General features: G+C 60.0%; 51 protein-coding genes and 1 other RNA gene (2 of these 52 only partly in view). 35 read left to right on the top strand and 17 right to left on the bottom strand.

Annotation, left to right across the window (positions count from 1 at the left end; genetic code table 11):
- Positions 1–1,277, bottom strand: the 5' portion of a protein-coding gene (locus BK662_RS11685) for a leucyl aminopeptidase (protein WP_123358188.1). It extends 214 nt beyond the left edge of the window; the window shows 1,277 of its 1,491 coding nt (coding positions 1–1,277); the start codon lies at positions 1,275–1,277; the stop codon falls past the left edge of the window.
- Between the two features lie 296 nt (positions 1,278–1,573).
- On the opposite strand from BK662_RS11685, the gene lptF reads away from it, so the two are divergent.
- The 8 genes from lptF to pdxJ all read left to right on the top strand — a co-directional run bounded on the left by lptF (position 1,574) and on the right by pdxJ (position 10,050).
- Positions 1,574–2,692: an LPS export ABC transporter permease LptF gene (gene lptF, locus BK662_RS11690; RefSeq protein ID WP_123358189.1), complete on the top strand. Its 1,119-nt coding sequence runs from the start codon at positions 1,574–1,576 to the stop codon at positions 2,690–2,692.
- On the top strand, positions 2,685–3,746 hold the full coding sequence (gene lptG, locus BK662_RS11695; protein ID WP_123358190.1) for an LPS export ABC transporter permease LptG: 1,062 nt from the start codon (positions 2,685–2,687) through the stop codon (positions 3,744–3,746). Before lptF ends, lptG begins: the two co-directional genes overlap by 8 nt.
- Before the next feature lie 171 nt (positions 3,747–3,917).
- A complete protein-coding gene (gene lepA, locus BK662_RS11700; RefSeq protein WP_038981674.1) occupies positions 3,918–5,717 on the top strand; it encodes a translation elongation factor 4 in 1,800 nt (599 codons plus the stop codon).
- A gap of 5 nt (positions 5,718–5,722) precedes the next feature.
- Positions 5,723–6,577: a signal peptidase I gene (lepB, locus tag BK662_RS11705; RefSeq protein WP_109628119.1), complete on the top strand. Its 855-nt coding sequence runs from the start codon at positions 5,723–5,725 to the stop codon at positions 6,575–6,577.
- 184 nt (positions 6,578–6,761) lie between these two features.
- Complete coding sequence (gene rnc, locus BK662_RS11710; RefSeq protein ID WP_052966248.1) at positions 6,762–7,451, top strand: ribonuclease III; 690 nt, start codon at positions 6,762–6,764, stop codon at positions 7,449–7,451.
- A complete protein-coding gene (gene era / locus BK662_RS11715) occupies positions 7,444–8,346 on the top strand; it encodes a GTPase Era (protein WP_123358191.1) in 903 nt (300 codons plus the stop codon). Before rnc ends, era begins: the two co-directional genes overlap by 8 nt.
- 172 nt (positions 8,347–8,518) lie before the next feature.
- Complete coding sequence (gene recO / locus BK662_RS11720) at positions 8,519–9,208, top strand: DNA repair protein RecO (RefSeq protein WP_123358192.1); 690 nt, start codon at positions 8,519–8,521, stop codon at positions 9,206–9,208.
- 98 nt (positions 9,209–9,306) lie between these two features.
- Positions 9,307–10,050 (top strand): pyridoxine 5'-phosphate synthase, encoded by a 744-nt coding sequence (gene pdxJ, locus BK662_RS11725; protein WP_123358193.1) that lies wholly within the window; start codon positions 9,307–9,309, stop codon positions 10,048–10,050.
- A 127-nt stretch (positions 10,051–10,177) separates the two neighbouring features.
- Here pdxJ and mltF read toward each other — a convergent pair whose 3' ends face one another.
- Positions 10,178–11,638, bottom strand: a complete 1,461-nt coding sequence (gene mltF, locus BK662_RS11730; RefSeq protein WP_123358194.1) for a membrane-bound lytic murein transglycosylase MltF — start codon at positions 11,636–11,638, stop codon at positions 10,178–10,180.
- 274 nt (positions 11,639–11,912) lie between these two features.
- On the opposite strand from mltF, the gene purL reads away from it, so the two are divergent.
- Complete coding sequence (gene purL / locus BK662_RS11735; RefSeq protein ID WP_123358195.1) at positions 11,913–15,809, top strand: phosphoribosylformylglycinamidine synthase; 3,897 nt, start codon at positions 11,913–11,915, stop codon at positions 15,807–15,809.
- 5 nt (positions 15,810–15,814) lie between these two features.
- Positions 15,815–16,126, top strand: a complete 312-nt coding sequence (locus BK662_RS11740) for a YqfO family protein (protein WP_123358196.1) — start codon at positions 15,815–15,817, stop codon at positions 16,124–16,126.
- A 93-nt stretch (positions 16,127–16,219) separates the two neighbouring features.
- Here the strand turns inward: BK662_RS11740 and BK662_RS11745 are convergent, their stop codons facing one another.
- The 4 genes from BK662_RS11745 to BK662_RS11760 form a co-directional block, all read right to left on the bottom strand.
- Positions 16,220–16,798: a BON domain-containing protein gene (locus BK662_RS11745; protein ID WP_123358197.1), complete on the bottom strand. Its 579-nt coding sequence runs from the start codon at positions 16,796–16,798 to the stop codon at positions 16,220–16,222.
- On the bottom strand, positions 16,795–17,388 hold the full coding sequence (locus BK662_RS11750) for a phosphoheptose isomerase (RefSeq protein ID WP_008025961.1): 594 nt from the start codon (positions 17,386–17,388) through the stop codon (positions 16,795–16,797). The genes BK662_RS11745 and BK662_RS11750 overlap by 4 nt, the downstream gene beginning before the upstream one ends.
- 104 nt (positions 17,389–17,492) lie before the next feature.
- Positions 17,493–17,855, bottom strand: a complete 363-nt coding sequence (locus tag BK662_RS11755) for a YraN family protein (protein ID WP_007904371.1) — start codon at positions 17,853–17,855, stop codon at positions 17,493–17,495.
- Positions 17,855–19,666, bottom strand: a complete 1,812-nt coding sequence (locus BK662_RS11760; RefSeq protein ID WP_123358198.1) for a penicillin-binding protein activator — start codon at positions 19,664–19,666, stop codon at positions 17,855–17,857. Before BK662_RS11760 ends, BK662_RS11755 begins: the two co-directional genes overlap by 1 nt.
- 177 nt (positions 19,667–19,843) lie before the next feature.
- Between BK662_RS11760 and rsmI the strand changes: the two genes are divergently transcribed.
- The 18 genes from rsmI to lpxC all read left to right on the top strand — a co-directional run bounded on the left by rsmI (position 19,844) and on the right by lpxC (position 39,340).
- Complete coding sequence (rsmI, locus tag BK662_RS11765; protein WP_185047113.1) at positions 19,844–20,749, top strand: 16S rRNA (cytidine(1402)-2'-O)-methyltransferase; 906 nt, start codon at positions 19,844–19,846, stop codon at positions 20,747–20,749.
- A gap of 73 nt (positions 20,750–20,822) precedes the next feature.
- An RNA gene (rnpB, locus tag BK662_RS11770) (RNase P RNA component class A) lies at positions 20,823–21,176 on the top strand.
- Positions 21,177–21,531: 355 nt separating this feature from the next.
- The gene (gene mraZ / locus BK662_RS11775) at positions 21,532–21,987 is read left to right on the top strand and encodes a division/cell wall cluster transcriptional repressor MraZ (RefSeq protein ID WP_003205355.1); all 456 of its coding nucleotides are present in this window, start codon (positions 21,532–21,534) and stop codon (positions 21,985–21,987) included.
- Entirely contained in the window at positions 21,984–22,931 is a 948-nt protein-coding gene (gene rsmH, locus BK662_RS11780) for a 16S rRNA (cytosine(1402)-N(4))-methyltransferase RsmH (RefSeq protein WP_052966291.1), read from the top strand. Before mraZ ends, rsmH begins: the two co-directional genes overlap by 4 nt.
- Entirely contained in the window at positions 22,928–23,221 is a 294-nt protein-coding gene (gene ftsL, locus BK662_RS11785) for a cell division protein FtsL (protein ID WP_030129814.1), read from the top strand. Before rsmH ends, ftsL begins: the two co-directional genes overlap by 4 nt.
- The gene (locus BK662_RS11790) at positions 23,221–24,960 is read left to right on the top strand and encodes a peptidoglycan D,D-transpeptidase FtsI family protein (protein WP_185047115.1); all 1,740 of its coding nucleotides are present in this window, start codon (positions 23,221–23,223) and stop codon (positions 24,958–24,960) included. Before ftsL ends, BK662_RS11790 begins: the two co-directional genes overlap by 1 nt.
- Positions 24,960–26,423: a UDP-N-acetylmuramoyl-L-alanyl-D-glutamate--2,6-diaminopimelate ligase gene (locus BK662_RS11795; protein WP_123358200.1), complete on the top strand. Its 1,464-nt coding sequence runs from the start codon at positions 24,960–24,962 to the stop codon at positions 26,421–26,423. The genes BK662_RS11790 and BK662_RS11795 overlap by 1 nt, the downstream gene beginning before the upstream one ends.
- Positions 26,416–27,783 carry a UDP-N-acetylmuramoyl-tripeptide--D-alanyl-D-alanine ligase gene (locus BK662_RS11800; protein ID WP_123358201.1) on the top strand — a complete coding sequence of 456 codons (1,368 nt, stop codon included), beginning with the start codon at positions 26,416–26,418 and terminating at the stop codon, positions 27,781–27,783. Before BK662_RS11795 ends, BK662_RS11800 begins: the two co-directional genes overlap by 8 nt.
- Entirely contained in the window at positions 27,783–28,865 is a 1,083-nt protein-coding gene (gene mraY / locus BK662_RS11805; protein WP_007904350.1) for a phospho-N-acetylmuramoyl-pentapeptide-transferase, read from the top strand. The genes BK662_RS11800 and mraY overlap by 1 nt, the downstream gene beginning before the upstream one ends.
- A 5-nt stretch (positions 28,866–28,870) precedes the next feature.
- Positions 28,871–30,217 carry a UDP-N-acetylmuramoyl-L-alanine--D-glutamate ligase gene (murD, locus tag BK662_RS11810; RefSeq protein ID WP_123358202.1) on the top strand — a complete coding sequence of 449 codons (1,347 nt, stop codon included), beginning with the start codon at positions 28,871–28,873 and terminating at the stop codon, positions 30,215–30,217.
- Positions 30,214–31,431: a putative lipid II flippase FtsW gene (ftsW, locus tag BK662_RS11815; protein WP_123358203.1), complete on the top strand. Its 1,218-nt coding sequence runs from the start codon at positions 30,214–30,216 to the stop codon at positions 31,429–31,431. Before murD ends, ftsW begins: the two co-directional genes overlap by 4 nt.
- Positions 31,421–32,491 carry an undecaprenyldiphospho-muramoylpentapeptide beta-N-acetylglucosaminyltransferase gene (murG, locus tag BK662_RS11820; RefSeq protein ID WP_052966285.1) on the top strand — a complete coding sequence of 357 codons (1,071 nt, stop codon included), beginning with the start codon at positions 31,421–31,423 and terminating at the stop codon, positions 32,489–32,491. Before ftsW ends, murG begins: the two co-directional genes overlap by 11 nt.
- A complete protein-coding gene (gene murC, locus BK662_RS11825; RefSeq protein ID WP_123358204.1) occupies positions 32,484–33,944 on the top strand; it encodes a UDP-N-acetylmuramate--L-alanine ligase in 1,461 nt (486 codons plus the stop codon). Before murG ends, murC begins: the two co-directional genes overlap by 8 nt.
- Complete coding sequence (locus tag BK662_RS11830) at positions 33,941–34,909, top strand: D-alanine--D-alanine ligase (protein ID WP_123358205.1); 969 nt, start codon at positions 33,941–33,943, stop codon at positions 34,907–34,909. The genes murC and BK662_RS11830 overlap by 4 nt, the downstream gene beginning before the upstream one ends.
- A 4-nt stretch (positions 34,910–34,913) precedes the next feature.
- A complete protein-coding gene (locus tag BK662_RS11835; protein ID WP_123358206.1) occupies positions 34,914–35,780 on the top strand; it encodes a cell division protein FtsQ/DivIB in 867 nt (288 codons plus the stop codon).
- 15 nt (positions 35,781–35,795) lie between these two features.
- Positions 35,796–37,055, top strand: coding sequence for a cell division protein FtsA (gene ftsA / locus BK662_RS11840; protein ID WP_007904319.1), 1,260 nt, complete (start codon positions 35,796–35,798; stop codon positions 37,053–37,055).
- 67 nt (positions 37,056–37,122) lie between these two features.
- Complete coding sequence (ftsZ, locus tag BK662_RS11845) at positions 37,123–38,316, top strand: cell division protein FtsZ (protein ID WP_007904318.1); 1,194 nt, start codon at positions 37,123–37,125, stop codon at positions 38,314–38,316.
- A gap of 112 nt (positions 38,317–38,428) precedes the next feature.
- A complete protein-coding gene (gene lpxC / locus BK662_RS11850; protein ID WP_007939852.1) occupies positions 38,429–39,340 on the top strand; it encodes a UDP-3-O-acyl-N-acetylglucosamine deacetylase in 912 nt (303 codons plus the stop codon).
- Positions 39,341–39,516: 176 nt separating this feature from the next.
- Here lpxC and BK662_RS11855 read toward each other — a convergent pair whose 3' ends face one another.
- Complete coding sequence (locus BK662_RS11855) at positions 39,517–41,010, bottom strand: sensor domain-containing diguanylate cyclase (protein ID WP_123358207.1); 1,494 nt, start codon at positions 41,008–41,010, stop codon at positions 39,517–39,519.
- A gap of 94 nt (positions 41,011–41,104) precedes the next feature.
- Here BK662_RS11855 and BK662_RS34640 point away from each other — a divergent pair, with 94 nt between their 5' ends.
- On the top strand, positions 41,105–41,317 hold the full coding sequence (locus BK662_RS34640; RefSeq protein WP_148057928.1) for a hypothetical protein: 213 nt from the start codon (positions 41,105–41,107) through the stop codon (positions 41,315–41,317).
- A gap of 3 nt (positions 41,318–41,320) precedes the next feature.
- Here BK662_RS34640 and BK662_RS11860 read toward each other — a convergent pair whose 3' ends face one another.
- The 7 genes from BK662_RS11860 to BK662_RS11890 form a co-directional block, all read right to left on the bottom strand.
- Positions 41,321–41,539, bottom strand: a complete 219-nt coding sequence (locus BK662_RS11860) for a hypothetical protein (RefSeq protein WP_123358208.1) — start codon at positions 41,537–41,539, stop codon at positions 41,321–41,323.
- Positions 41,540–41,824: 285 nt separating this feature from the next.
- Positions 41,825–43,189, bottom strand: coding sequence for a heavy metal sensor histidine kinase (locus tag BK662_RS11865; protein WP_123358209.1), 1,365 nt, complete (start codon positions 43,187–43,189; stop codon positions 41,825–41,827).
- On the bottom strand, positions 43,179–43,856 hold the full coding sequence (locus BK662_RS11870; RefSeq protein WP_123358210.1) for a heavy metal response regulator transcription factor: 678 nt from the start codon (positions 43,854–43,856) through the stop codon (positions 43,179–43,181). The genes BK662_RS11865 and BK662_RS11870 overlap by 11 nt, the downstream gene beginning before the upstream one ends.
- A gap of 9 nt (positions 43,857–43,865) precedes the next feature.
- Positions 43,866–46,967 carry a multidrug efflux RND transporter permease subunit gene (locus tag BK662_RS11875; protein ID WP_123358211.1) on the bottom strand — a complete coding sequence of 1,034 codons (3,102 nt, stop codon included), beginning with the start codon at positions 46,965–46,967 and terminating at the stop codon, positions 43,866–43,868.
- The gene (locus BK662_RS11880) at positions 46,964–48,124 is read right to left on the bottom strand and encodes an efflux RND transporter periplasmic adaptor subunit (protein ID WP_123358212.1); all 1,161 of its coding nucleotides are present in this window, start codon (positions 48,122–48,124) and stop codon (positions 46,964–46,966) included. Before BK662_RS11880 ends, BK662_RS11875 begins: the two co-directional genes overlap by 4 nt.
- A 398-nt stretch (positions 48,125–48,522) precedes the next feature.
- Positions 48,523–49,026 carry a L,D-transpeptidase family protein gene (locus BK662_RS11885; RefSeq protein WP_123358213.1) on the bottom strand — a complete coding sequence of 168 codons (504 nt, stop codon included), beginning with the start codon at positions 49,024–49,026 and terminating at the stop codon, positions 48,523–48,525.
- Between the two features lie 65 nt (positions 49,027–49,091).
- Positions 49,092–49,643 (bottom strand): NUDIX hydrolase, encoded by a 552-nt coding sequence (locus BK662_RS11890; protein WP_123358214.1) that lies wholly within the window; start codon positions 49,641–49,643, stop codon positions 49,092–49,094.
- Between the two features lie 146 nt (positions 49,644–49,789).
- Here BK662_RS11890 and BK662_RS11900 point away from each other — a divergent pair, with 146 nt between their 5' ends.
- The 5 genes from BK662_RS11900 to purT all read left to right on the top strand — a co-directional run bounded on the left by BK662_RS11900 (position 49,790) and on the right by purT (position 53,136).
- Entirely contained in the window at positions 49,790–50,389 is a 600-nt protein-coding gene (locus tag BK662_RS11900) for a CoA pyrophosphatase (protein ID WP_123358216.1), read from the top strand.
- Positions 50,390–50,452: 63 nt separating this feature from the next.
- Entirely contained in the window at positions 50,453–50,977 is a 525-nt protein-coding gene (locus BK662_RS11905) for a gamma carbonic anhydrase family protein (RefSeq protein WP_003221962.1), read from the top strand.
- Entirely contained in the window at positions 50,974–51,189 is a 216-nt protein-coding gene (locus BK662_RS11910) for a DUF1289 domain-containing protein (RefSeq protein ID WP_123358217.1), read from the top strand. The genes BK662_RS11905 and BK662_RS11910 overlap by 4 nt, the downstream gene beginning before the upstream one ends.
- Before the next feature lie 208 nt (positions 51,190–51,397).
- On the top strand, positions 51,398–51,865 hold the full coding sequence (locus tag BK662_RS11915) for a 7-cyano-7-deazaguanine/7-aminomethyl-7-deazaguanine transporter (RefSeq protein WP_123358218.1): 468 nt from the start codon (positions 51,398–51,400) through the stop codon (positions 51,863–51,865).
- Between the two features lie 89 nt (positions 51,866–51,954).
- The gene (gene purT, locus BK662_RS11920; protein ID WP_123358219.1) at positions 51,955–53,136 is read left to right on the top strand and encodes a formate-dependent phosphoribosylglycinamide formyltransferase; all 1,182 of its coding nucleotides are present in this window, start codon (positions 51,955–51,957) and stop codon (positions 53,134–53,136) included.
- A 112-nt stretch (positions 53,137–53,248) separates the two neighbouring features.
- Here purT and BK662_RS11925 read toward each other — a convergent pair whose 3' ends face one another.
- From BK662_RS11925 to BK662_RS11940, 3 genes are all read right to left on the bottom strand, one after another.
- Positions 53,249–54,565: an MFS transporter gene (locus BK662_RS11925; RefSeq protein WP_123358220.1), complete on the bottom strand. Its 1,317-nt coding sequence runs from the start codon at positions 54,563–54,565 to the stop codon at positions 53,249–53,251.
- Between the two features lie 343 nt (positions 54,566–54,908).
- A complete protein-coding gene (locus tag BK662_RS11935) occupies positions 54,909–56,147 on the bottom strand; it encodes an HlyC/CorC family transporter (protein WP_123358222.1) in 1,239 nt (412 codons plus the stop codon).
- 12 nt (positions 56,148–56,159) lie between these two features.
- The gene (locus BK662_RS11940; RefSeq protein ID WP_030129838.1) at positions 56,160–56,972 is read right to left on the bottom strand and encodes a cytochrome C assembly family protein; all 813 of its coding nucleotides are present in this window, start codon (positions 56,970–56,972) and stop codon (positions 56,160–56,162) included.
- A gap of 210 nt (positions 56,973–57,182) precedes the next feature.
- On the opposite strand from BK662_RS11940, the gene ffh reads away from it, so the two are divergent.
- Positions 57,183–57,671, top strand: partial view of a signal recognition particle protein gene (gene ffh / locus BK662_RS11945; protein WP_008014733.1) — the start only. The gene runs 888 nt beyond the window's last position; only the first 489 of its 1,377 coding nucleotides appear in the window; it begins with the start codon at positions 57,183–57,185; its stop codon lies beyond the right edge, outside the window.

A 57,671-nucleotide genomic window follows, 5' to 3' on the forward strand; every position in this document is an offset into this window, starting at 1 on the left:
AGCTGCTCTTGATATTCATCGAACAGCGGCAGTTGCCAGGCGCGGTCGTCGGCGGATTGGCCGGCGCTCAGCAGTTGGCCGATCAGCTCGTCGTTGTTGCCCAGCAGGCCCGAGGTGTGAGAACCCAGTGCGACGACACAAGCGCCGGTCAGGGTGGCGATGTCGATCACCGCTTGCGGCTTGAAGCGTTCGGAGTAGGTCAGGGCATCGCACAGCACCAGACGGCCTTCGGCGTCGGTGTTGAGGATTTCCACGGTCTGGCCGCTCATGGTGGTGACGATGTCACCCGGACGCGAAGCGTTGCCGCTCGGCATGTTTTCGGCGCAAGCCAGGATGCACACCAGGTTGATCGGCAGTTTCAGCTCAAGCACGGCACGCAGGGTACCGAACACGCTGGCGGCGCCGCCCATATCGTACTTCATTTCATCCATGCCCGCGCCCGGTTTGAGGCTGATGCCGCCGGTGTCGAAGGTGATGCCTTTGCCGACCAGTGCGTACGGCTTCTCGGATTTCTTGCCGCCGTTGTATTGCATGACGATCAAGCGCGGCGGCTGGGCGCTGCCCTGGCCAACGGCGTAGAACGAGCCCATGCCCAGGTCCTTGATCTTCTTCTCATCGAGGACTTCGACTTTCAGGCTCTTGAATTCTTTGCCCAGGTTCTTGGCTTGCTCGCCCAGGAACGTCGGGTGGCAGATGTTTGGCGGCAGGTTGCCCAGGTTACGGGTGAAGGCCATGCCATTGGCGATCGCAGTGGCGTGGGCCACGGCGCGTTCGATTTCGGCCTGTGCTGCCTTGATGGTCACCAGGGTGACTTTCTTCAGGGAGAGCGGGTCGGCTTTCTGGCTCTTGAACTGGTCGAAGGTGTACTCGCCGTCCACCAGGGTTTCGGCCAGCAGGCGAGTCTTGCCATAGCTGTCGCGGCCTTTGACCACGACTTCGTCCAGGGCCAGCACTGCATCGCTGCCGCCCAGGCCCTTAAGGGTGTTGAGGATGCCGGCGATGATTTTGCGGAACGGGCGATCGCCCAGCTCTTCATCCTTGCCCACGCCCACCAGCAACACGCGCTCGGCCTTGAGGTTAGGCAAGTTGTGCAGCAACAGGCTCTGGCCGACTTTTCCGGCCAGATCGCCGCGCTTGAGAACGGCACTGATGGTGCCACCGCTCAGCTCGTCGAGTTGTTTGGCAACGGCGCCGAGTTTGCGGCCTTCGCCGACGGCGACCACCAGCGTGGCGGTCTTCAACGTTTCCGGGCTAACGCTTTTTACAACCAGTTCCATGTCCGGGTCCCTGAATTAATGGTCAAAGTGCGCGACGCGCAGAGGCTTGCTTATAAATAGAAAGACGCAGGTCGCAGTGCCAGCGACAAAGGCCGCAGTTTGAACCTCGCTACCGGCGCCTGACAACCCTCGGTCGTGCGAACTTCGGTGGTTCAGGTGTCTGCTTGAGCGTGCGCAGTGACAGGCGCACCCAATCACAGGATAATGCGCCATCTTTTTCGGCGGCTCTGCCCTGCGGGCCGACCGATACGTTTGTTTGTTTGGCCGCTTAGCCTGACAACCCTGGAGTGTCTGGTTTGATTGTCTTCCGTTATCTATCCCGCGAAGTCCTGTTGACCTTGAGCGCCGTCAGCGCCGTGCTGCTGGTTATCATCATGAGCGGACGCTTTATCAAGTACCTCGCCCAGGCGGCCTCCGGCCTTCTGGATCCGGGGTCGCTGTTCCTGATCATGGGTTTCCGTCTGCCGGGTTTTCTGCAGTTGATCCTGCCTTTGGGGCTGTTTCTCGGCATCCTGCTGGCCTACGGTCGTCTGTACCTCGAGAGCGAAATGACTGTGCTGTCCGCCACCGGCATGAGCCAGCAGCGACTGTTTCGCATCACCCTGTTTCCGGCCACGCTGGTTGCGCTGGTGGTGGCATGGTTGAGCCTGAGCCTGGCGCCACAGGGTGCCAACCAGTTCCAGTTGCTGCTGAACAAGCAGGACGCAATGACTGAGTTCGATACCCTCGAACCAGGCCGCTTCCAGGCCTTGCGCGACGGCACTCGAGTGACCTACACCGAACAACTGTCGGATGACCGCATCAACCTCGGCGGCGTATTCATTTCGCAGAAGAACATCAATTCCGATAAGAAGGATCGTGGAATTTCCGTGTTGGTGGCCGAGAAAGGGCGCCAGGAAATTCGCCCCGACGGTAACCGCTACCTGATTCTCGACAACGGCTACCGCTACGACGGTAATCCGGGGCAGGCCGATTACCGTGCCATCAAATACGATGAGTACGGCGTATTGCTGCCCAAGCCGGACGTCAGTGACGAAGTCACCGATCGTGACGCGATGACCACCCGCTCTTTGCTGAGCAGTGATGACATCCGTTCGCGTACCGAACTGCAATGGCGTCTGTCTCTGCCGTTGCTGGTCTTCATCGTGACCCTGATGGCGGTGCCCCTGTCGCGGGTCAATCCGCGCCAGGGCCGTTTCCTCAAGCTGCTGCCGGCGATTCTTCTTTATATGGCTTACCTGACCATCCTGATTGCCGCTCGCGGCGCCCTCGAAAAGGGCAAGATCCCGGCGGCATTGGGCTTGTGGTGGGTGCATGCGATCTTCCTGGCCATTGGCCTGGGCTTGCTGTATTGGGAGCCGCTGCGCTTGAAAATGGCGAGTCGCCGCAGTGCGCTGGAGGTGGCCCGTGGATAAGCTCGATCGCTACATCGGTAGCAGCGTGTTCGTCGCGATCCTGGCAGTGCTGGGGATCATCCTTGGCCTGGCGACGCTGTTTGCCTTCATCGATGAAATGAGTGAGGTCAGCGATACCTACACGCTGATGGATGTCCTGAGCTACGTGCTGCTGACTGCTCCACGCCGTCTGTACGACATGTTGCCGATGGCGGCGCTGATCGGTTGCCTGATCGGCCTCGGCAGTCTGGCCAGCCATAGCGAACTGACCATCATGCGCGCTGCGGGCGTGTCGCTGGGGCGGATCGTCTGGGCTGTCATGAAGCCGATGCTGCTTTTGATGGTGGTGGGGGTGGTGATTGGCGAATACGTCGCGCCGGCCACGGAAGTCACCGCTCAGGCTAACCGCTCGCTGGCCCAGGGCAGTGGCGACGCGCAAAGCGCCAAGCATGGTCTGTGGCACCGTCAGGGTGACGAGTTCATTCACGTCAACTCCGTACAACCCAATGGTCTGCTGTACGGCGTGACCCGTTATCGCTTCGACGATCAACGCCACATGCTGTCTTCGAGCTTCGCCAAGCGCGCGGAATTCGACACGGATCACTGGCAACTGAGCGATGTCACGACCACGTTGTTCCATGAAAAAAACACCGAAGTGGTGACGACTCCGGTGGAGCGTTGGGAAGTGGCCCTGAGCCCGCAACTGTTGAGCACTGTGGTGATGGCGCCTGAATCTCTCTCTATCACCGGTCTGTGGAGTTACATCCACTACCTGGCTGACCAGGGCCTGAGCAACGGTCGTTACTGGCTGGCATTTTGGGTCAAGGTGTTGCAGCCGCTGGTGACCGCCGCATTGGTGCTGATGGCGATTTCCTTCATCTTCGGCCCGCTGCGTTCGGTGACCCTCGGTCAGCGGGTCTTTACCGGTGTGCTGGTGGGCTTCACCTTCCGCATCGTCCAGGATTTGTTGGGGCCTTCGAGCCTTGTCTTCGGTTTCTCGCCGCTGTTTGCGGTGCTGATACCGGCCGGTGTGTGTGCCCTGGCCGGGGTCTGGTTATTGCGCCGCGCCGGTTGATCGCGGGTTATTCCCTGTAGGGCTTGTCACTCAAAACGCCCCTGTCGCAAGACCGGGGCGTTTTTGTAAGCGCCGTCTGACCTGCGAACGTGACGCTTGCGCCGTGGATCAGGTACAATTCCCGGCTATTTTTCGGCGGGCTATGCCTGCAGCCTTTTTGAGTGTTGATCCGTGAGTGATTTGAGTCATATCCGCAATTTCTCCATCATCGCCCACATTGACCATGGCAAGTCGACGCTGGCCGATCGCTTCATCCAGATGTGCGGCGGCCTTGCCGAGCGCGAAATGGAAGCCCAGGTGCTGGACTCCATGGACCTGGAGCGTGAACGCGGGATCACCATCAAGGCCCACAGCGTCACCCTTTATTACACCGCCCGCGATGGCATCAAGTACCAGCTGAACTTCATTGACACCCCGGGCCACGTTGACTTCACCTACGAAGTCAGCCGGTCGCTGGCGGCTTGTGAAGGTGCGTTGCTGGTGGTCGATGCCGGTCAGGGCGTTGAAGCGCAATCGGTTGCCAACTGCTACACGGCGATCGAGCAGGGCCTGGAAGTCATGCCGGTCCTGAACAAGATCGACCTGCCACAGGCCGATCCGGACCGCGTCAAAGAAGAAATCGAAAAAATCATCGGCATCGATGCCACCGATGCGGTCGAGTGCAGTGCCAAGACTGGCCTGGGCGTCGACGAAGTGCTCGAACGCCTGGTTCACACCATTCCTGCGCCGACCGGCAACTACGAAGATCCGCTGCAAGCGTTGATCATCGACTCCTGGTTCGACAACTATCTGGGCGTTGTTTCCCTGGTACGCGTGCGTCACGGTCGTGTGAAGAAGGGCGACAAGATTCTCGTTAAATCCACCGGCAAGATCCACCTGGTGGACAGCGTCGGTGTCTTCAACCCGAAACACACCGCCACCGTTGACCTGAAGGCCGGCGAAGTGGGCTTCATCATTGCCGGTATCAAGGACATTCACGGTGCACCGGTCGGTGACACCCTGACCTTGAGCTCCACGCCAGACGTTGACGTGCTGCCAGGCTTCAAACGCATTCAGCCGCAGGTGTACGCCGGTCTGTTCCCGGTCAGCTCCGACGACTTCGAAGATTTCCGTGAAGCCCTGCAAAAGCTCACGCTCAACGACTCGTCCCTGCAGTACACCCCGGAAAGCTCCGACGCGCTGGGCTTCGGCTTCCGTTGCGGGTTCCTCGGCATGCTGCACATGGAAATCATCCAGGAGCGCCTGGAGCGCGAGTACGACCTGGACCTGATTACCACCGCGCCGACGGTAATTTTCGAGCTGTTGCTGAAAACCGGTGAAACGATTTACGTCGATAACCCGTCCAAGCTCCCGGACCTGTCATCGATCGAAGACATGCGTGAACCGATCGTGCGGGCCAATATCCTTGTGCCGCAAGAGCACCTGGGTAACGTCATTACCCTGTGTATCGAAAAGCGTGGCGTGCAGCACGACATGCTGTTCCTCGGTACCCAGGTGCAAGTGACCTACGATTTGCCGATGAACGAAGTGGTCCTCGACTTCTTCGACCGTCTGAAATCCACCAGTCGTGGCTATGCTTCGCTGGATTACCATTTCGACCGTTATCAATCAGCTAATCTGGTGAAACTGGATGTGCTGATTAACGGTGACAAGGTCGACGCCCTGGCGCTGATCGTGCACCGCGACAATGCGCACTACAAAGGTCGCCAGTTGACCGAGAAGATGAAAGAACTGATTCCGCGCCAGATGTTCGATGTCGCGATCCAGGCCGCCATCGGCGGGCAGATCATTGCGCGAACCTCCGTCAAGGCACTCAGAAAGAACGTATTGGCCAAATGCTACGGCGGTGACGTTAGCCGTAAGCGCAAGCTGTTGGAAAAGCAAAAGGCCGGTAAAAAACGCATGAAGCAAGTCGGTAACGTGGAGATTCCACAAGAAGCCTTCCTTGCAGTGCTCAGGTTGGATAGTTAGGTCCTATGTCACTAAATTTCCCGCTGTTGCTGGTCATCGCCGTGTTCGTCTGCGGCCTGTTGGCGTTGCTCGATCTGCTGTTCCTGGCGCCACGGCGCCGGGCTGCCATTAACTCTTACCAGGGTAGCGTCAGCCAGGCTGACATGGTGGTGGTCGAGAAACTGAACAAAGAGCCGCTGCTGGTCGAATACGGCAAGTCGTTCTTCCCGGTGTTGTTCATCGTGCTGGTGCTGCGTTCGTTCCTGGTGGAACCGTTCCAGATTCCTTCCGGCTCGATGAAGCCGACCCTGGACGTCGGCGACTTCATTCTGGTGAACAAATTTTCTTACGGGATCCGCCTGCCGGTGATCGACAAGAAAGTCATCGAAGTCGGTGATCCGCAGCGCGGCGATGTCATGGTGTTCCGCTACCCGAGCGACCCGAACGTCAATTACATCAAGCGTGTGGTGGGCCTGCCGGGTGACCAGATTCGCTACACCGCTGACAAGCGTCTGTTCGTCAACGGTGAGTCGATCGCCGAACAACTGGTCGGCTCCGAGCCGGGCACATTGGGCAGCGCCGAGCTCTACAAGGAAAAACTCGGCGTCGCCGAGCACCTTATCCGCAAGGAAATGAGCCGCTACCGCGCAACGCCGGATCATTCGTGGACCGTTCCTGCCGGGCACTACTTCATGATGGGCGACAACCGCGACAACTCGAACGACAGTCGCTACTGGGATGATCCGAGTATTCCCAAGGATCTGCTGGGCATGGTTCCCGACAAGAATATCGTCGGCAAGGCCTTCGCAGTCTGGATGAGCTGGCCGGAACCCAAACTCAGTCACCTGCCGAATTTCTCGCGGGTTGGCCTGATCAAGTAATCACACACGGCGCTGTTGAACACGGCGCCGAATGCATTTCTGGAACCGGCACAATCGGCCCCAGAAGCATGAAAATAATGATATTCAGGACGTAATTTTTGAACACAGCGTTAATTGTCCCAAGCCTGCGCCGCAACACGGCGATGGCGGTGGAATCCAGCCACGAACTCAGCGTGGGTAAACCGTGAGCGTCTCCTTAAGCCGTCTAGAGCGTCAGCTCGGCTACACCTTCAAAGACCAGGAGTTGATGGTCCTGGCCCTGACTCACCGCAGCTTTGCCGGGCGCAACAACGAACGCCTGGAGTTCCTCGGTGATGCCATCCTCAACTTCGTTGCTGGCGAGGCACTGTTCGATCGCTTCCCGCTGGCCCGCGAAGGCCAGTTGTCGCGTTTGCGCGCCCGTTTGGTGAAAGGTGAGACCCTGGCCGTACTGGCCCGTGGTTTCGACTTGGGCGAATACCTGCGCCTGGGTTCCGGCGAATTGAAAAGCGGCGGTTTCCGTCGCGAGTCGATTCTGGCCGATGCCCTGGAAGCGCTGATTGGTGCGATCTACCTGGACGCCGGCATGGACATGGCGCGCGAGCGCGTGCTGGCCTGGCTGGCCGGAGAGTTCGAAGGCCTGACGCTGGTCGACACCAACAAAGATCCGAAAACCCGCCTGCAGGAATTCCTGCAGTCCCGTGGTTGTGAGCTGCCGCGTTACGAAGTGGTGGATATCCAGGGTGAGCCGCATTGCCGGACGTTCTTCGTCGAGTGTGAAATCATCTTACTGAATGAAAAAAGCCGAGGTCAGGGTGTGAGTCGTCGTATTGCCGAACAGGTAGCGGCCGCCGCAGCACTGATTGCCCTGGGCGTGGAGAATGGCCATGACTGATTCAACCGCAACTCGCTGTGGCTATGTTGCCATCGTCGGCCGTCCCAACGTGGGCAAGTCCACGCTGCTGAACCACATTCTGGGTCAGAAGCTGGCGATCACCTCGCGCAAGCCGCAGACCACCCGTCACAACATGCTCGGCATCAAGACCGAAGGCACCGTTCAGGCGATCTACGTCGACACCCCGGGCATGCACAAGGGCGGCGAAAAGGCCCTGAACCGTTACATGAACAAGACCGCTTCGGCGGCGTTGAAAGACGTCGACGTGGTGATCTTCGTGGTTGACCGCACCAAGTGGACCGACGAAGACCAGATGGTCCTCGAGCGCGTTCAGTACGTGACCGGCCCGCTGATCGTGGCGCTGAACAAGACCGACCGTATCGAAGACAAATCCGAGCTGATGCCGCACCTGAGCTGGTTGCAGGAGCAGCTGCCGAACGCGCAGATCATGCCGATCTCGGCCCAGCACGGGCACAACCTGGACGCGCTGGAACGAGTGATCGCCGAGCACCTGCCGGAAAACGATCACTTCTTCCCGGAAGATCAGATCACTGACCGCAGTAGCCGCTTCCTCGCCGCCGAACTGGTGCGCGAGAAAATCATGCGCCAGTTGGGCGCCGAGCTGCCGTACCAGATCACCGTGGAAATCGAAGAATTCAAGCAGCAGGGCAAAACCCTGCACATTCATGCCTTGATCCTCGTCGAACGTGACGGCCAGAAGAAAATCATCATTGGCGACAAGGGCGAGCGCATCAAGCGCATCGGCACCGAGGCGCGCAAGGACATGGAGCTGCTGTTCGACTCCAAGATCATGCTTAACCTGTGGGTCAAGGTTAAGGGCGGCTGGTCCGATGACGAGCGTGCGTTGCGTTCGCTGGGTTATGGCGATCTGTAACACTTAGTCCTGGATGCAAAAATTCCATTGTGGGAGCGAGCCTGCTCGCGATAGCGGTCTGTCAGTCAACATCCTTGTTGAATATCAGGCCCTCATCGCGAGCAGGCTCGCTCCCACAGTGGTTTGGGGTTGTCAGTAAAACTGCGCTTACTCATTGAGAACTGCGATTTCCATGTCCCCAACCCAACCCATCGGCCAACCCGCCTACGTCCTCCACTCCCGCGCCTACCGCGAAAGCAGTGCGCTGGTGGATTTCCTTACGCCGCAAGGTCGGCTGCGGGCGGTGTTGCGTAGCGCGCGGGGCAAGGCCGGGACATTGGCCCGGCCGTTCGTGCCGCTGGAAGTCGAGTTCCGTGGTCGGGGTGAGTTGAAAAACGTCGGCCGCATGGAAAGCGCCGGTGTTTCCACCTGGCTCAACGGCGAGGCGCTGTTCAGCGGCCTCTACCTCAACGAGTTGCTGATCCGTCTGCTGCCCGCTGAAGACCCTCATCCCGCGGTCTTCGATCACTACGCAGCGACCTTGCTCGCCCTGGCCGAAGGCCGTCCGCTGGAGCCGTTGCTGCGCTCCTTCGAATGGCGTTTGCTTGACGACCTTGGTTACGGTTTCGCGCTGAACGCCGACATCCACGGCGACCCCATTGCGCCGGATGGCCTCTACCGCTTGCAAGTGGATGCGGGCCTGGAGCGGGTCTATCTGCTGCAACCGGGTCTGTTCAACGGCATTGAACTGCTGGCCATGGCCGATGCCGACTGGTCCGCGCCCGGTGCGCTGTCCGCCGCCAAGCGCCTGATGCGTCAGGCACTGGCCGTTCATCTGGGCGGTCGTCCTCTGGTCAGTCGCGAGTTGTTTCGCAAGCCATAGTTTCGCAAGCCATAGGAACTGTTGATGCTTGCGTCAACAGACCCAAGCTCCCCGTGTATGCTGTGCGCCGAACTTTCCCTTATTTCAGGAGCGCTTCCGTGACCACCAGCAATCGCATTCTTCTTGGCGTGAACATCGACCACGTTGCCACCCTGCGTCAGGCCCGGGGTACTCGCTACCCGGATCCGGTCAAGGCAGCGCTGGACGCGGAAGAGGCGGGCGCTGACGGTATCACCGTTCATCTGCGCGAAGACCGCCGGCACATTCAGGAGCGCGACGTGCTGTTGCTCAAGGACGTGCTGCAAACTCGCATGAATTTCGAAATGGGCGTTACCGAAGAAATGATGGCGTTCGCCGAACGCATCCGCCCGGCACACATTTGCCTGGTTCCGGAAACCCGTCAGGAGCTGACCACCGAAGGCGGTCTGGACGTGGCAGGGCAGGAAGCACGGATCAAGGCAGCGGTGGATCGCCTGGCGAAGATCGGCTGTGAAGTGTCGCTGTTCATCGACGCGGACGAGCGGCAGATCGAAGCGTCCCGTCGTATTGGTGCGCCAGCCATTGAATTGCACACCGGGCGTTATGCGGACGCCGAGACGCCAACCGAAGTCGCTGAAGAGCTCAAGCGCGTGGCCGATGGCGTGGCATTCGGTCTGGCCCAGGGCCTGATCGTCAACGCCGGTCATGGCCTGCACTATCACAACGTCGAGGCTGTTGCGGCGATCAAAGGCATTAATGAGCTGAACATCGGCCATGCACTGGTGGCCCATGCGTTGTTCGTCGGGTTCAAGTCGGCGGTGTCGGAAATGAAGGCGTTGATTCTGGCTGCCGCCAAAGCTTAAAAGCCAGACACAAAACCAATGTGGGAGCGGGCTTGCTCGCGAATGCGGTGTGGCAGTCGACAGAGATGTTGAATGTTGAACCGCCTTCGCGAGCAGGCCCGCTCCCACATTTGATGGGTGGTGGTTTTTAGAGCGGCGGGGTTTCCTGGCTCGGCTTGGTCTTGTCGACCCCCGGCACATGCAGGTTGCCCTCAGCGATCTGATTGCCTTCCAGCTGCGGCTGTGTGACCCACGTCAGGATGTCGTAGTAACGACGAATGTTCGCCACGAAGTGTACCGGCTCGCCGCCCCGGGCGTAGCCGTAACGGGTTTTGCTGAACCACTTCTTCTCGGACAGACGCGGCAGGATTTTCTTCACGTCCAGCCACTTGTCCGGGTTCAGCCCTTCCTTGGCCGCCAGTTTGCGTGCGTCGTCCAGGTGACCGCTGCCGACGTTGTAGGCTGCCAGCGCAAACCACGTACGATCCGGCTCCTGGATCGATTCGTCCAATTGATCCTTCATGTAGGCCAGGTACTTCGCGCCGCCCATGATGCTCTGCTTGGGGTCAAGGCGATTGGACACGCCCATCGCTTGCGCCGTGTTCTGGGTCAGCATCATCAACCCGCGCACGCCGGTCTTGGACGTGACCGCCGCTTGCCACAGCGATTCCTGATAGCCGATCGCCGCCAGCAGGCGCCAGTCGACTTTTTCTTTCTTGGCGTACGCCTTGAAGTGCTGTTCGTATTTGGGCAGCCGTTGCTGCAAGTGCTGGGCGAAGGTGGTGGCGCCCATGTAACCGAGTACATCGACGTGGCCGTAGTAACGATCTTTCAGGCGTTGCAGGGTGCCGTTTTTCTTCACCTTGTCGAGGTAGGTGTTGATTTCGTTGAGCAGGCTGTTGTCTTCGCCGGCGGCCACGGCCCAACTCTGATTGCTGGAGTCACCGAGGTCGAAAGCTACCCGCACGTTGGGGAAGTACACCTGGTTCATTGCGACTTCATTGGAATCGACCAGGGTCAGATCGATTTGACCTTCATCCACCATGCGCAGCAAGTCGACGACTTCAACCGCGTCGGACTCTTCGTATTCAATGCCGGGATATTTCTTTTTCAGCTCTGCCAGTTGCTCGGCGTGGGTGCTGCCCTTGAGCACCATGATCTTCTTGCCGACCAGATCGCCTGCGTCGGTCGGCCGTGACTGGCCGTTGCGGTAGATGATCTGTGGGGTGACTTCGAGGTAGGAGTGGGAAAACCGCACCTGCTGTTTGCGTTGCTCGCTGCTGACCAGACCGGCAGCAGCCAGCACCGGGCCATTGGGCTTGCCCACCTGACTGAACAGATCGTCGAGGTTGTCGGCGGTTTCGATCTTGAGTTCCACCCCCAGATCGTCGGCGAAGCGCTTCACCAGCTCGTATTCGAAGCCGGTTTCACCGTTGCGATCCTGAAAGTAGGTGGCGGGACTGTTACGGGTAACCACCCGCAGCACGCCATCCTCCTTTACGCGCTCCAGCGTGTTGGGTTTATCAACACAGCCACTGAGCACCAGGAAGAGTCCGGTTGCGATCAGCCATTTGGCATACCGCGGACGCAAAGCCGTTGGGGAAAACATCTGCGCAGTATACGCAAAGGACCACGAGCGCCATATCTCGACAGCGAAGGGCTTGTCTGCTAGAGAGTCTAAAACCCGCTTGGAGCCCGCAGGAATGGGCCTGAACAGCATTTTGTGACAGAAAAAATAACCCTCGACAGGCACCTGTTTCGGGCCCGAATACCCGGCCCGACGTTCGGGTACAGCCATGCGTACCGTTTCGGGTGATGTCGCGGGCGGTTTAGGCTAGAATGCACGGCCTCAAAACACACCCCTTCCCGAGGCTGTCCCGAAGATGTTGATCCTGCGCGGCGCTCCTGCCCTTTCTGCCTTTCGCCACAGCAAACTCCTTGAGCAACTGAGCCAGAAGGTTCCGGCTGTCAGTGGCTTGTATGCTGAATTCGCTCACTTCGCCGAAGTTACCGGCGTCCTGACCGGCGACGAACAGCAGGTGCTTGCGCGCCTTCTGAAGTACGGCCCAAGCGTTCCAGTACAAGAGCCAACCGGTCGTCTGTTTCTGGTGTTGCCACGTTTCGGCACTATCTCGCCGTGGTCCAGTAAAGCCAGCGACATCGCTCGCAACTGCGGCCTGACCAAGATCCAGCGCCTGGAGCGCGGTATTGCGTTCTACGTCGCCGGCCAGTTCAGCGATGCCGAAGCGCAGCTGATCGCAGGCGTCTTGCATGACCGCATGACCCAGATCGTGTTGGATAACCTTGAACAAGCCGCCGGCCTGTTCAGCCACGCCGAACCCAAGCCCCTGACCGCGATCGACGTGTTGGGTGGCGGCCGCGCCGCGTTGGAAAAAGCCAACACCGAGCTGGGCCTGGCCCTGGCCGAAGACGAGATCGACTATCTGGTCGCAGCGTTCGTCGGCTTGAAGCGCAACCCGCATGACATCGAACTGATGATGTTTGCCCAGGCAAACTCCGAGCACTGCCGTCACAAGATCTTCAACGCCAGTTGGGACATCGACGGTCAGAGCCAGGAAAAAAGCCTGTTCGGCATGATCAAGAACACCTATCAGATGCACAGCGAAGGTGTTTTGTCGGCTTATAAGGACAACGCCTCGGTGATCGTCGGCTCCGTCGCCGGCCGTTTCTTCCCGGACCCTGAAACCCGCCAGTACGGCGCGGTGCAGGAGCCGGTGCATATCCTGATGAAAGTCGAAACTCACAACCACCCGACCGCGATTGCCCCGTTCCCGGGCGCATCCACCGGTAGCGGTGGCGAGATTCGTGACGAAGGCGCAACCGGTCGCGGCGCCAAGCCGAAGGCTGGCCTGACCGGTTTCACCGTGTCCAACCTGCAGATCCCGGGCTTCGAACAGCCGTGGGAAGTGCCATACGGCAAGCCTGAGCGCATCGTTACCGCGCTGGACATCATGATCGAAGGCCCTCTGGGTGGCGCCGCGTTCAACAACGAATTCGGCCGTCCGGCCCTGACCGGCTACTTCCGTACCTTCGAACAATCGATCACCACCCCGCGTGGCGACGAAGTTCGCGGTTACCACAAGCCGATCATGCTGGCCGGCGGCATGGGTAACATCCGTGCCGAACACGTACAGAAAGGCGAGATCACCGTTGGCTCCAAGCTGATCGTTCTTGGCGGCCCGGCAATGCTCATCGGCCTGGGCGGCGGCGCGGCTTCCTCCATGGCCACCGGCACCAGCTCGGCGGATCTGGACTTCGCATCCGTACAGCGCGAAAACCCGGAAATGGAGCGTCGCTGCCAGGAAGTCATCGACCGTTGCTGGCAGTTGGGTGACAAGAACCCGATCAGCTTCATCCACGACGTGGGTGCCGGTGGTCTGTCCAACGCCTTCCCGGAACTGGTCAACGACGGTAACCGTGGTGGTCGCTTCGAACTGCGCAACATTCCAAACGACGAGCCGGGCATGGCCCCGCACGAAATCTGGAGTAACGAATCCCAGGAACGCTACGTTCTGGCAGTCGGCCCTGCCGACTTCGAACGCTTCCAGGCGATCTGCGAACGTGAGCGTTGCCCGTTTGCCGTGGTCGGCGAAGCCACTGCCGAGCCGCAACTGACCGTAACCGACAGCCACTTCGGCAACAGCCCGGTAGACATGCCGCTCGAAGTGCTGCTGGGCAAAGCCCCGCGCATGCACCGTTCGGCCGTTCGCGAAAACGAGCTGGGCGACGATTTCGATCCGTCGACCCTCGAGATCGCCGACTGCGTCGAGCGTGTTCTGCATCACCCGGCCGTGGCCAGCAAAAGCTTCCTGATCACCATCGGCGACCGCACCATCACCGGCCTCGTGGCCCGTGATCAGATGGTCGGTCCGTGGCAGGTTCCGGTGGCCGACGTTGCCGTCACCGCCACCAGCTTCGACGTTTACACCGGTGAAGCCATGGCCATGGGCGAGCGCACTCCGCTGGCACTGCTGGACGCTCCGGCGTCGGGTCGCATGGCCATCGGCGAAACCCTGACCAACATCGCGGCGTCGCGCATCGCCAAAATCTCCGACATCAAACTGTCGGCGAACTGGATGTCCGCCGCCGGCCACCCGGGTGAAGACGCGCGTCTGTACGACACCGTGAAAGCAGTCGGCATGGAATTGTGCCCGGACCTCGGCATCACCATTCCGGTGGGCAAGGACTCGATGTCCATGGCCACCCGCTGGAACGACGAAGGCGTCGACAAGACTGTGACTTCGCCGATGTCGCTGATCGTGACCGGTTTCGCCCCAGTAGCTGACATCCGTCAGACCATGACCCCGCAACTGCGCATGGACAAGGGCACCACCGACCTGATCCTGATCGACCTCGGTCGCGGTCAGAACCGCATGGGTGCTTCGATCCTTGCTCAGGTTCACGGCAAACTCGGCAAGCAGGCCCCGGACGTCGATGACGCCGAAGACCTGAAAGCCTTCTTCGCCGTGATCCAGGGCCTCAACGCCGACGGTCACTTGCTGGCTTACCACGACCGTTCCGACGGTGGTCTGCTGACCAGCGTGGTGGAAATGGCCTTTGCCGGTCACTGCGGTCTGAGCCTGAACCTCGACGGTCTGGCAGAAACCTCCGCCGACATCGCCGCGATCCTGTTCAACGAAGAACTGGGCGCTGTGATCCAGGTTCGCCAGGACGCTACTCCAGACATCCTCGCTCAGTTCAGCGCGGCTGGCCTGGGTGACTGCGTGTCGGTGATCGGTCAGCCAATGAACAACGGCGAGATCAGCATCACCTTCAATGGCGATACCGTGTTCGAAGGTCAGCGTCGTCTGCTGCAACGTCAGTGGGCTGAAACCAGCTACCAGATCCAGCGTCTGCGTGATAACGCTGACTGCGCCGAACAAGAATTCGACGTGCTGCTGGAAGAAGACAACCCGGGCCTGAGCGTCAAGCTCAGCTACGACGTCAACCAGGATGTCGCCGCGCCTTACATCAAGAAAGGCATCCGCCCACAGGTTGCCGTACTGCGTGAGCAGGGCGTCAACGGTCAGGTGGAAATGGCGGCCGCGTTCGACCGCGCCGGTTTCAACGCGATCGACGTGCACATGAGCGACATTCTGGCCGGCCGTGTCGACCTGAACGAGTTCAAAGGTCTGGTGGCTTGCGGCGGTTTCTCCTACGGCGACGTACTGGGTGCCGGCGAAGGCTGGGCCAAGTCCGCGCTGTTCAACAGCCGCGCTCGCGATGCCTTCCAGGGCTTCTTCGAACGTAACGACAGCTTCACCCTCGGCGTGTGCAACGGTTGCCAGATGATGTCCAACCTGCACGAGCTGATCCCGGGCAGCGAGTTCTGGCCGCACTTCGTGCGTAACCGTTCCGAGCAGTTCGAAGCTCGCGTGGCGATGGTGCAGATCCAGGAGTCGAACTCGATCTTCCTGCAGGGCATGGCCGGTTCGCGCATGCCGATCGCCATCGCGCACGGTGAAGGCCATGCCGAATTCGCTAGCGAAGAAGCGTTGCTGGAAGCCGATCTGTCGGGTTGTGTGGCGATGCGTTTCGTCGATAACCATGGCAAGGTCACCGAAAACTACCCGGCCAACCCGAACGGCTCGCCGCGCGGGATCACCGGTTTGACCAGCCGTGACGGTCGCGTGACCATCATGATGCCGCACCCGGAGCGTGTATTCCGCGCCGTGCAGAACTCGTGGCGTTCGGAAGACTGGAACGAAGACGCACCTTGGATGCGTATGTTCCGTAACGCTCGCGTCTGGGTTAACTAAGCGCCGTGTACAAGCTCAGTTTTTTTGTTCCGGCCAGCCATGTCGAGGTGGTCAAAAGCGCTGTGTTCGCTGCCGGTGGCGGGCGGATCGGGGCTTATGATCACTGTGCGTGGCAGGTGTTCGGGTTGGGTCAGTTTCGTCCACTGGATGGCAGTCAGCCGTTTATTGGTGAAGCGGGGCAGGTCGAGCAGGTTGAGGAATGGAAGGTTGAGCTTGTGGTCAGCGATGAGTTGATTCGGGCGGTGGTGATGGCTCTGAAAGAGAGTCATCCCTATGAGACGCCGGCTTATGAGGTATGGCGGTTGGAGGATTTCTGATCGTTCTGGCCATTGAAATGAAAAACCCGCTGAAGTGATTTCAGCGGGTTTTTTTATGTGCGCCTGGCATGGGCGCCTTCGCCAACAAGCCGATCAGTCGATGTACTCAAACAACTTCACGATTTTCTGCACGCCGGAAACGCCTTGTACCAGACTGGTCGCCTGGGCGGCTTCCTGCTTGGTCAGCAGACCCAACAAGTAGACGATGCCATTTTCGGTCACGACTTTGATACGCGAACCGGGGATGGAGGCGTCGGTGAGCATCTGGGTCTTGATCTTGGTGGTCAGCCAGGTGTCGTTCTGACGTGCCAGCAGCGAGGAGGGCGCCAGTACTTGCAGCTCGTTATGCACCTTCTTTACCCGCTGAACGGCGGCGGCAACCTGTTCTGCCTTGGCCTTGAGGTCGGCGCGAGGGGTTTGCCCGGCGAGCAGCACCACGCCGTTGAAGCTGGTGACGACAATGTGCGAGTTGTTGTCCAGGTCCGGATCGGCCTTGGCGATGTTTACACCAGCCTTGGTTTCGATCAGGGAGTCGTCGATCTTGCTGCCGAAGGTACGGGTGCCACGGTCATCGTCGATCGGCGCTTCACGGCTGGCGTTAACCACCGAGGTGCAGCCACTGATGCCAAGGCACAGGGTCAAGGCCAGAAGGCCTAGGCGATTAGGGGTCATTCTTCACTCCCGAACAATTGGCTGTCGATCAAATCGCAAAGGCAATGGATCGCCAGCAGGTGGACTTCCTGAATACGTGCAGTGACGTTGGCCGGTACGCGAATCTCGACGTCCTCAGGCAAAAGCAGTGACGCCATGCCGCCGCCATCACGACCGGTCAATGCTACGACAATCATTTCGCGATCATGTGCGGCCTGGATCGCTTGAATTATGTTTGCCGAGTTGCCGCTGGTGGAAATCGCCAGCAAAACATCGCCCGGCTGGCCGAGGGCGCGAATCTGTTTGGAGAAGATTTCGTTGTAGCTGTAATCGTTGGCAATCGAGGTGATCGTCGAGCTGTCAGTGGTCAGCGCGATGGCGGGCAGACTCGGGCGCTCGCGCTCGAAACGGTTGAGCAGCTCGGACGAAAAGTGCTGGGCATCACCGGCAGAGCCGCCGTTGCCGCAGGAGAGCATTTTGCCTTCGTTGAGCAGGGCGTTGACCATCACTTGGCTGGCTTGCTCGATGTGCGGTGCAAGTACGTCCATCGCCATTTGCTTGGTGTCGATACTGGCCTGAAAAAGCTGGCGAATTCGGGATTGCATGTCCATCTGTGTGACCTTAATTAGCGCGGCTACTTGGCACATGAATGTGCAGCCCGCAAAGCAAAGAGCAAAAGTGTTGGGTGAAGGTGTCCGGTTAGAGGTGCAAGCGATCAGCTGTCGAAGGCATTCTGCAACCAGTTCAACTGATCAAGGTTGCTGTCGATGGCAACCACGTCGAAGCGGCAAGGGGAATTGGCCCAACGCGACTCGCGCTGAAGAAAATACTGCGCGGCAAAAATCAGTTTCTGCCGTTTGCGCCCATCAATGCTATCGAGCGCGCCACCCCATTGGGTGTTTTTTCTATAGCGGACTTCGACGAATACTACTGTATCGCCATCAAGCATGACCAGATCAAGCTCGCCGCGTTTACACAACCAGTTCTGCGCCAGCAGGCGCAGACCTTGTTGTTGAAGATGCTCGAGCGCATGACGCTCGGCATCTTTACCGCTTTGCTGGCGTGACCTGTCAGGCATCAGCGCGAGGTGTCCGGCAGGCGTTGAACCTGACCGTTGGCGAACTCTGCCCATGGCAACTGACGCTCGACACGTTGATTCTGAGTCATGCCCAGGCTACCCGATTGACCCTGGATGCGGCTGTCCGGCAAGGCCTTGAGTTGGCCCAGACGCGGTGCCAGACGATAGGCGTCAACGCCCATCGCATACAGACGGCCCAGGCTGCCGCCGGCTTGTGGCCATTGTGCAGTGACTTGTTTGCGCAGCGGGTCGTTGGCATCCAGCAGCCATGGGGTTTCGCAGAAGCGAATACCGTTCATGTCGTTGTACTGGTTCTGGTCGCCGCTGGCGCTGAATACGTGGGAGGTGGCGTAAACCGGCACGTCACCCGCGTACTGGAAGTTCAGGGTTGGTTTGATCTGTTGAGCCTGTTGCGGCGTCGCGGCCAGGAAGATGAACTCGATGTCCTGGCGACGCGAAGGTTGGGCGGCAACCTGCGAGCCAACGGTGCTTTGCAGGCTCTTGGCGCGGCCTTCGCTCTGGCGCAACTGGAACATGTCGGCAATCTGCTGGGCCAGTTGCACCGGCTGGTCGACGCGTTCGGTAGCGACGATGCTGCCACCGTTGGCTTGCCAATCCTGGCTGAACGCCCTGAGTACGCGATCACCCCATTCGCCTTTCGGCACCATGATGGCGGCGCGGTGCAGGCCGTCGGCGCGCGCACGACGGGACACTTCGCGGGCTTCGTCTTCAGCGGCAAGGCCGAACTGGAACAGTTGGGCCGGACCTTGTTCGCCTTCGCTGTAGTTCAGCGCCAGGGTAGTGATCGGCAGTTGCGGGCGCGCGCTGAGCTGTTTGACCAGTGGCTTCTCCAGCGGGCCGACCACCAGTTGCACGCCATCGGCCTGGGCCTTGCGATAGAACTCGTCGAGGGAGGTCAGGCGCGAGCTGTCATAGAACTCGATGGCTGGCGGCTTCTGTCCGGCTTGTTGCGCCTGGTAGTGAGCGGCCATGAAGCCTTCGCGCAGTGCTTTGCCAACCGAACCCAGCGGGCCGTCTTGCGGCAGCAGCAGGGCGATCTTGCTCAGGGGCTGGCTGGCCAGCTCCTTGAGTTTGGTCAGTGGCAGCGGCAGCTGGATGGCGGCCGGGTGCTTTGGATTCTGTTCGCGCCAGTTATCGATCGCGGCTTGCTGCTGTTCCAGGGTGCCGGCCGTTTTCACTGCCAGCGCCAGACGTATCCAGCCGCCGAGGTCATCGTCGGTGGTCGGCTGCAATTGATCGGTCGGCAGCGAAGCGATCAGGGTCCAGATCGCTTCGTGGTTTTTGCTGGCGGCTTCACCTTCAAGCATGGGGGCGATGAAGATGCGTTCCCGTGCGGCGGCCAGGGTCTGGCCGTCGGCCTCAAGGGCGCGGGCATGAACGGTGCCGGTGCGAACCTGTTGTTCGACGGGCAGTTCGCTCAGGCGTTGCAGGCTTGGATGGCTCAGGGCAGTCAGCGCCGCTTTGGGCTGATTGCGGGTCATGGCCAGTTCAGCCGCCAGGGTGTTGGCGAAGACTTGTTGGCCAGGCTTGAGTTGTTCCACCGGCACCTGTTGCAGGATTTGCGCGGACTGGCCGGCATTGCCCTGACGATAAGCCAGGTCTGCTGCGCTCAAGCGCAACAGGGCGGCTTTTTCCGCATCTTTGCTTTGAGTGGCCTGTTCGAGCAGTTGCTCGATACTGGCGTCCGGGGTCCGTGGAAGTTCGCCAAGGCTGGAAGAGGGCGAGCTGGCGCAAGCCGCCAGCAAGGCAGCGAGGCAGAGGGCAGTGAGCAGCCGCAGGCAAGCGATCATGTAAGTGTTCCTGATACTCGATCAAATTAGCGTGGAATTGTACCCAAGCACTGGCCGGGGCGCGATGTTACTGGCGTGAATCGATCAATTTAGCTCGTGCAAATGTTGCAGTACTGCACAAAAGGCTGGAAACCCCGGGGAGGGTAAGGCGTATCGCAAGCGCCGCTACGCGCTACAATGGCGCCTTTTACCGATCTTGAGGTGTGCGCTTTGACTGCTCCAGGTGCTTTGAATTCCGCTGCTGGCTCGCTTTATGTGGTGGCGACGCCCATCGGCAACCTGGACGATATCAGTGCGCGTGCGCTGAAAATACTGCGCGAGGTCGCCCTGATTGCGGCCGAAGATACTCGCCATTCCCAGCGATTGATGCAGCATTTCGGCATTCCCACGCCGCTGGCGGCCTGCCATGAACACAACGAGCGGGAGGAGGGTAACCGCTTTATCACACGTCTGCTGGCGGGCGACGATGTGGCGTTGATTTCCGACGCCGGGACGCCGCTGATTTCCGATCCGGGTTATCACCTGGTGCGTCAGGCCCGTGCCGCGGGAATCAATGTGGTGCCGGTTCCGGGGGCGTGTGCATTGATCGCGGCGCTTTCGGCGGCGGGGCTGCCGTCCGACCGTTTCATCTTCGAAGGGTTTTTGCCGGCCAAGGCCGTCGGCCGACGTGCTCGTCTGGAACTCGTTAAGGAAGAGCCGCGCACGCTGATTTTCTATGAAGCACCGCATCGGATCCTTGAATGCCTGCAAGACATGGAGCTGGTATTCGGGGCCGAGCGTCCGGCGTTGCTGGCGCGGGAACTGACCAAAACCTTCGAAACCCTTAAAGGCTTGCCGTTGGCCGAGTTGCGCGAGTTCGTCGAATCGGACAGCAATCAACAGCGCGGTGAGTGCGTCGTGCTGGTGGCGGGCTGGACTGCCCCTGAGACCGAAGACGCTGTCAGCAGTGAAGCCATGCGTATTCTCAATCTGCTGCTCGAAGAGATGCCGCTCAAGCGTGCGGCGGCATTGGCGGCGCAAATTACCGGCGAACGCAAGAATGTGCTCTATCAGGTCGCGCTGGATAAACAGAAGGGCGAGTAAACCGACATGCAGCGCCGGCCAGAGGCTTTTAGCGCTTGTTCTTCGGCCGCTCTGCCGTTAATCTTCGCGGCGGAGAGTCGATCGGACAGTCGCTGCCCTCTATGAAAATTAGGGGGGGGAGGAAAGTCCGGGCTCCATAGGGCGAAGTGCCAGGTAATGCCTGGGAGGCGTGAGCCTACGGAAAGTGCCACAGAAAATAACCGCCTAAGCGCTTCGGCGCCGGTAAGGGTGAAAAGGTGCGGTAAGAGCGCACCGCACGTCTGGCAACAGTTCGTGGCTAGGTAAACCCCACTTGGAGCAAGACCAAATAGGGTCCCAAGGCGTGGCCCGCGCTGGGACCGGGTAGGTTGCTAAAGATGTCCAGTGATGGCCATCGTAGACGAATGACTGTTCAAGACAGAACCCGGCTTACAGATCGACTCTCCACCTTTTTTTTCCTCTCTGCCGAGTCATTGGCAGCGATGTGTGTAATGGCAATTTCCCTCCCTGCTGAATCAATAGCAGAAGCGCTTTTGTAATACCGAAAAAATCTTACTCTTAACAAACTACTTTAACTTCTGAACGCAGCCTTCTGTGCTGATTCAAGTTATTGAGCGAATTCATCCGTCAGATTCTCGTTAACCCTCCTTTTACGCTCCTAAATCTCCGTTCTGTAAGGCTTTTCCTTTAATCCGCGCCTTGACGGTGTGGTGGGCGCATTCCTATAGTGTGCGCAAGTGGCGGAAAGTGGCATGAAGTGGGTTTTTTGAGCGTAAAACGCTAATATTTGGAGAAGCGCTGACGTGTTTCGCGGAGCTAACGCTATCAGTCTCGATGCAAAGGGCCGTCTCGCTATGCCGAGCCGGTACCGTGACGAGCTGGTTTCGCGTAGTTCCGGTCAATTAATCGTCACCATCGATGCCGTTGATCCGTGTTTGTGTGTTTATCCCCTCGATGAGTGGGAAATTATTGAAACCAAACTGCGTGCACTGCCTTCGCTTCGCGAAGAGAACCGCCGCCTGCAACGTTTACTGATTGGTAATGCCGTCGACCTCGAGCTCGATGGCAGTGGTCGTTTTCTGGTTCCGCCGCGTCTTCGCGAATATGCCAAGTTGGATAAGCGCGCAATGTTGGTCGGCCAACTGAACAAGTTCCAATTGTGGGACGAGGATGCCTGGAATGCGGTTTCTGCCGCTGACCTGGCTGCTATTCAACAACCGGGCGCTATGCCTGATGAACTGCGTGATTTGATCCTGTGACTATTGATAGCGGCTTTAACCACATCACCGTACTGCTTGACGAAGCCGTCGAGGCTCTCGCCGTACGTCCTGATGGCTGCTATCTGGACGGTACGTTCGGACGTGGCGGACACAGTCGGTTGATCCTCAGCCAGCTCGGGCCTGATGGCCGGTTGCTCGGATTCGACAAGGATCCTCAAGCGATTGCCACCGGGCAAACGCTAGCGGCCGAAGACGGCCGCTTTGTCGTTGTGCAGCGCAGCTTTGCCGAGCTCGGTTCGGAAGTCGCCGAACGTGGTCTGGCCGGCAAGGTCAGCGGCGTTCTGCTCGACCTCGGCGTGTCTTCGCCACAGCTCGACGACCCTGAACGCGGTTTCAGTTTCCTCAACGACGGCCCGTTGGACATGCGCATGGACCCGTCCCGCGGGATCAGCGCCGCCGAGTTCGTCAACACCGCGCCGGTGGAAGAAATCGCCCGGGTGTTCAAGCAATACGGCGAAGAGCGTTTCTCCGGTCGCATGGCGCGTGCCGTGGCCGAACGTCGCGATATCAAACCGTTCGAGCGCACTGGCGATCTGGCTGAAGTGCTGAAAGTCGCCAACCCGGCATGGGAAAAGGGCAAGAATCCGGCCACCCGTGCATTCCAGGGCCTGCGTATTCACGTCAACAACGAACTGGGCGATCTGGAAGCCGGCCTCGAAGCCGCGCTGGAATGCCTGGAAGTGGGCGGCCGTCTGGTCGTCATCAGCTTCCACTCGCTGGAAGACCGCATCGTCAAACTGTTCATGCGCAAACTGGTGAAAGGCGAAGCCGACAACCTGCCGCGCAACCTGCCGGTCCGTCACGTCGCTTTCGAACCGAAAATCAAAATCCATGGCAAAGCGCAATCCGCCTCCGAGGCCGAACTCAAAGCCAACCCACGTTCCCGTAGCGCCATCATGCGTGTCGCGGAGAAGTTGCGGTGAGCAAGCTTTTCGCCAAGCCACTTCCCGGCGGAAGCTTTTTCATGCTGCTGCTGTTTGTCGGCGTGCTCGTGTCGGCCATCGGCGTGTCCTATAGCGCGCACTGGAACCGTCAGCTGTTGAATTCGCTGTACAACGAATTGAGCGTGCGCGACAAGGCGCAGGCGGAGTGGGGCCGGTTGATTCTCGAACAGAGCACCTGGACTGCCCACAGCCGTATCGAAGTCCTGGCCACCGAACAACTGAAGATGCGCATTCCCGGCGCCGCTGAAGTGCAGATGGTGGCGCCATGATGAAACTCGAAGGCGCGCTCTTCCCATGGCGGTTCCGTCTGGTGCTGGGTTTGCTTGGCATCATGGTGGCGGCGATTTCCTGGCGCATCATCGATTTGCAGGTGGTCGACCGTGCCTTCCTTAAAGGTCAGGGCGATGCGCGCAGCGTTCGTCATATTCCAATTCCGGCTCACCGTGGTCTGATCACCGACCGTAACGGCGAGCCTTTGGCCGTGAGTACGCCGGTCACCACCCTGTGGGCCAACGCCAAGGAAATGCAAACGGCCAAAGAGAAGTGGCCGGCACTGGCGGCTGCCCTGGGGCAGGACCCGAAAGCCCTGGCCGAACGTCTCGAAGCCCAGGCCAACAAAGAATTCATTTATCTGGTGCGCGGGCTGACCCCCGAGCAAGGCCAGGCTGTGCTCGACCTGAAAGTGCCGGGCGTTTATGGCATCGAAGAGTTCCGGCGTTTCTACCCGGCCGGTGAAGTCACCGCCCACATGGTCGGCTTTACCGACATCGATGACCACGGACGCGAAGGCGTCGAGTTGGCCTACGACGAATGGCTGGCCGGCGTCCCCGGCAAGCGACAGGTGATCAAGGACCGGCGTGGCCGGCTGATCAAAGATGTCCAGGTCACCAAAAACGCCAAGGCCGGCAAGCCCTTGGCGTTGTCCATTGACCTGCGTCTGCAATACCTGGCCAACCGCGAGCTGCGTAACGCGATCATCGAGAACGGCGCGAAAGCCGGCAGCCTGGTGATCATGGACGTGAAGACCGGCGAGATCCTGGCCATGGTCAACCAGCCGACCTACAACCCGAACAACCGTCGCAACCTGCAACCGGCGATGATGCGTAACCGCGCGATGATCGACGTGTTCGAGCCGGGTTCGACCATGAAGGCGATCTCCATGAGCGCCGCGATTGAAACCGGGCGCTGGAAGCCGACCGATACCGTCGAGGTGTATCCAGGCACCTTGCAGATTGGTAAGTACACCATCAAGGACGTATCCAAGAGTGAAGGCCCGGTGCTCGACCTGACCGGCATTCTGATCAACTCCAGTAACGTCGGCATGAGTAAGGTCGCGTTCGATATCGGCGGCGAAACGATTTTCCGCCTGGCGCAAAAAGTCGGCCTTGGCCAGGACACCGGCCTCGGCTTCCCGGGTGAGCGCGTCGGCAACCTGCCGAACTACCGCGAATGGCGCAAGGCTGAAACTGCGACGCTGTCCTACGGCTACGGTATTTCCGTGACCGCGATCCAGTTGGTCCACGCCTTCTCGGCCCTGGCCAACAATGGTCGCCTCGCGCCGCTGACCCTGATCAAAACCGACAAGGCGCCGCAAACCACTCAGGTATTGCCGGAAGCCGTCGCGAAGACCATGCAAACCATGCTGCAACAAGTGATCGAAGCCCCGCGCGGTGTATTCCGTGCGCAGGTGCCGGCGTATCACGTGGGCGGCAAGTCGGGTACTGCACGTAAAACATCGGTCGGCACCAAGGGCTACGCCGAGAATTCCTACCGCTCGCTGTTCGCCGGCTTCGGCCCGATGAGCGATCCGCGTTACGCAATCGTGGTGGTAATCGATGAACCGACCAAGGCCGGTTACTTCGGTGGTCTGGTATCGGCGCCGGTGTTCAGCAAAGTGATGTCCGGGACCCTGCGCCTGATGAACGTCACCCCGGACAACCTGCCTGCCACTCAACAAGCGAACGCCGCACCGGTCGTTCCGCTGAAAGCTAATGGAGGGCGCGGCTGATGTCGCTGAGCCTGAACAAGATTTTCGCCCACGCCGGCCGCGATCTGTTGATCCGCGAATTGGCGCTGGACAGCCGCAACGTGCGGGCAGGCGATTTGTTTCTCGCGGTCCCGGGTGGCAAGTTCGACGGGCGTGCGCACATCGCCGACGCCTTGCAACGCGGCGCTGCTGCCGTGGCTTATGAAGTCGAAGGCGCGACCGTGCTGCCGATTACCGACGTGCCATTGATTCCGGTCAAGGGCCTGGCGGCGCAGCTGTCGGACATCGCCGGGCGTTTTTACGGTGACCCGAGCCGTCATTTGAATCTGATCGGCGTGACCGGCACCAACGGTAAAACCAGCGTGACCCAATTGGTCGCTCAGGCGCTCGACCTGCTCGGTCAGCACTGCGGCATCGTCGGCACCCTGGGCTCCGGTTTCTACGGCGCACTGGAAAGCGGTCTGCACACCACGCCGAACCCGATTGCAGTGCAAGCGACCCTCGCTGACCTGAAAAAAGCCGGCGCCAAGGCCGTGGCCATGGAAGTCTCTTCCCACGGTCTGGATCAGGGCCGCGTGACTGCGTTGGCGTTCGATGTGGCAGTGATGACCAACCTGTCGCGTGATCATCTGGATTACCACGGCACCATGCAGGCCTATGGCGAAACCAAGGCCAAGTTGTTTGCCTGGAATGATCTGAAGTGCCGGGTGGTCAACCTGGACGACGATTTCGGTCGGCAACTGGCTGCCGATAAAGGCGAGTCGCGACTGATCACTTACAGCCTGGAAGATTCCAGTGCCTACCTCTATTGCCGCGAAGCGCAGTTCGACGACGAAGGCGTGCGCGCCACGCTGGTCACGCCGCAAGGCGAGCACCATTTGCGCAGCACCTTGCTCGGTCGTTTCAATTTGAGCAACGTGTTGGCTGCGGTCGGCGCCTTGCTCGGGCTGGACTACGCGCTGGACGAAATCCTCAAAGTGCTGCCGAAACTCGAAGGCCCGGCCGGTCGCATGCAGCGCCTGGGCGGTGGTACTCAGCCGTTGGTGGTGGTCGATTACGCCCACACACCGGATGCGCTGGAAAAAGTCTTGATGGCCCTGCGTCCTCACGCCAAAGGCCGGTTGCTGTGCCTGTTCGGTTGCGGCGGTGATCGCGATCGCGGCAAGCGTCCGCTGATGGCGGAAGTGGTCGAGCGTCTGGCCGATGGCGTGTTGGTCACCGATGACAATCCGCGCACCGAAGACCCAACCGTGATTTTCGACGACATCCGCGCCGGTTTCAGCGCTGTGGATAAAGTGACCTTCGTCGCCGGCCGTGGCCAGGCGATTGCCCAATTGATCGCCAGCGCTTCGGCGGATGATGTGGTTGTCCTGGCCGGTAAAGGTCACGAGGACTATCAGGAAATCAACGGCGAGCGCCACGCTTTCTCCGATCTGGTCGAGGCCGATCATGCCCTGACCGCGTGGGAGGTGGCCCATGCTTAAAGCCTTGAAACTGAGCGAACTGACCGGCGCATTGAATGGCCGTCTGATTGCGAGCGACGCCAGCTTCGACGGCGTCAGCATCGACAGCCGCGCGATCAAGCCCGGCCAACTGTTTATTGCTCTGGCCGGCCCGCGTTTCGATGGCCATGACTACCTCAATGACGTCGCCGCCAAAGGCGCCGTGGGGGCCTTGGTCGAGCGCGAAGTTGCCGACAGCGCGCTGTCGCAACTGCTGGTCAAGGACACCCGCCAGGCCCTTGGCCAATTGGGCGCGATGAACCGTGCGGCATTCACTCAGCCGGTCGTGGCCATCACCGGTTCCAGCGGCAAGACCACGGTCAAGGAAATGCTCGCGAGCATCCTGCGCACGCGCGGTCCTGTGTTGGCGACCCGTGGCAACCTGAACAATGACCTGGGCGCTCCGCTGACCCTGCTCGAACTGGCACCGGAACACACCGCTGCCGTGATCGAACTCGGGGCTTCGCGGCTCGGCGAGATTGCCTACACCGTCGGCATGACCAAGCCGCACGTGGCTGTCATCAACAACGCCGGGACCGCTCACGTCGGCGAGTTCGGCGGGCCGGAAAAAATCGTTGAAGCCAAGGGTGAGATTCTTGAAGGGCTGGATGCCGATGGCGTCGCCGTGCTGAATCTCGACGACAAGGCTTTTGACATCTGGAAAACCCGAGCCGCCGGTCGCAAAGTGCTGACGTTTGCCCTGAGCAACATCAGCGCCGACTTCTACGCCAGCGATCTGGACCGCGATGCCCGCGGTTGCCCGGCGTTCAACCTGCACAGCCCTGAAGGTGTGGAACGGGTTCAACTGAACCTGCTCGGCATCCATAACGTCGCCAATGCCATGGCCGCCGCCGCTGCAGCCCATGCCTTGGGCGTGTCGCTGTTCGGCATCGCCACCGGTCTCGGCGCGGTGCAACCGGTCAAGGGGCGCACCGTTGCGCAACTGGCAACTAACGGTATGCGCGTGATCGATGACACGTACAACGCAAACCCCACCTCCATGTGCGCCGCCGTTGATATACTCGCCGGCTTTTCCGGTCGCACCGTTTTGGTGCTCGGGGATATCGGCGAGTTGGGCGATTGGGCGGAGCAGGGGCACCGCGATGTGGGCGAGTACGCCCGCGGCAAGGTTTCCGCGCTTTACGCCGTCGGGCCAATGATGGTTCACGCCGTGAACGCTTTCGGCGAGCAGGCCTTTCACTTCAGCACACAGGCTGAGCTGATCAAGGCCCTGGAAGCCGAGCAGGACACAAACACCACCATTTTGATCAAGGGCTCGCGCAGCGCCGCGATGGAAAACATCGTCGCCGCTTTGTGCGGGACCCGTCTGGAGAAACATTAATGCTGCTGCTGCTAGCGGAGTATCTGCAACAGTTCTACAAAGGCTTCGCGGTCTTTCAGTACCTGACCCTGCGCGGGATTCTCGGTGTGCTGACTGCGCTGGTCTTGTCGCTGTGCTATGGCCCGTGGATGATCCGTACTTTGCAGAACCGTCAGATCGGTCAATCCGTTCGCAACGACGGCCCGCAATCGCACCTGTCCAAGTCGGGCACCCCGACCATGGGCGGCGCGCTGATTCTTTCGTCCATCGGTGTCAGCACCTTGCTCTGGGCCGACCTGGCCAACCGTTACGTTTGGGTGGTGTTGTTGGTGACCCTGCTGTTCGGTGCCATCGGCTGGGTCGACGATTACCGCAAAGTCATCGAGAAAAATTCCCGCGGCCTTCCGAGCCGCTGGAAGTATTTCTGGCAGTCGGTGTTCGGCCTGGGCGCGGCGATCTTCCTTTATATGACTGCCGCGACGCCGGTAGAAACCACACTGATCCTGCCGATGCTCAAGGATTACAGCATTCCGCTGGGCGCAGGCTTCATCGTCCTGACTTATTTCGTGATTGTCGGCTCGAGCAACGCGGTCAACCTGACCGACGGCCTCGACGGTCTGGCGATCATGCCTACCGTGATGGTCGGCGGCGGCTTGGGGATCTTCTGCTACCTGTCGGGTAACGTGAAATTCGCTGAATACCTGCTGATTCCTTACGTTCCGGGCGCGGGTGAGTTGATCGTGTTCTGCGGCGCGTTGATCGGCGCGGGCCTGGGTTTCCTCTGGTTCAACACCTATCCGGCCCAAGTATTCATGGGCGACGTCGGCGCACTGGCGCTGGGCGCGGCCCTGGGCACCATCGCGGTGATCGTCCGTCAGGAAATCGTCCTGTTCATCATGGGCGGCGTGTTCGTGATGGAGACCCTGTCGGTTGTCATCCAGGTTGCCTCCTTTAAGTTGACCGGTCGTCGTGTGTTCCGCATGGCTCCGATACACCACCACTTTGAACTCAAGGGCTGGCCCGAGCCGCGTGTGATCGTCCGTTTCTGGATCATCACCGTGATTCTGGTACTGGTCGGCCTTGCCACCCTGAAGCTGAGGTAGAACGAGTGTCTCTGATCGCTTCTGACCACTTCCGCATCGTTGTCGGCCTCGGCAAGAGCGGCATGTCCCTGGTTCGCTTCCTGGCGAATCGGGGCGTGTCGTTTGCTGTCGCCGATACGCGGGAAAATCCACCGGAACTGGCCACGCTCAAGCGTGACTATCCGCACGTGGAAGTGCGTTGTGGCGAGCTGGACGTCGAATTCCTGTGCCGTGCCGACGAGCTCTACGTGAGCCCCGGCCTGGCGCTGGCGACCCCGGCCCTGCAGGCTGCCGCCGCCCGTGGCGTGAAGTTGTCCGGCGACATCGAGCTGTTCGCGCGTAACGCGAAGGCGCCGATTGTCGCCATCAGCGGTTCCAACGCCAAAAGCACCGTCACCACCCTGGTCGGCGAAATGGCGGCTGCAGCCGGCAAGCGTGTTGCCGTCGGCGGCAACCTCGGTACGCCGGCGCTGGATTTGCTCAGCGACGACGTCGAGTTGTACGTGATGGAGTTGTCGAGCTTCCAGCTCGAAACCACCGATCAACTCAACGCCGAAGTGGCGACCGTGCTCAACATCAGCGAAGACCACATGGACCGCTACAGCGGTCTGCCGGCCTATCACCTGGCCAAGCACCGGATCTTCCGGGGCGCCAGGCAGTTTGTGGTTAACCGGCAGGACGCCCTGAGCCGTCCGCTGATGGGCGAAGGCCAGCCGTGCTGGACCTTCGGTCTGAACAAACCCGACTTCAAGGCCTTTGGTATCCGGGAAGAGAATGGCGAGAAATACCTGGCCTTCGAATTCCAGAACCTGATGCCGGTACGCGAATTGAAGATTCGTGGCGCGCATAACCAGTCCAACGCCCTGGCGGCCTTGGCGCTGGGCCACGCCGTGGGGCTGCCGTTCGATGCCATGCTTTCAAGTCTGCGCACCTTCGCCGGCCTCGAGCATCGCTGCCAATGGGTTCGCGACCTGAACGGCGTGAGCTACTACAACGATTCCAAAGCCACCAACGTCGGTGCCGCACTGGCCGCCATCGAAGGTCTGGGTGCAGACATCGACGGCAAACTCGTGCTGATCGCCGGTGGCGATGGCAAGGGTGCCGAGTTCAAGGATCTGCGTGATCCGGTTACGGCCAACTGCCGTGCCGTGGTGCTGATCGGCCGGGATTCCGAGTTGATCGCCCAGGCCATCGGCGATGGCGTACCGCTGATTCGCGTCAATTCGCTGGACGAAGCCGTCGCGCAATGCCGCGCCATCGCCGAACCGGGCGACGCGGTGCTGCTGTCGCCGGCCTGCGCCAGTTTCGACATGTTCAAGAACTACGAAGATCGCGGTCACCAGTTCGTCCGCGCCGTGGAGGACTTGGCATGAGCTTCCTGAATATCATCAAGCCGTACCCGTCGCCGATCATCACCGGGCGCGGCATCGACCTCGACTTCCCGATGCTCGCCGGTTGCCTGGCGCTGCTGGGCCTGGGGCTGGTGATGATTGCATCGGCATCGACCGAAGTGGCGGCGGTGCAGTCGGGCAGTGCCCTGTATTACATGATTCGCCACCTTATCTACGTGGTGCTGGGCCTGGGTGCCTGCATCGTCACCATGATGATTCCGATCGCTACCTGGCAACGCCTGGGCTGGCTGATGCTGATTGGTGCGTTCGGTTTGCTGGTGATGGTGATCGTCCCCGGGATCGGCCGTGAAGTGAACGGTTCGATGCGCTGGATCGGCTTCAGTTTCTTCAACGTTCAACCTTCCGAGATCGCCAAGGTGTTCGTGGTGATCTACCTCGCCGGTTATCTGGTGCGTCGCCAGAAAGAAGTGCGTGAAAGCTGGATGGGCTTCTTCAAGCCGTTCATCGTTCTGCTGCCGATGGCGGGTCTGTTGCTGATGGAACCGGACTTCGGCGCCACCGTCGTGATGATGGGGGCTGCTGCGGCGATGCTGTTCCTCGGCGGCGTCGGGCTGTTCCGTTTCTCCTTGATGGTTGTCCTGGCTGTTGGTGCGGTGGTGTTGTTGATTCAAATGCAGCCGTATCGAATGGCGCGCCTGACCAACTTTGCGGACCCGTGGGCCGACCAGTTCGGTGCTGGCTATCAGTTGTCTCAAGCCTTGATCGCTTTCGGTCGCGGCGAATGGCTGGGCGTTGGCCTGGGCAACAGCGTGCAAAAACAGTTCTACCTGCCGGAAGCCCATACCGACTTCGTGTTCTCGGTCCTGGCCGAAGAGCTGGGTGCCGTGGGTTCTTTGTGTACGGTAGCGCTGTTCGTCTTTGTCTGTATTCGTGGCATGTACATCGGTTATTGGGCCGAGAAGGCCAAGCAATTTTTCGCCGCCTACATCGCGTACGGCTTGTCGTTCCTGTGGATTGGTCAGTTCCTGATCAACATCGGGGTGAACGTCGGCCTGCTGCCAACCAAGGGTCTGACCCTGCCATTCCTCAGTTATGGCGGCAGTTCGTTGGTGATCTGCTGTGCCTGTCTTGGCTTGTTGCTGCGCATCGAGTGGGAGAGTCGAACCCATTTGGGCAGTGAAGAGATGGAGTTCCATGAGAGCGACTTCGCCGAGGAGCCGAACCATGGGCGCTAACGTATTGATCATGGCTGGCGGCACCGGGGGCCACGTGTTCCCGGCACTGGCCTGCGCTCGGGAGTTCCAGGCCCGCGGTTATACCGTGCACTGGCTGGGCACGCCGCGCGGGATCGAAAACGATCTGGTGCCGGCGGCCGGTCTTGAATTGCATCGGATCAACGCCAGCGGTTTGCGCGGCAAGGGCAAATTGTCCCTGCTCAAGGCACCGTTCATGTTGCTCAAGTCGATCTGGCAGGCGCGGGCGATCATTCGTCAGCTGCGGCCAGTCTGCGTGGTCGGTTTCGGTGGTTACGTGACTGGCCCCGGCGGCGTTGCAGCCAAATTGGCTGGCGTGCCAGTGATCGTTCATGAGCAGAACGCTGTGGCGGGTACCGCCAATCGGTTGCTGGTGCCGTTGGCCGCCCGAGTCTGTGAAGCGTTCCCCGACACCTTTACCCTGTCGAACAGCCGTCGCACCACCGGTAACCCGGTGCGCACCGAGCTGTTCCTCGAAACACCGCGACCTGCCCTGGCCGGTCGCAAGGCGCGTTTGCTGATCCTGGGCGGAAGCCTGGGCGCAGAGCCGTTGAACAAGTTGCTGCCTGAAGCCCTGTCGCAAGTCGCCCCCGACCTGCGCCCGGACGTGTTTCATCAGGCTGGCAAAAACCACGATGAAGTAACTGCAGAGCGCTATCGCGCAGCTGGCGTCGAGGCGCAAGTGCAGCCCTTCATCAAAGACATGGCCCAAGCCTATGGCTGGGCCGACCTGGTGGTGTGCCGCGCAGGCGCGCTGACCATCAGTGAACTGGCGGCTGCCGGTCTGCCCTCGATGCTGGTGCCTTTGCCCCACGCGATCGACGATCACCAGACCCGCAACGCCGATTATTTGGCCCGTGAAGGCGCTGCCTTCCTGATGCCGCAAAGAACGACTGGCGCAGCGGATCTTGCCGCTCGCCTGACAGAGGTCTTGATGCAACCGCAACGACTCAACGACATGGCCACCGCGGCACGCCGCCTGGCCAAACCCGATGCCACCCGTAACGTGGTCGATACCTGCCTGGAGGTGGCCCATGGTTGAGAACAAGAAAGCCATGCCGCACCCGGAAATGCGCCGCATCCGTCGCATCCACTTCGTCGGTATCGGCGGCGTGGGCATGTGCGGCATTGCTGAAGTGTTGCTGAACCTGGGCTATGAAGTGTCCGGTTCCGACCTGAAAGCATCGCCGGTGACCGAGCGCCTGGAATCCTTCGGTGCCCACATCTATATCGGCCACCGTGCCGAGAACACCGCGAACGCCGATGTGCTGGTCACCTCCAGTGCCGTGAACACTTCCAACCCGGAAGTCGCCACGGCCCTGGAGCGCCGGATTCCGGTGGTGCCGCGTGCCGAGATGCTGGCCGAACTGATGCGCTACCGCCACGGCATCGCCGTCGCCGGTACCCACGGCAAAACCACCACCACCAGCCTGATCGCTTCGGTGTTCGCCGCCGGTGGCCTGGACCCGACATTTGTAATCGGTGGTCGTCTGAATGCCGCGGGCACCAATGCCCAGCTCGGCACCAGCCGTTACCTGATCGCCGAAGCCGACGAAAGCGATGCCAGCTTCCTGCACTTGCAGCCGCTGGTGGCCGTGGTCACCAACATCGACGCCGACCACATGGCGACCTACGACGGCGACTTCAACAAACTGAAGAAAACCTTCGTCGAGTTCCTGCACAACCTGCCGTTCTATGGCTTGGCGGTGGTGTGCCTGGACGATCCGGTGGTGCGTGAAATCCTGCCGCTGGTAAAGCGTCCGACGGTCACTTATGGCTTTGGCGACGATGCCGACGTGCGTGCCATCAATGTGCGTCAGCAGGGCATGCAGACTTTCTTTACCGTGCTGCGCCCTGATCGCGAGCCACTGGATGTCTCGGTGAATATGCCGGGCAACCACAACGTGCTGAACGCGCTGGCGACCATTTGCATCGCCACCGACGAAGGCGTCAGCGATGAAGCCATTGTCCAGGGCCTGTCCGGGTTCCAGGGTGTCGGTCGTCGCTTCCAGGTGTACGGCGAACTGCCGGTTGAAGGCGGCAACGTGATGCTGGTGGACGACTACGGTCACCACCCGACCGAAGTCGCGGCCGTGATCAAAGCCGTGCGCGGTGGCTGGCCGGAGCGCCGTCTGGTGATGGTTTACCAGCCGCACCGTTACAGCCGCACCCGCGATTTGTACGACGATTTCGTCAATGTGCTGGCCGACGCCAACGTCTTGCTGCTGATGGAAGTCTATCCGGCCGGTGAAGAGCCGATCCCGGGCGCCGACAGCCGCAAGCTGTGCAACAGCATTCGCCAGCGCGGTCAGCTCGACCCGATCTACATCGAGCGCGGCATCGACCTCGCGCCAATCGTCAAGCCGCTGCTGCGTGCCGGCGACATTCTGTTGTGCCAGGGCGCCGGTGATATCGGCGGTCTCGCACCGAAACTATTGAACAGTCCGTTGTTCGCTGGCGCGGTTGCCGCGCCAAGCGTGGGGAAGTTGAAATGACTGCTGCTTACGCCAACCTCGTCTCCACTATCGCGCCGAAAGACTTCGGCCGCGTCGCCGTGCTGTTCGGCGGCAAGAGTGCCGAGCGTGAGGTCTCCCTGAAGTCGGGTAACGCGGTGCTCGAAGCACTGCAAAGCGCCGGTGTGGACGCCTTCGGTCTTGATGTGGACGATGATCTGCTGCAGCGTCTGCTGAACGAAAAAATCGATCGCGCCTTCATCATCCTCCACGGTCGTGGCGGTGAAGACGGCAGCATGCAGGGCCTGCTCGAATGCGCAGGGATTCCGTACACCGGCAGCGGCATTCTGGCCTCGGCACTGGCCATGGACAAACTGCGCACCAAGCAGGTCTGGCACAGCCTCGGTATTCCGACGCCACGCCATGCGGTACTGAGCTGCGAGGCCGATTGTATTTCGGCGGCCACGGAACTGGGCTTCCCTTTGATCGTCAAACCGGCCCATGAAGGTTCCAGTATCGGGATGGCCAAAGTGACTTGCGCGTCTGAATTGATCGACGCGTGGAAAGCGGCCAGTACCTACGATTCGCAAGTGTTGGTCGAGCAATGGATTCAAGGTCCGGAGTTCACCATCGCCACCCTGCGTGACCAGGTGTTGCCACCAATTGCCTTGGGCACGACACACAGTTTCTACGACTACGACGCCAAGTACGTGGCTTCCGATACTCAGTACCGGATCCCGTGTGGCCTGGACAGCAACAAAGAAAAAGAACTCATGGACCTCACGGCCAAAGCCTGTGAGGCGCTGGGTATCGCCGGTTGGGGCAGGGCAGACGTGATGCAGGACGCCGAGGGGCAGTTCTGGTTCCTGGAAGTCAATACCGCACCGGGCATGACCGATCACAGTCTGGTGCCGATGGCGGCCCGTGCCGCTGGCCTGGATTTCCAGCAACTGGTTCTGGCGATTTTGGCCGCAAGCATTGCCGGCAACAACGAGCCGCGAGGTTAAGACCATGCAAGGCGCTCAGCTACGTCATCAGCCCTCCGCACCCGGCCGCAAGCCGGTGCCGCGGGGTGCCAGCCGAATGGTTGCCAAAGAGCCGATGTCCGCGCGCCTGCCGAAAGCCAACTTTGGTTTTCTGAGAAGCCTGTTCTGGCCCGTGCTGCTGGTTGCGTTGGGGTTCGGCACTTATGAAGGCGCACAGCGTTTGCTGCCGTACGCCGACCGGCCGATCACCAAGATCGCGGTGCAGGGCGACTTGAGTTACATCAGCCAGCAAGCGGTGCAGCAGCGGATCGCCCCCTACGTGGCGTCGAGCTTCTTCACCATCGACCTGGAGAGCATGCGTACCGAGCTTGAAACGATGCCATGGATTGCCCACGCCGAAGTGCGCAGGGTATGGCCGGATCAAGTAGTGATTCGCCTGGAAGAACAACTGCCGGTGGCCCGTTGGGGCGATGAGTCGCTGTTGAACAACCAGGGACAGGCGTTCACCCCGCGCGAGCTGGCGAACTACGAACACTTGCCACAGCTGTTCGGCCCACAACGGGCCCAGCAGCAAGTGATGCAGCAATACCAGGTGCTGAGCCAGATGCTCAGGCCATTGGGCTTCTCGATTGCACGCCTGGAGTTGCGTGAACGAGGCAGCTGGTTCCTGACCACCGGCGCCGGCAGCGCAGGTCCGGGAATCGAACTGCTGCTGGGACGCGGCAACCTGGTGGAAAAGATGCGCCGCTTCATTGCCATCTATGACAAGACGCTCAAAGAGCAGATTACGAACATTGCGCGCATCGATCTGCGCTACGCCAACGGCCTTGCTGTTGGCTGGCGGGAACCTGTAGCGCCCACGACAGCCCAACCCGCTGTCGCGAAGAATTAAGAAGAGGCAGGACCCATGGCAAACGTGCAAAGCGGCAAAATGATCGTCGGTCTCGATATCGGCACCTCCAAGGTGGTGGCGCTGGTAGGCGAGGTCTCGGACGACGGCACGCTCGAAATCGTCGGGATCGGTACTCATCCGTCCCGCGGCCTGAAAAAAGGCGTGGTGGTGAACATCGAGTCCACCGTCCAGTCGATCCAGCGCGCTATCGAAGAAGCGCAGTTGATGGCCGGTTGCCGGATCCACTCGGCGTTTGTCGGCGTGGCCGGCAATCACATCCGCAGCCTGAACTCCCACGGCATCGTGGCGATTCGTGATCGCGAAGTCAGCTCCGCCGACCTTGAGCGCGTCCTCGACGCTGCCCAGGCCGTGGCGATCCCGGCTGACCAGCGTGTGCTGCACACCCTGCCGCAGGATTACGTGATCGATAACCAGGAAGGCGTTCGCGAGCCGCTGGGCATGTCCGGCGTGCGTCTGGAAGCCAAGGTTCACGTGGTCACCTGCGCCGTCAACGCCGCACAGAACATTGAAAAATGCGTGCGCCGCTGCGGTCTGGAAATCGACGACATCATTCTCGAGCAGTTGGCCTCGGCCTACTCGGTCCTGACCGACGACGAGAAAGAGCTGGGCGTGTGCCTGGTGGACATCGGCGGCGGCACCACCGACATCGCGATCTTCACCGAAGGCGCGATCCGTCATACCGCGGTGATCCCGATTGCGGGCGATCAGGTAACCAACGACATCGCCATGGCGCTGCGTACCCCGACCCAATACGCCGAAGAAATCAAGATTCGCTACGCCTGCGCCCTGGCCAAACTGGCCGGTGCCGGTGAAACCATCAAGGTGCCGAGCGTCGGCGATCGTCCACCGCGCGAGCTGTCCCGTCAGGCCCTGGCCGAAGTGGTCGAGCCGCGTTACGACGAGCTGTTCACCCTGATCCAGGCCGAACTGCGTCGCAGTGGCTACGAAGACCTGATCCCGGCCGGCATCGTGCTGACCGGCGGTACCTCGAAGATGGAAGGCGCGGTCGAACTGGCCGAAGAGATCTTCCACATGCCGGTTCGCCTGGGCGTGCCGCATGGCGTCAAGGGCCTGGACGACGTGGTCCGCAACCCGATTTATTCCACCGGCGTTGGCTTGTTGATGTACGGCCTGCAGAAGCAGTCCGACGGGATTTCGTTCTCGGGCATCGGCAGCCGCGACAGCTACAGCAATGACGAACCGAAAGTCGCCTTGCTCGATCGCTTCAAGAGCTGGGTACAAGGCAATTTCTAAAGCTTTACCGCAACACCGCTTCAAACAGCAGTAGGCGAAAAAACTAGAGAATGTAAGGAGAGGGAAAATGTTCGAACTCGTAGACAACATCCCCGCAAGCCCGGTAATTAAAGTTATCGGTGTTGGCGGTGGCGGCGGCAACGCTGTCAATCACATGGTCAAGAGCAACATTGAAGGCGTTGAATTCATCTGCGCCAACACTGATGCCCAAGCGCTGAAAAGCATCGGCGCGCGGACCATCCTGCAACTGGGCACCGGTGTGACCAAAGGCCTGGGCGCCGGCGCCAACCCTGAAGTAGGTCGTCAGGCCGCTCTCGAAGACCGTGAGCGCATTGCCGAAGTCCTGCAGGGCACCAATATGGTGTTCATCACAACCGGCATGGGCGGTGGTACCGGTACCGGTGCTGCGCCGATCATTGCCGAAGTGGCCAAGGAAATGGGGATCCTCACCGTTGCGGTGGTGACCCGTCCGTTCCCGTTCGAAGGTCGCAAGCGTATGCAGATCGCCGACGAAGGTATTCGTCTGCTGTCTGAAAGCGTCGACTCGTTGATCACCATTCCCAACGAGAAGCTGCTGACCATCCTCGGTAAAGACGCAAGCCTGCTGTCGGCTTTCGCCAAGGCCGACGATGTACTGGCCGGTGCCGTTCGCGGTATCTCCGACATCATCAAGCGTCCGGGCATGATCAACGTCGACTTTGCCGACGTGCGTACCGTGATGAGCGAAATGGGCATGGCGATGATGGGCACTGGCTGCGCCAGCGGTCCGAACCGTGCACGTGAGGCCACCGAAGCGGCCATTCGCAATCCGTTGCTCGAAGACGTGAACCTGCAAGGCGCACGCGGCATCCTGGTGAACATCACCGCCGGTCCTGACCTGTCCCTGGGTGAGTACTCCGACGTGGGTAGCATCATCGAAGCCTTCGCTTCCGAGCACGCGATGGTCAAGGTCGGTACCGTTATCGATCCGGACATGCGCGACGAGCTGCACGTGACTGTTGTTGCCACTGGTTTAGGCGCTAAAATCGAGAAGCCTGTGAAGGTCATCGACAATACCGTTCACACCTCGATGGCTTCCCAGCCACAACAACAAGCCCCTGTTCGTCAAGAACAGCCTGCGGTGAACTACCGTGACCTGGATCGTCCGACCGTCATGCGCAACCAGGCTCAGGCCGGTGCTGCGACTGCCGCAAAGATGAACCCGCAAGATGACTTGGACTACCTGGACATCCCGGCTTTCCTGCGTCGTCAGGCCGATTGATGAAATGTATCAGGGGTATTAGGGTGATTGGTGTTCAGCAAAGGTCTGGTCTGCTATCATCGCCAGCCTTTGTTGATACCAGTTCGCAATTTGCGCTGAAGCGGCCCATGCCATGATAAAACAACGCACCCTGAAGAATATTATCCGTGCCACAGGTGTCGGCCTGCACTCCGGGGAGAAGGTCTACCTGACCCTCAAGCCAGCGCCCGTCGACACCGGCATTGTGTTTTGTCGTGCTGACCTCGACCCTGTGGTGCAGATTCCTGCCCGCGCGGAAAACGTCGGCGAAACCACTATGTCGACCACGCTTGTTAACGGTGACGTCAAAGTGGACACGGTGGAGCACCTGCTCTCGGCCATGGCTGGCCTGGGCATCGATAACGCCTACGTCGAGCTCTCCGCGTCCGAAGTCCCGATCATGGATGGTAGCGCTGGACCCTTCGTATTCCTGATTCAATCGGCCGGCCTGGAAGAACAGGACGCCGCCAAGAAGTTCATCCGGATCTTGCGGGAAGTGACAGTGGAAGACGGCGACAAGCGCGCCACTTTCGTCCCTTTCGAAGGTTTCAAAGTGAGCTTCGAGATCGATTTCGATCACCCGGTTTTTCGTGACCGCACACAAAGTGCAAGCGTGGATTTTTCCAGCACTTCGTTCGTAAAAGAAGTCAGCCGCGCCCGTACCTTTGGTTTCATGAGTGACATCGAGTACCTGCGCAAGCACAACCTCGCACTCGGCGGCAGCGTTGAAAACGCTATTGTGGTCGACGCGGATGGTGTACTGAACGAAGACGGCCTTCGCTATGAAGACGAATTCGTGAAGCACAAGATCCTCGATGCAATTGGTGACCTCTACCTGCTGGGCAATAGCCTGATTGGTGAGTTCAAGGGCTTCAAGTCCGGACATGCATTGAACAACCAGCTGCTGCGCAAGTTGATTGAGCAGACAGATGCTTGGGAAGTCGTGACTTTCGAAGACGCCAGCACTGCACCGATCTCTTACATGCGTCCTGTTGCGGCCGTGTAAGCAAAAAACCTCTCTAGTTTTTTAAAGGCTACCTTCGGGTGGCCTTTTTTTATGATCCGGTTTTTTGTGGCGTCCGGGCTGCCCCCTTCGCGAGCAAGCCCGCTCCCACAGTAGACCGCGTACCCATGTGGGAGCGGGCTTGCTCGCGAAGAGGCCAGTCGATCCACTACAAATGGTCAGTCGGCAACCACCCGATTCCGCCCATTTTCCTTGGCCTGATACAGCGCCTTGTCCGCCGCAAACAGCAACTGCTCCAGGCTGATATCGGTTGCCGTCGTCCAGGTGCTGATACCGATACTGACAGTAATTGGCGACTCATCACCCCCCACCAACGGCAACTGCTCCACCGCTGCGCGGACGTTGTCGGCAATCTGTTGCGCGCCGGTGCTGTCGGTTTCAGCCAGGATCACCGAAAACTCCTCGCCACCGTAACGGGCGACCAGATCCGCCGGCCGTCGAACATGAGTGCTGATCACCTTGGCCACCCAGCGCAAGGCATCATCGCCACCCTGATGGCCATGGCGATCGTTGAACGCCTTGAAGTGATCGACATCGATCATCAGCACCGACAATGGCAGGCCGGAACGTTGGGCGCGAAACCATTCATGGCGCAGGGCCTGATCCAGGCTTCGACGGTTGGCCAGGCCGGTCAAGGGGTCGGTAGCGGCCAGTTGTGCCAGTTCCTGTTCGGCACTCTGGCGGCGACGCAATTCCCGGCAGAGCAACCAGGTCAGCCACAGCAGACTCACGCACAGCGCAATGGTCGCAAAACTGACCACCACCGCAGTACGTTTCCAGGCCGCAAAAACCTCATCACTGGACAGCGCAACGATGACGATCAACGGTAAGTTTCCGACCTTGGAGAAGGTGTAAAGGCGCTTGTCATGGTATCGATCGGACATGCTGGTAAAGCTGCCGTTGCCTTCCTTGACGATGCGCTGGAAATTGGGACGGTTACTGAAGTTCTTGCCGATCAGCTCTTCGGCCAGACGTGGTTGCTGAGCCAGAAGCGTCCCGTCCTTGCTGATCAGATTGACCGTGCTGTCACGGCCGATACTCAAACTGTTGAACAATTGATCGAAGTAGCTCAAGCGCATGGCGGCTTCGGCCACGCCCAGGAACTCACCCTGGGAGCCGTTCACCCGCCGGCTGAAACTGATACGCCAATCCTGTTCGGGCGACCTGGCTCTGAAGGGGGGACTGATGAACATGCCCGGGTCCGGATTGTTCACGTGAGACTGGAAGTATTCGCGATCGGCATAATTGCCTTGCCTGGGCTCCACCGAGGCCGAGTCGGCAATCACGTCGCCCTTGTTGTCGAGCAACAAAATATTGCCCTTGTACGGCGCGGCAGTGGCGCGGTCGAAATAGGCCAGATGGCGAATGGCTGGAGAAACGCTCTTGAGGTCTTCTCGCTGGGAGGCAGCGATCAAGCCCAACAGGGACACGTCATAGAGTTCGACATTGCGCAGCACGTCGGCATCGATCAATTGCACGATATTGTTGGCGGCGCGAGCGGCGGATAATTCGGCGTTGGCGCGTTCACGGATCAGCAGGAAGGTCACGATGCTAAGTATCGCAACCACCAACAACAAACTGCTGAGAACCAAAAGCCGCTCCGATCCTGTCGAACGGATCGGATGTTGAGAATTCGCACTGCTCACACTCATGGTTCTGACTTCTGCAAATAAGGCGTTATGAAAGTTCTTTTACAAAATTCGGGCAGAGTCCCAGAAACCGGTCGCGTCCGGAGCGCCTGTATAAATGCCGGATAAAAAAAAGGCCAGCAAAACATGCTGGCCTTTTGCTAATGGAAGCTTAGAAGACATTCGGCGGGTAGTCGATAATTACCGGGAACCCACTGAGCAGGTTCAACGCCACAGCGAAAAAAAAGCCGCTGATAGCAGCGGCTTTGAAGACAATTTTTCAAAGGGAAGAGCCGATGAAAAGTGTCGAGGGAAACAAGGTGATACGTAAGGATCAGCTGTCGTTCTCAACCTGTGGCAGGGCTTGAGTACTCGACGCTTGAGGGGTTGGCGCAGCTTCCTGGGCCTTGGCCGTCAGTTCGCTTTGAGACTGTTCGTAAGCTCGCGCGGTGTTTTGCGCGACGAATGTCTGCGACTCTTCAGCCATGGCGAACGGAGACAGAAACAAGGAAGACAAAACAAAAGCGCTGGCAATACCCATACTGTTGGACATCTTTAAACCTTCTTGCTTGGCAAGTGCTGTTTGATGGGGCAACGATAAGGGGCTTGGGCGAGGGGAAAAAGAGCGGGTTGCAGAAAGGACTGTTGCGCTTTAGGTAAGAGTGCGCAGCTGTAGATAGTTTGGCTTTTTGTGGCGAGGGAGCTTGCTCCCGCTCGGCTGCGCAGCAGTCGATAATCGGAATGTGCGGTGTGTCTGATTGAATGCAGTCGCATGTTTTGGGGCCGCGTCGCAGCCCAGTGCGAGCAAGCTCGCTCGCTACAGGGATCGGGGTGGGGATTAAACCGGGAGATGAATCCCGAAAGTATTCATCCCATGATCACTGCGCACAAACACATCTCCGCCATGCATCAACGCAATCGCCTTGACGATTGCCAGCCCCAGGCCATGGTTGTTGCCACTGTTGCTGCGCGATGCATCGACCCGGTAGAAGCGCTCGAACAATCGCGGCAGGTGCTCATTGGCAATCGGCGATCCCGGGTTGGCGACGCCGATGCTGACCTGATGCTCTTCGACTTCGATCCGTACTTGAATCACTTGCCCGGGCTCGGTGTGCTGCACCGCGTTGCTCAGCAAGTTGATCAATGCCCGGCGCAGATGGGCGATCTCGATTCGCACCTGCGCATCACCACTGACCTCGACCTGAACCTGCGCATCTTCAAGAATGAAATCCAGATATTCCAACGTGGTCGCCACTTCGTCGGCCAATGAGGTGGACGTCAATTTGGTGGCCTTGCTGCCCTGGTCGGCGCTGGCGAGGAACAGCATGTCGTTGATGATCGAGCGCAACCGTTCCAGCTCTTCGAGGTTCGATTGCAGCACTTCGAAATAGTGTTCGGCCGAACGTCCGCGTGTCAGCGCAACCTGGGTCTGGCCGATCAGGTTGGTCAGCGGCGAGCGCAGTTCATGGGCCACGTCGGCGTTGAACGATTCCAGCCGCGAATAGGCCTGTTCGACCCGTTCCAGAGTGGCGTTGAACGAGCTGACAAACTGATTCAGTTCCGGTGGCAATGGCGACAATTGCAGGCGCCCGGACAACCTCGGCGGCGCCAGGCGCTGGGCTTCCTGCGACAACTTGATCAGCGGTTTTAGACCGATCCGGGCCACCCAGTAACCGAGTAGCGAAGCCAGCAATACACCCACGATCGCCAGGCTGATCAGGGCGATCAGCAAGTGGTGCTGCGTCTCGTAAAAGGTTTCGGTGTCGATGCCGATCATGAAGCGCAGCGGCGGGCGCTGGTCCTTGGCCGGCAGCTCAGTGACCAATACCTTCAGCGGGTATGGATGGTCGGGCAATTCCATGTCGCGCATGCCCAACGGGCCTTGGGCGAAAGCGCGGATCGGCGCATCGGGTTGGCCGTATTCATAACCGGGATTGCCGCTGACCACCCAAAAGCGGATGCGCTTGTCTTCTTCGCTCAGCAGCTTGAGCTTGGCGTTGATCTTCACCCAATGCTCGGGCGTGCCGTAACGGTTGAGCGCCGATTCGAGCACGCTGTAACGCGCATCCAGCTCGGCTTCGGGCAGCAGTCCCAAACCCTTGTCGACCTGTTGATACAGCGCACCGCCGATCAACATGAACACCAGCAGCGCCACCAGCGTGAACATCCCGCTCAAACGCAGGGCAATAGAATTACTGGACACCACGGCTCTCCAGCACATAACCCATGCCACGAATCGTGTGCAGCAATTTCTCTTCGAACGGCCCGTCGAGTTTGGCCCGCAGGCGTTTGATCGCGACTTCGACCACGTTGGCGTCGCTGTCGAAATTGATGTCCCAGACCATCTCGGCGATGGCGGTTTTCGAGAGGATTTCCCCTTGTCGCCGCGCCAGCACGCTGAGCAGCGAAAACTCCTTGGCGGTCAGGTCCAGGCGAGTGCCGGCGCGGGTGGCCTTGCGGCTGATCAAATCTATCCACAGATCGGCGATGCTCACTTGCACCGGTTCATGGCCGCCGCTGCGACGGGTCAGCGCTTGCAGGCGCGCCACCAGTTCGAGGAAGGAAAACGGTTTGCCGAGGTAATCGTCGGCACCATCGCGCAGGCCTTTGATGCGGTCTTCCACCCGCTCGCGGGCGGTGAGCATGATCACCGGCGTTTGCTTGCGTGCCCGCAGCGCACGTAATACGCCGAAGCCGTCGAGGCCTGGCAACATGACGTCGAGGACAATCACCGCGTAGTCGTTTTCCAGCGCCAGGTGCAGGCCTTCGACGCCATCGCCAGCCACGTCCACGGTGTAACCCTGTTCCGTCAGGCCGCGGTGTAGATAATCCGCGGTTTTTTCTTCGTCTTCGATAATCAGAACGCGCATGACCCCGCCTCAGTCTGTGGTCGCCAGCGCCGGTTGCGGTGCTGGTTTAGGTCGATGGAATAGCCGCTCGAGCCACAAGTATATGACCGGCGTAGTGAACAGCGTCAGCGCCTGGCTCACCAGCAAGCCGCCGACCACAGCGATGCCCAATGGCTGGCGCAGTTCGGCGCCGGTGCCGTAGCCGAGCATCAGCGGCAGGGCGCCGAGCAGGGCGGCGAGGGTGGTCATGATGATTGGCCGGAACCGCGTCATACACGCCTCATAGATCGCCTCTTCCGGCGGCAGGCCACGGTTGCGCTGGGCGTCCAGCGCGAAGTCGATCATCAGAATGCCGTTTTTCTTGACGATGCCGATCAGCAGCACCAGCCCGATCAGTGCCATGATCGAAAAGTCCTGGCCGCAGATCCACAGCATGATCACCGCCCCGAGCCCCGCCGAGGGCAGGGTCGAGATGATGGTCAGCGGGTGTACGAAGCTTTCGTACAGAACGCCAAGAATGATGTACACCGCCACCAGCGCCGCCAGAATCAGCCACGGCTGACTGGCCAGCGAACTCTGGAACGCCTGGGCCGCGCCCTGGAAATTACCGCTGATGGCTACCGGCATGCCGATGTCGGTCTTGGCCTGATTGAGCATGATCACCGCATCACCCAACGCGACGCCGGGCGCCAGGTTGAACGACAGGTTGGCCGCCGGGAACATCCCGTCGTGAGCGATGGACAACGGGCCGATGGTTGGCGCAGCGAATTTCGCCAGGGCCGATAGCGGCACCATTTCCCCGCTCAGCGGCGAGCGCAGGTAGAAATAGTTGAGGCTTTCGGCTTTGCCACGCTGTTTGGTGTCCAGCTCCAGAATCACGTTGTACTGGTTGGTCTGGGTCTGGAATTCGTTGATCTGCCGCTGACCGAAGGCGTCGTACAGCGCTTCGTCGACATCACTGGCGGTCAGGCCGAAACGCGCCGCAGCGCTGCGGTCGATGCTGATGTGGGTGATGCTGCCGCCCAGTTGCAGGTCGTTGGAAATGTCGCGGAACGCCGGGTTGCTGCGCAGTTTTTCCGTCAGGCGCTGGGTCCAGGTGCTCAGGAGTGCCCCGTCGTTGCTCTTGAGCACGTATTGGTACTGGGCGCGGCTCGGGCCGGAGCTGAGGTTGATGTCTTGCCCGGCGCGCAGGTACAGCACGATGCCCGGGACTTTCATCAGCTGTGGGCGAATCCGGTCGATGAACTGGCTGGCGGACACATCGCGGTCGCCGCGTTTTTTCAGCGAAATCCAGAACCGCCCGTTGGCGATGGTCTGGTTGCTGCCCGAAACGCCGACCGAGTGTGAGAACGTCTCGACGGCAGGATCGGCGGCGACGATTTCGGCCATCGCCAGGTGTTTTTTCACCATGTCGCCGTAGGAAATGTCCGCCGCCGCTTCGGTGGTGCCGAGGACGAAACCGGTGTCCTGCACCGGGAAGAAACCCTTCGGAATGAAAATGTACCCGGCGACCGCCAGGCCGAGGGACAGGCCGAACACACCGATCATCAATTTCTGATGGGCGAGGGCACGGCGCAGGCCTTTCTCGTACAGCGCCAGCAAGCGTTCGCCGAAACCCGGCTTGCCGTGGGCGTGATGCACCGGCGCGCGCATGAATAGCGCGGCCAGGGTCGGCGCCAGCGTCAGGGACACCACCACGGAAATCATGATGGTCGAGGTGGCGGTCAGGGCGAATTCCTTGAACAGCCGCCCGACCACGCCGCCCATGAACAGCAGCGGAATGAACGCCGCCACCAGCGAGAAACTGATCGAGACCACGGTAAAGGCGATCTCGCCGGCCCCCTTGATCGCGGCCTCGCGCATGCCGTCGCCGGCCTCCAGATGGCGGTGAATGTTTTCCACCACCACAATCGCATCGTCCACCACAAACCCGACGGACACCACGATCGCCACCAGCGTCAGGTTATTCAGGCTGAAGCCCATGATGTACATCAGGGCAAAACTGGCGATCAACGACACACCGAGCACCGACGCCACAATCAGGGTCGCCGACAACTGCCGCAGGAACAGCGCCATCACCGCCACCACCAGCAGGATCGCGATCAGCAGGGTAACTTCCACTTCATGCAGCGAAGCGCGGATGGTCTGGGTGCGGTCGATCAACACTTTGACCTGCACCGAGGCCGGCAACATGGCCTCCAGCGTCGGCAGGGCCGCTTGAATGCGGTCGACGGTCTCGACGATGTTGGCCCCCGGTTGCCGGAAAATCACCAGGTTCACCCCCGGCTCACCGTCAGCCCACGCCTGGATGTAGGCATCTTCCGAACCGTTGACGACTTTGGCCACATCCTTGAGATGAACCGGTGCGCCGTCCTTGTAGGAAACAATCAGCTGACCGTATTCCTGGGGGTGGAACAATTGGTCGTTGGTGGACAAGGTCGAAATGCTCGACTCGCCATACAACGCACCTTTGGCCAGGTTGAGGCTGGTCTGCTGGATTGCCAGGCGAATGTCTGCCAGGGTCAGGCCAATGGCGGCGAGTTTGTCCGCCGAGGCCTGCACGCGGATCGCCGGACGTTGCTGACCGGTGATGTTGATATTGCCTACGCCGTCGATCTGGCTGATCTGACGGGCGAGCAGGGTTTCCACCAGGTCACTGACCTCGGTGCCGGGCATTTGCGGCGAGTTGATGCTGAGGATCAGCACCGGGCTGTCGGCCGGGTTGACCTTCCGCCAGTTCGGCAGGTTCGGCATGTCTTTGGGCAGTTTGCCGGCGGCGGTGTTGATCGCGGCCTGGACTTCCTGCGCGGCGGTGTCGATGCTTTTGTCGAGGGTGAATTGCAGGGTCAGGATGGTCGAGCCCAGGGCGCTGCTCGAGGTCATCTGGGTCACACCGGGGATGGCGCTGAATTGCACTTCAAGCGGGGTGGCCACCGACGAGGCCATGGTTTCGGGATTGGCGCCGGGCAGTTGCGCGGCCACCTGGATGGTCGGGAATTCCGCTTCCGGCAGTGGCGCAATCGGCAGGCGCGGGAAGGCGATGACACCGAGCAGCACCAAGGCAAAGGTCAGCAGGACCGTCGCCACCGGATGATCGATGCACCACGCGGAAACCGAGCCATGGCCCTTCATGGTTTCGGCTCCGATTGCACCACTTGCGGCGGGTCGGTCACTACCTGCACGGTCGAGCCAGGTTTGAGCCGCGACTGGCCGTCGCTGACCAGCACATCGCCCGGTTTCACGCCTTTGATGATGTCCTGGCCGCTGCCTTGATAAACCATCTGCACCTGAACGGCTTCGACCTTGTCGCCATTGACCCGGTAGACGAAATGTTGATCGAGGCCACGTTGTACGACGGTGGGCGGCACCACCAGCGCATTTTTATCCAGCGCTGTCTGAATCTTTACCGTTACCAGCAGGCCCGGCCAGAGTTTCTGTGCGGGGTTGGCGAATTCGGCCTTGGCGCGGATGGTCCCGGTGTTGGCGTTGATCTGGTTGTCGATCAGGGTCAGATGACCTTCGCCCAGCAGGTTGCCGGTTTCGCCATCGGTGTCGGCGCCGATGTAAGCCTTGACTGGCGCGTGCTGTGGATCGTTGATCAGGCCCTGCAGGGTTGGCAGCATTTGCTGCGGCAGGGAAAACTCCACGGCGATCGGGTCGATCTGGGTCACGGTGAACAAGCCTTGGGTGTCGGTCATGCGCAGGAAGTTGCCTTCATCCACTGTGCGAATACCGACGCGACCGGTGACCGGGGAGCGAATCTGTGTGTAGGAAAGCTGCACCAGAGCAGCGTCGATCGAGGCCTGGTTACCTTGGGCGGTGGCTTTGAGTTGGTTGACCAGCGCTTGTTGCTGGTCGTAGGTCTGCTTGGACACGCCGTCGTCGATGCTCAGCAGTTTGTAGCGTTTGAGGTTGACCTGAGCCACTTGCAGTTGCGCCTGACTTTCGCCCAGTTGCGCCCGGGCCTGATCGAGGCTGGCGCGGATCGAGCGGTCGTCGATGGTGGCCAGCAGGTCACCTTGGTTCACCAATTGGCCTTCTTTGACCAGCAGTTTGGTGAGGATGCCGTCAATCTGCGGGCGCACAACCACGCTGTGTAGCGACAGCACCGAGCCGATGCCGCTGATGTAGCGGGGCACATCTTTTTCGGCGACGCTGACCACTCGCACGGGGATGGCGGTGGAGGTGACCAGTTTGGTCGTGGCGGGTTTGGCGGCGTACCACACGCCCAGCGCTGCCAGGACGATCAGAAGGGCGGCGAACAGGGCGGTTTTTTTCTGAATTCGCATGCGAGTGGGGCGCCGGGCAAAGTGGTCGGAGTTTTGTCAGGTTTATACCTTCCTTTATAAACCTGTTAGCCCGTCAGGAAGGTGACCGGTAACTGACGGCGCTGTCAGTTTGGACCTCTCTGGATTGATGCTGATTCCGCTGTAGGCACTGCCGAAGGCTGCGATTTTTGAATTTATTTTTCGATGCCGACCGAAGGAAGCGGCTAGAGCATGGATGGAAAGTAAGGCGGTGGCGAGGGAGCTTGCTCCCGCTGGGGCGCGAAGCGGCCCTCGATTAGCGAATGCGGTTTCAGATGGAACTTTGGGGCCGCTTCGCAGCCCAGCGGGAGCAAGCTCTCTCGCCACAGAAGCTCCCTCGCCACAGAAGCTTCTAGCCAGCCTTGAATTGAAGGTAACCGTTAAGGGCGAATCTCGATCATCGTGCCGTCCGGCACCAGGCCCCAGACTTCGCGCATGTCCATGTTGCGCATGGCGATACAGCCATCGGTCCAGTCCAGGGTGTGGAACAGGTCTTCGGGGTTGTCTTCGGTGTCAGGGGTGCCGTGGATCATGATCATGCCGCCAGGCTCGACGCCTTCGCGCCGGGCGCGGGCGGAGTCGCTGATGTTGGGGTAGGAGATGTGCATCGCCAGGTTGAAACGGTCGCTGATCTTGCGCCAGTCCACCCAATAAAAGCCTTCGGGGGTGCGTTTGTCGCCCTCCATCAGCTTCGGCCCTTTGGGGCGTTTACCCAGGGAAATGCGATAGGTCTTGATCGGCTTGCCATCATTGATCAATTGCAATTGATGGGCTGATTTGAGAACCAGAACTTTTTCGATGACTCTGCCGTCCAGCGTTTCCGCGGAGGAAGCCTGGGTGACAGTGACGAACGACAAGCAAAAAACAGCAAGCAACCAGCGCATTGAAACGATATCCCTAAGAGGTGTCGCGACTATTTATTTTACAGGTGCTTTTATGGGTAGGAGCTTTAAATGATGGCAGGTTGGACCAGCGGCGGGATCGATTCGGACCGCACAGGGTAGACCTCGGTCCGCCGGTCAGCGAAGAAGCATTCTAAGGTACGCCCCACCGTGCGGAAAGCCAGTTCGCCCCAAGGGATGTCGGCTTCTTCGAACAGTTGCACTTCCAGGCTCTCGGGACCCGCGGAAAAATCCAGGTCCACCAGCTCGGCGCGAAAGAACACATGCACCTGGCTGATGTGTGGCACGTCGATCAGCGTATAGATACTCAGGTTACGCACCCGGGCACAGGCTTCTTCGGCGGTCTCGCGAATGGCGGCCTGTTCGATGGTCTCACCGTTCTCCATGAAACCGGCGGGCAGGGTCCAGTAACCGAGCCGTGGCTCGATGGCGCGCCGGCACAGCAACACCTTCGAACCCCAGGTCGGCACGCAACCGGCGACGATATTGGGGTTCTGGTAATGGATGGTATGACAGCTGTCGCAGACAAAACGCAGGCGCGAATCGCCTTCGGGAATACGCTGGATCACCGGGTTACCGCATTGGCTGCAAAATTTCATGCTTGGGTTCCTGAATGCTGCGCCTATCTTGGCGTGCAGCGGTGTCGGTCGGCAAGTTGTCGTTTCGCGACATGAGGCTGTTCGGGGCTTGGGCGGCCGGTGTGATTGGTGCATGATGCAGGGTAAGGCACAGATCGAGAAGACTCATGCTGGACGAGCTACTGCACCGGGTAAGCAATCACACGCCGCATACGCTGGAAACCGACCGACGTTTCCCCGAAGCCGCGGTATTGGTGCCTATCACGCGCAGTGACGAACCGGAACTGGTCCTGACCCTTCGCGCCAGCGGGCTCTCGACCCATGGCGGCGAAGTTGCCTTCCCCGGCGGTCGACGCGACCCCGAAGACCCTGACCTGATTTTTACCGCCCTGCGCGAAGCCGAAGAAGAAATCGGCCTGCCACCAGGGCTGGTTGAAGTGATCGGCCCGCTGAGCCCATTGATCTCCCTGCATGGCATCAAGGTCACGCCCTATGTCGGCGTGATTCCGGATTTCGTCGAATACCTGGCCAACGATGCCGAGATCGCCGCGGTGTTCAGCGTGCCGCTGGAGTTCTTCCGCAAAGACCCGCGTGAGCATACCCACCGCATCGACTATCAGGGCCACAGTTGGTACGTGCCGAGCTACCGTTATGGCGAGTACAAGATCTGGGGGCTGACGGCGATCATGATCGTTGAGTTGATCAACCTGCTCTATGACGCGAAAATCAGCCTGCATCAACCACCCAAGAGTTTTATCAAAACCTGAAGCCATCGCGCGTATGGCGTGAATCCGTGAACCCGCGGCAGTCTGAGCCTTGAGGAAAAAAAGATGAAATACCGCTTGGGCGACGCCCGCGTCGATACCCATCCGCAGAGCTGGGTCGCCCCCAATGCCGTGCTGGTGGGCAAGGTCAAACTGGAAGAGGGCGCCAACGTCTGGTTCAACGCCGTGTTGCGTGGCGACAACGAACTGATCCTGATCGGCAAGAACAGCAACGTGCAGGACGGCACCGTGATGCACACCGACATGGGCTACCCGCTGACCATTGGTACCGGCGTGACCATCGGCCACAACGCCATGCTCCACGGCTGCACGGTGGGCGATTACAGCCTGATCGGCATCAATGCGGTGATCCTCAACGGCGCGAAAATCGGCAAGAACTGCATCATCGGCGCCAACTCGCTGATCGGTGAGGGCAAGGAAATTCCGGACGGTTCGCTGGTCATGGGCTCACCGGGCAAAGTCGTACGCGAGTTGACCGAGCCGCAAAAGAAGATGCTCGAAGCCAGCGCCGCCCACTATGTGCATAACTCGCAGCGTTATGCTCGCGATCTGGTCGAGCAGGAAGAATGAGCGCCATCGAGCGACCGGTCCCATCGCCGTGCGTGAGCATTTGTGCGCTGGATGAGGATGACATTTGCACCGGGTGTCAGCGCACGGTGGAAGAAATCACCCGCTGGAGCCGGATGGACAACGCAGAACGGCGCAAGGTGTTGGGGTTGTGTCATGAGCGGGCGAAGTCGAGCGGGTTGATCTGGATGTTGCCCTCCAAATCCAAATCCTGAGTCGTTTGGCGTTTTTGTGGCGAGGGAGCTTGCTCCCGCTGGGCTGCGAAGCAGCCCCCAAACCGACTACGTTCTATCTGACGCACCGCATCCGCTGATTTCAGGGCCGCTTCGCTACCCAGCGGGAGCAAGCTCCCTCGCCACAGGTGATCTGTGCGCTGGAGATGAAGTACCCTATGCACCAAATTGACAGGTATCCCCCCGCCCCATGTTCTTCCTGATCACCTACATCAGCAGCGTCGTGCTGATCAATTACGCCTTTTCCAGCGCTCCGCACCTGGACATCATCTGGTCGGCCTGGGGTGGGTTGGTGTTCGTGTTGCGGGACATGGTGCAAACCCGCTTCGGCCACGGCGCGATCGCGGCGATGCTGGTGGCGCTGGTACTGTCCTACGTCACTTCCGACCCCTCCATCGCGCTGGCCAGCGCCATCGCATTCGCTGTGTCTGAGTGCATCGACTGGCTGGTGTTCAGCATCACCAAGCGTCCATTGCACGATCGCCTGTGGATAAGTTCGGCGCTGAGCATTCCGCTGGACACCTTCATCTTCTTCGGCATGATCGATGCGTTCACTCCGGCTGTGATTCTCACCGCCATGGGCTCGAAGTTCGCAGGTGTGACGGTCGTATGGCTGATCATGGCCTGGCGCTTGCGTAATCAGACCGTCGTCAGCTGAAGCCAAACCCTCAGGTTCATGTAAAATGCCGCGCTTTCTCCCCATGGGAAGCGTGCTTCCCTCGATGATCCGCTTCTTGAGGACCTGAGATGACCCGTATCGGAACTCCATTGTCGCCAACCGCGACCCGCGTATTGCTGTGTGGTTGTGGTGAGTTGGGCAAGGAAGTGGTGATCGAGCTGCAACGCCTGGGCGTTGAAGTGATTGCCGTCGATCGCTACGCCAATGCGCCGGCCATGCAAGTCGCCCATCGCAGCCATGTGATCAACATGCTCGACGGCGCCGCTCTGCGTGCAGTGATCGAAGCCGAGAAGCCGGACTTCATCGTGCCGGAAATCGAAGCCATCGCCACCGCGACCCTGGTGGAACTGGAGTCCGAAGGCTTCACCGTGATCCCGACCGCTCGCGCCGCACAGCTGACCATGAACCGCGAAGGCATCCGTCGCCTGGCCGCTGAAGAGCTGGGCCTGCCGACGTCGCCGTACTACTTCGCCGATACCTTCGAGGACTACAGCAAGGCTGTCGACGATCTGGGTTTCCCATGCGTGGTCAAGCCGGTCATGAGTTCCTCGGGCAAAGGCCAGAGCCTGCTGCGCAGTGTCGATGACGTGCAGAAGGCCTGGGATTACGCTCAAGAAGGCGGCCGCGCCGGTAAAGGTCGCGTGATCATCGAAGGCTTCATCGACTTCGACTACGAAATCACCCTGCTGACCGTGCGTCACGTTGGCGGCACTACGTTCTGCGCGCCGGTTGGCCACCGTCAGGAGAAGGGCGACTACCAGGAATCCTGGCAGCCACAAGCCATGAGCCCGGTTGCTCTGGCTGAATCCGAGCGCGTTGCCAAAGCCGTGACCGAAGCCTTGGGTGGTCGTGGTCTGTTTGGCGTCGAGCTGTTCATCAAAGGTGATCAGGTCTGGTTCAGCGAAGTTTCGCCGCGCCCGCATGACACCGGTCTGGTGACCCTGATTTCCCAGGACCTGTCGCAGTTCGCGCTGCATGCACGGGCGATCCTGGGCCTGCCGATTCCCTTGATTCGTCAGTTCGGGCCTTCGGCTTCGGCGGTGATTCTGGTGGAAGGGCAGTCGACTCAGACCGCATTCGCCAATTTGGGCGCTGCGCTGAGCGAGCCGGATACTGCGTTGCGTCTGTTCGGCAAGCCTGAGGTCAATGGCCAGCGTCGAATGGGTGTGGCGTTGGCACGTGATGAGTCGATCGAGGCCGCACGGGCTAAAGCGACCCGTGCTTCTCAGGCTGTTGTTGTAGAGCTCTAAACCAAGGCGCGCCATTCGCGAGCAAGCCCGCTCCCACATTGAACCGCATTCTTTCTGACAGAACGTGGTCCCCTGTGGGAGCGGGCTTGCTCGCGAAGCTTTTGCCTTTTCTTCAGGCCACCCGATTCAAATCGTTATGCCGCGTCTCCTTCAGGCACAGCACCGCGATCAAGCTCAGCACCGCCGCCCCCGATACATACCCGCCGACATAACTCAAACCGCCCATCGCTACCAGTTTTTGCGCAAAGAACGGCGCCGCCGAGGCTCCGACAATGCCGCCCAGGTTGTAGGCGGCCGATGCACCGGTATAGCGCACGTGGGTCGGAAACAGCTCTGGCAGCAGCGCGCCCATCGGCGCAAATGTCACGCCCATCAGAAACAGTTCGATGCACAGGAACAGCGCCACGCCCCAGGTCGAGCCTTGGGTCAGCAGCGGCTCCATCAGGAATCCGGACAGAATAGCCAGCACGCCCCCGATGATCAGCACCGGTTTACGCCCGAAACGATCACTGGCCCAAGCTGACAGCGGTGTCGCGGCCGCCATGAACAGCACGGCGAAACACAGCAGAGCGAGGAAGGTTTCGCGGGTATAGCCGAGCGTCGACACACCATAGCTCAGCGAAAACACCGTCGAGATATAGAACAACGCGTAGCACACCACCATCGAGCCGGCCCCCAGCAGCATCGGCGCCCAGTATTGGCTGAACAGCTCGACCAACGGGATCTTCACCCGCTCCTGGCGAGCCATGGCGTTGGCGAACACCGGGGTCTCGTGGAGTTTGAGGCGCACGTACAGGCCGACCATCACCAGCGCGGCACTGAGCAGGAACGGAATCCGCCAGCCCCACGAGCGGAACTGCTCGTCGTTCAGGCTCATGGCCAGGGTCAGGAACAGGCCGTTGGCCGCCAGAAACCCGATCGATGGGCCTAGTTGCGGAAACATGCCGTACCAGGCGCGCTTGCCTTTGGGCGCGTTCTCCGTGGCCAGCAATGCGGCGCCGCCCCATTCACCGCCCAGCCCCAGGCCCTGGCCGAAGCGCAGCACGCAAAGCAGGATCGGCGCCCAGGCGCCAATGCTGTCGTAACCCGGCAGTACGCCAATCAGCGTGGTACACACGCCCATCAATAGCAGGGAGGCGACCAGTGTCGATTTGCGCCCGATGCGGTCACCGAAGTGGCCGAACAGCGCCGAACCCAGTGGCCGTGCAAGGAAGGCGATACCGAAGGTGAGGAACGCCGACAGCATCTGGGCGGTGCCGGAGGTCTGCGGAAAAAACACCGGACCGATCACCAGCGCTGCCGCAGTGGCATAGACGTAGAAGTCGTAGAACTCGATGGCCGTGCCGATGAAACTCGCGGTGGCTACCCGGGTGGCGGAGTTGGTGGGTTGGACAGGCGCGGTGTCGCTGAACGTTGTGCTGGTCGTCATGCGGTAATCCCTGACAGTCATGTGCCCCAGTGGAGCGAATTATTATGGTCGAATACCCAGGGATGTGGGTTGAAATACGGTCGCTGTTCAAGGTAGGAACAGTCGTCGCGGTGGTGCGGATATTGTCGATGATCTGGCCGGAACCTGCTGCGTGCGGGGTAAGCACGTGGTTCGGCGGGGGCTTGGGTAAGCGGCTTGATTATAGGAAGGTGGCTAACGATCGAACAAGGGCATAGATATTTAAAAAGATCGCAGCCTCGCTTCGCTCGACAGCTCCTACAAGGGAGCGCATTCCAAACTGTAGGAGATGTCGAGCGAAGCGAGGCTGCAATCTTTTGCTGAGCTAACGGACGAGGGCAGGCACTGCGCTGGTATGCCAGATCAGCACCCGCGTGACGCGATTGTCTTCCGTCTCCAGAATCTCCAGCCGATAACGCCCGATCTTCAGGCAAACCGCACTGTCCGGAATCGTTTCCAGTGCCTCGGTCACCAACCCGTTGAGGGTTTTCGGACCATCGCTGGGCAAGTGCCAGCCAAGGCTTTTGTTCAATTCGCGAATCGACGCCGCACCCTCGATGACCAGGCGACCATCGGCCTGCGGATGGATGTGCGGGTTATCCAGGCTGTGTTGGCTTTCGAATTCACCGACGATTTCTTCGAGAATGTCTTCCAGGGTCACGATGCCCAGCACTTCTCCGTATTCGTCGACCACCATGCCCAAACGTCGCTGCTGCTTGTGAAAGTTCAGCAATTGCAGCTGCAGCGGGGTGCTTTCCGGTACGAAGTACGGTTCGTGACTGGCTGCCAGCAGCGCTTCCAGGGTCAGGCTTGAATCCGGCAGCAAATGACGGATCTGTCGGGTGTTGAGCACCGCTTCGACCTGATTGATGTCGCTGTGGAATACCGGCAGGCGGGTGCGTCTGTTATGGCGCAGTTGCTCGATGATTTCTTCGAGAGAGTCGTCCAGATTGATTCCGTCGACGTCACTGCGCGGCACCAGAATATCGTTGACCGTGATGTTATCCAGCGCGTGGATACCTGACAGCGAATGCGGGCGACTGGCTGTGTGTTCGTGATCGTCGCGCCGATCTGACGGTATCTCGTCTTCGCTTTGCTGCACCACATTGATTTTGCGGGCGAATGGTCGCATCAGCAGTTGGCTGATGGCATTGAGAAGCCAGGCCGCCGGGTAGACGATCTTCAAGGGTATGCCAAGCAGTGTGTTGCCCAGGGTCAGGACGGCATCCGGATAGCGCACGGCAAGGGTGCGCGGCAGGTAGTCGGCGAACACCAGCAGCACCGCACTGGCACCGAGGCAGGCAATCCATGGACCGTTCTGTGCCCAGGTGAAAATCGCCAGCAAGGTGCTGATGACCACCACCAGCGCGCGACACAGGGTGTTGCAGAGGATCAGGCTGCTGAGCGGGAAACTCAGCTTGGCCACGGGTTTGTCGCTCGAGCGCGAGGCCGTGCGCTGGGCCAGCAATTGCTGTTGTGCAATTTCGATGGCGGTAAACAGCCCCGACCATAAAATCAGCAGGGCCAGCACCGCGAGCATCGGCCCTATGGGCAAGTCGTCCATTAATGCCGCCCGTCAGATATGCAGAATGTATTCGCGGACCAGCTTGCTGCCGAAGTACGCCAGCATCAGCAGGCAAAAACCGGCAAGGGTCCAGCGGATGGCTTTGTGCCCGCGCCAGCCGAGGCGGTTGCGCCCCCAAAGCAGCACGCTGAACACGATCCAGGCCAGGCACGCCAGCAGGGTTTTATGCACCAGGTGCTGGGCGAACAGGTTCTCGACGAACAGCCAGCCGGAGATCAGCGACAGCGACAGCAGGCTCCAGCCGGCCCAGAGGAAACCAAACAGCAGGCTTTCCATGGTTTGCAGTGGCGGGAAGTTCTTGATCAGCCCGGACGGATGCTTGTGTTTGAGCTGATGGTCCTGAACCAGCAGCAGCAAAGCCTGGAACACCGCGATGGTGAACATGCCGTAAGCGAGGATCGACAAGAGGATGTGGGCGAGAATGCCTGGCTCTTCGTCAATGATCTGCACCGTACCGGCAGGGGCGAACTGTGCCAGCAGCACGGTGGCGGCGCCCAGCGGGAACAGCAATAGCAGCAGGTTTTCCACCGGAATCCGCGAACAGGCCAGCAGGGTCAGGGCAATAACCGCCGCGGCGATCAGGCTGGCGGCGCTGAAAAAGTCCAGGGCCAGGCCGATCGGTGTCAGCAGATAGGTGATCAGGCTGACGCTGTGGGCCAGCACGGCCAGCACACCGAGCGTGACCAGCAGGCGCTTGTTCGCCTTGGCGCCGGTGGCCAGACGAGTGCCTTGATAGAGGGTCGCAGCGGCATATAAGCAGGCGGCGGCGAGGGTGGTAAGCAAACTGGGTGACAAGGGGAGCATAAATCCTGTTAGGCAAGCCCGAAAGGCGCTGAGTTTGGCATAGAACCCCTACAGCACGAAAGACCATGCAACCTGACGGCGAGGTGTCCGCCAGACGCAGTCTTCGCTATAATCCGCGACCTGCCCACGCCGCAGGCTCGCCGAGCACATGTTTATTCCGGTCTGGGCCGCCATTATCCCGGTCTACACAGGGCCTGAAAGGATCGCGCAATGTTTGAAAACTTAACCGACCGTCTCTCGCAGACGCTGCGCCATGTCACCGGCAAAGCCAAACTGACCGAGGACAACATCAAAGACACTCTGCGCGAAGTGCGCATGGCGTTGCTCGAAGCCGACGTCGCCTTGCCGGTGGTCAAAGACTTCGTCAACTCGGTCAAGGAACGCGCAGTCGGCACCGAGGTGTCGCGCAGCCTGACGCCGGGCCAGGCCTTCGTGAAAATCGTCCAGGCCGAACTCGAAAGCCTGATGGGCGCGGCCAACGAAGACTTGAACCTGAGCGCCGTTCCTCCTGCCGTCGTGTTGATGGCCGGTCTGCAGGGTGCGGGTAAAACCACCACCGCCGGCAAACTGGCGCGCTTCCTTAAAGAGCGCAAGAAGAAGTCGGTCATGGTCGTGTCCGCGGACGTTTACCGTCCGGCGGCGATCAAGCAGCTTGAAATGCTTGCGGGTGAAGTTGGCGTTACCTTCTTCCCGTCCGAC

Origin of the sequence: Pseudomonas frederiksbergensis (genome assembly GCF_003732275.1) — a bacterium.
Taxonomy (GTDB): domain Bacteria; phylum Pseudomonadota; class Gammaproteobacteria; order Pseudomonadales; family Pseudomonadaceae; genus Aquipseudomonas; species Aquipseudomonas frederiksbergensis_H.

What these genes read in the sequence shown, in the direction of transcription:
- BK662_RS11835 (WP_123358206.1), top strand. Translation starts at nt 34,914, where the DNA reads ATGCAAGGCGCTCAGCTACGTCATCAGCCCTCCGCACCCGGCCGCAAG.
- BK662_RS11925 (WP_123358220.1), bottom strand. Translation starts at nt 54,565, where the DNA reads ATGACGACCAGCACAACGTTCAGCGACACCGCGCCTGTCCAACCCACC.
- BK662_RS11790 (WP_185047115.1), top strand. Translation starts at nt 23,221, where the DNA reads ATGAAACTCGAAGGCGCGCTCTTCCCATGGCGGTTCCGTCTGGTGCTG.
- ftsA (WP_007904319.1), top strand. Translation starts at nt 35,796, where the DNA reads ATGGCAAACGTGCAAAGCGGCAAAATGATCGTCGGTCTCGATATCGGC.
- BK662_RS11800 (WP_123358201.1), top strand. Translation starts at nt 26,416, where the DNA reads ATGCTTAAAGCCTTGAAACTGAGCGAACTGACCGGCGCATTGAATGGC.
- ftsZ (WP_007904318.1), top strand. Translation starts at nt 37,123, where the DNA reads ATGTTCGAACTCGTAGACAACATCCCCGCAAGCCCGGTAATTAAAGTT.
- lepB (WP_109628119.1), top strand. Translation starts at nt 5,723, where the DNA reads ATGTCACTAAATTTCCCGCTGTTGCTGGTCATCGCCGTGTTCGTCTGC.
- BK662_RS34640 (WP_148057928.1), top strand. Translation starts at nt 41,105, where the DNA reads ATGCCGGATAAAAAAAAGGCCAGCAAAACATGCTGGCCTTTTGCTAAT.
- BK662_RS11750 (WP_008025961.1), bottom strand. Translation starts at nt 17,388, where the DNA reads ATGGACATGCAATCCCGAATTCGCCAGCTTTTTCAGGCCAGTATCGAC.
- BK662_RS11910 (WP_123358217.1), top strand. Translation starts at nt 50,974, where the DNA reads ATGAGCGCCATCGAGCGACCGGTCCCATCGCCGTGCGTGAGCATTTGT.
- BK662_RS11940 (WP_030129838.1), bottom strand. Translation starts at nt 56,972, where the DNA reads ATGCTCCCCTTGTCACCCAGTTTGCTTACCACCCTCGCCGCCGCCTGC.
- BK662_RS11900 (WP_123358216.1), top strand. Translation starts at nt 49,790, where the DNA reads ATGCTGGACGAGCTACTGCACCGGGTAAGCAATCACACGCCGCATACG.
- BK662_RS11745 (WP_123358197.1), bottom strand. Translation starts at nt 16,798, where the DNA reads ATGACCCCTAATCGCCTAGGCCTTCTGGCCTTGACCCTGTGCCTTGGC.
- BK662_RS11915 (WP_123358218.1), top strand. Translation starts at nt 51,398, where the DNA reads ATGTTCTTCCTGATCACCTACATCAGCAGCGTCGTGCTGATCAATTAC.
- murG (WP_052966285.1), top strand. Translation starts at nt 31,421, where the DNA reads ATGGGCGCTAACGTATTGATCATGGCTGGCGGCACCGGGGGCCACGTG.
- rsmI (WP_185047113.1), top strand. Translation starts at nt 19,844, where the DNA reads ATGGCGCCTTTTACCGATCTTGAGGTGTGCGCTTTGACTGCTCCAGGT.
- lpxC (WP_007939852.1), top strand. Translation starts at nt 38,429, where the DNA reads ATGATAAAACAACGCACCCTGAAGAATATTATCCGTGCCACAGGTGTC.
- era (WP_123358191.1), top strand. Translation starts at nt 7,444, where the DNA reads ATGACTGATTCAACCGCAACTCGCTGTGGCTATGTTGCCATCGTCGGC.
- BK662_RS11860 (WP_123358208.1), bottom strand. Translation starts at nt 41,539, where the DNA reads ATGTCCAACAGTATGGGTATTGCCAGCGCTTTTGTTTTGTCTTCCTTG.
- BK662_RS11830 (WP_123358205.1), top strand. Translation starts at nt 33,941, where the DNA reads ATGACTGCTGCTTACGCCAACCTCGTCTCCACTATCGCGCCGAAAGAC.
- mraY (WP_007904350.1), top strand. Translation starts at nt 27,783, where the DNA reads ATGCTGCTGCTGCTAGCGGAGTATCTGCAACAGTTCTACAAAGGCTTC.
- BK662_RS11855 (WP_123358207.1), bottom strand. Translation starts at nt 41,010, where the DNA reads ATGAGTGTGAGCAGTGCGAATTCTCAACATCCGATCCGTTCGACAGGA.
- BK662_RS11795 (WP_123358200.1), top strand. Translation starts at nt 24,960, where the DNA reads ATGTCGCTGAGCCTGAACAAGATTTTCGCCCACGCCGGCCGCGATCTG.
- ftsW (WP_123358203.1), top strand. Translation starts at nt 30,214, where the DNA reads ATGAGCTTCCTGAATATCATCAAGCCGTACCCGTCGCCGATCATCACC.
- BK662_RS11870 (WP_123358210.1), bottom strand. Translation starts at nt 43,856, where the DNA reads ATGCGCGTTCTGATTATCGAAGACGAAGAAAAAACCGCGGATTATCTA.
- BK662_RS11905 (WP_003221962.1), top strand. Translation starts at nt 50,453, where the DNA reads ATGAAATACCGCTTGGGCGACGCCCGCGTCGATACCCATCCGCAGAGC.
- BK662_RS11760 (WP_123358198.1), bottom strand. Translation starts at nt 19,666, where the DNA reads ATGATCGCTTGCCTGCGGCTGCTCACTGCCCTCTGCCTCGCTGCCTTG.
- recO (WP_123358192.1), top strand. Translation starts at nt 8,519, where the DNA reads ATGTCCCCAACCCAACCCATCGGCCAACCCGCCTACGTCCTCCACTCC.
- BK662_RS11885 (WP_123358213.1), bottom strand. Translation starts at nt 49,026, where the DNA reads ATGCGCTGGTTGCTTGCTGTTTTTTGCTTGTCGTTCGTCACTGTCACC.
- BK662_RS11890 (WP_123358214.1), bottom strand. Translation starts at nt 49,643, where the DNA reads ATGAAATTTTGCAGCCAATGCGGTAACCCGGTGATCCAGCGTATTCCC.
- murC (WP_123358204.1), top strand. Translation starts at nt 32,484, where the DNA reads ATGGTTGAGAACAAGAAAGCCATGCCGCACCCGGAAATGCGCCGCATC.
- purL (WP_123358195.1), top strand. Translation starts at nt 11,913, where the DNA reads ATGTTGATCCTGCGCGGCGCTCCTGCCCTTTCTGCCTTTCGCCACAGC.
- purT (WP_123358219.1), top strand. Translation starts at nt 51,955, where the DNA reads ATGACCCGTATCGGAACTCCATTGTCGCCAACCGCGACCCGCGTATTG.
- BK662_RS11875 (WP_123358211.1), bottom strand. Translation starts at nt 46,967, where the DNA reads ATGAAGGGCCATGGCTCGGTTTCCGCGTGGTGCATCGATCATCCGGTG.
- mltF (WP_123358194.1), bottom strand. Translation starts at nt 11,638, where the DNA reads ATGTTTTCCCCAACGGCTTTGCGTCCGCGGTATGCCAAATGGCTGATC.
- BK662_RS11755 (WP_007904371.1), bottom strand. Translation starts at nt 17,855, where the DNA reads ATGCCTGACAGGTCACGCCAGCAAAGCGGTAAAGATGCCGAGCGTCAT.
- BK662_RS11880 (WP_123358212.1), bottom strand. Translation starts at nt 48,124, where the DNA reads ATGCGAATTCAGAAAAAAACCGCCCTGTTCGCCGCCCTTCTGATCGTC.
- BK662_RS11935 (WP_123358222.1), bottom strand. Translation starts at nt 56,147, where the DNA reads ATGGACGACTTGCCCATAGGGCCGATGCTCGCGGTGCTGGCCCTGCTG.